Here is a 57,671-nt window from a genome sequence, read left to right as displayed (position 1 = left end):
CTTTCGTATTTTCAGGCTCGGGTTAAAACAGTCACTTCCCTGACTGTTTTAATAATCTGGTCGTACGACTCCTGTCACAGTCGCTTTAGTTGCTTCGTAGTCGCCGTCAACGACTACTTTGATAATGCGTTTGGCATCTTCTTCTGGGCATGGAACCAACGGCAAGCGGAGTGGACCAACTTCAAATCCAAGATAGTTGAGAACTGCCTTAACTGGTGCAGGACTTGGATATGAGAAGAGGGCATTGACTTTCGGAATGAATTTGCGTTGAATAGCAGCTGCTGTTCGAATATCTTGTTGTTCGATGGCTGTAAACATTTCATACATCTCATCACCATTCGTGTGAGATGCAACAGAAATCACACCATCTGCCCCCAAGTTCATTGCATGGAAAGCATCGCCATCCTCACCTGTATAAATCAAGAAGTCGTCAGGTCTATGCTCAATTAGGTAAGCCATGTTGGCAAGGCTTGTACACTCTTTAACACCGATGATGTTTGGATGTTCAGCCAAACGTAACATGGTTTCTGGCGTCATTTCAACCACGACACGACCTGGGATATTGTAGATAATGATTGGCAAATCAGAGGCATCCGCAATAGCCTTGAAGTGCTGATACATTCCCTCTTGAGAGGGTTTGTTGTAATATGGCACAATGGCAAGACCTGCCGCAAAGCCGCCGAATGCCGCCACTTCTTTGGCAAACTCAATCGAGTCGCGCGTATCGTTTGTACCAATACCTGCAATCAAGGGAACACGACCGTTGACAATTTTTTGCACAGCACCAAATAGTTCCAGTTCTTCCTCGTGTGTCAGGGTTGGACTTTCGGCAGTTGTTCCTGCTAATAAAATCCCTTCTGTGTGATGGGACAACAGATGCTCAATCAATTCGGGTAAAACTTCAAAATTAATCGAGCCATCTTCTTTGAAAGGGGTAATCATTGCTGTAATAATTTTTACATCACGTAAATCTTGAATAGACATAGGCTTCCTCACTTACTGATTGTTGCTAAAAAAGGCTGAGTGCAGCCTTTTGTGTACTTTGGATTAATGAAATTATTTCAATTCAAATTTCAAGTCTGCCGTTGGACGAACTAGACCACGCTCATGAAGAGTTTCAGCGATTTGAACAGAGTTCCATGCAGCACCTTTGAGCAAGTTGTCAGAAACAACCCACATGTGAATACCGTTTTCCTTATCCAAATCTTTACGGATACGACCAACAAAGGTATCACGGCTACCAACAGCATTAATGGCTTGCGGATAAATTTGATTAGCCACATCGTCTTCTAAAACAGCCCCTGGGAAGGATGCAATAGCTGCCTTCACTTCATCAATCGGTGCAATTTCTTTAGTTTCAATGTAAACAGACTCAGAGTGAGCTGACAAGACTGGAATACGGACGCAGGTTGCAGAAACGGCAATGCTGTCATCTTCCATGATTTTCTTAGTCTCTTTTGTCATCTTCATCTCTTCATAAGTGTAGTCATTTTCAGTGAAGAGGTCGATTTGCGGAATAGCATTGAAACCGATTGGGTAGTGCTTCTTATCGCCACCAGAAGGGAGAATATTCGCTTCTACCGCTTTTGGTTCCACGCCATCATTCAAGACAGAACGAAGCTGAGCTTGTGTTTCCAAGATAGCTCCCATACCTGCTCCAGAGACTGCCTGATAGGTGGATACGATGATCCGCTCCAAGCCCCATTTCTGACGAACAGGCTCCAAGGCAACCATCATTTGAATGGTTGAGCAGTTTGGACAAGCAATGATACCATTGTGGGCATCAAGCGCGTGAGCATTTACCTCAGGAACAACCAGAGGAACATCTGGATTTTGACGGAAGTAAGAGGTATTGTCAACTACTACAGCTCCTGCTTTTACAGCGTAAGGAGCGTACTTGGCAGATGTAGAGCCACCAGCTGAGAAGAGGGCAATATCCACTCCTTCAAAGGCTGTTTCTGTTGTTTCTTCAATGACAATATCCTGCCCCTTAAACTGCAAGGTCTTGCCTGCTGAACGGGCAGAAGCAAGGAAACGTACTTTCTCGATTGGAAGTGTTGACTCTTCCAACATTTTAATCATTTGGGCACCAACTGCACCAGTGGCACCAACAACAGCTACTACATAGGCCATAGAAATCTCCTTTAAGTCAATTCTTCAAAATTTTCTAAATATTTTATATTTAACAATTATATCATAATTTTTTCAAATGAAAAGCCCTGAGAAAGAATTTCCCAAGGCAATTACTTCGAACCTATATTCACCAGTTTAGATGGACATGCTCAACTGTGAATGCTCTTCTTATTTATCTAACGAGCGAACATAGTAGTCAACAGCCATCAGAGCTTCTGCAACGTCTTCTGCTGAAATAGCAAATGGCATACCGTGAATTGTTTCTCCTTCAATCGTCGCTTGTTGGCCGACTTTCAATAGATCTTCATAGCTAGCATCAGCCAAATGTAACTCCTCCAAAGTTGTTGGAAGATTCAAGGCTTGATAGAAACGGATGTATTTTTCCAATTCTTCTTTCGGACGGTTTTCCAAAAAGAGCTGGGTCAAGGTCCCATAAGCCACTTTTTCACCATGTGTCAAATGGTGAATGTCTCCCTCCAAGGCGGTGAATCCATTGTGTATCGCATGCGCCGCAGCCAAACCTGCACTTTCAAAGCCTAAACCACTTAGCAAGGTATTGGCTTCAACAATATTCTCTAAAGCAGCTGTCACAACCTTGGCTTCACAGCTGGCCATGGCTTGAAGTCCGTATTCAAAGAGTGTTTGTTCACAGGTTTGTGCAATAGCGATACCAGCAAGTGTCTGACCTCCTCCTGCCATTGTTGTTCCGTTGCTTTGTAAAATAGCACGCGCTTCTACCCACGTCGCCAAGCCATCCGCAATACCAGAAGCCAAAAGACATGGCGGTGCTTGACAAATAATCGCTGTATCTACCAAGACAAGATCTGGATTTTTCTTATAGAAAATATAGCGTTCAAACGCCCCTTCTTCAGAATAAATGACAGATAAAGCAGATGTCGGAGCATCTGTTGAAGCAATAGTTGGAGCAATGACAACTGGCACCCCTAGTAAATCAGCAATCGCCTTGGCTGAGTCAATCGTCTTGCCACCACCTAGGCCGATTACGACATCACTAGCCTGTTCTTTTCCGATTTCTACGACGCGTTGGATTTCCTTATCAGATGCTTCTCCATTAAAGGCAACACGATGGACTTGCATCCCTTCTTCAACGAGATAGGACAAAAACTTCTCACCGACAATCCCATATACTAAATCATCACAAAGAATCAAAGGCTTTGTTCCTAATTTTCCGATAGCTTCTGCACCTTGGAAAAGGACATGTTTACCTTGAATATAGCGAGATGGACTTGCAAATACTTTCATAAGAATTCCTCCTTGAAATAATAGATAGTGTTATATTGAGTAATAAACGACAGTTAGCATTGCCGAAAGCAAGAGGCATGAGCCCGTATTTTAAATATTGCTATTGTACAGCGATGCCTACTAGCAACGTGTCGAGCCATCTTCTCCCATCTCTAGTGCAATTTCCTTTAAAACTGCCTCCAGCGACAATAGATTGCTAGAGTTGGCAGACAAAAGCAACTGTTGACTCCACTTCAGCCTGGCTTGAAATTCTTCTGATTCCTGTGTCAAATAGGTCAGAAGCAAGTAGAGGACAACATTTCGTTTCAATGGCTCATCCAACAAATCCTCTCTTCTTTCGCTGAGCTTTGATTCTATTTGTTGAATCACGTCCCAAGCATCACTAGGTAGGTCTAATGTTACACAAGTAGAAAGAACTTCTAAGACATCTTGTACTTCTTTTGATAATATCCGAGCTTCAAAATTCTCTATAGCTTGAAGACTACCTCTTAATAAAACGCTTTCAAAACTTCTGATAAGAATATCATCTACCAAGCTGAATAGATGATTTCTTTTTACTTCTTTTATGGCTGCTAGATAAAGAAGAGTATTGACCACTCCATTTATCAACTCCGAGGTAGGTTGTGTCAATAATTGCTTCCTATCCGCTATAATTAGCTGGATGGACTCATTAAACAATGGTCGCTCTCTTTTCTTATTTTCCACCGATACCCAAGGTAGAGTGGTAAACGGTGAAGTCGGTATAAGAACAGCTGGCAAGTCTAGTAAATCTGCAACAGCCTTTGTACAAGCTGCTACAGAACTATTACCAATGCCAATAATATGGTCTGCACGATGTTGGAAACCAACTTCCCCACATTCTTCAACCGAGTTCTGATCCCACTCCTCCATATAGGCTATTTTAACAATAAGTCCATGACAAGTTAAAACTTTCACAAAACTTTCTATAGTCGTATTATACTCCTGTTTTGCACATAAAACAAGGGGGCGATGACCTATTTTCAAAATGTCAATCGCACAAGTGTCTAAAAGATGATTTCCTTGGATAGTGCGTGAAAGACCTGAGAATTGTTTCATAGTGCCCCCTTATTTTATAATATAGAGATGTTTAGATAGTATACCTTCCATGAATGGCAGACCAATCATCTGCAAAATCATTTACCGCCTTTTCAATGGATGGCATAGAAAAGGCTGCTTCAAATATATCTGCACCTGCCGTAATAGCCTGCGCCCCATTTGCAAATGCTTGGTTCACTTGATCAACATTTTTGAATGACGCCGCTAAAATTTTACTTTCCGAACACTCCCTATCAATCGCTTCTGATAACTGAGCGATGACCGCGTTCGAATCAATATTCAGATTGGCCATGCGATTGTAGTACGGCGCTAAGTAATCTGCACCCGCTTCAATAGCTAACAAGCCCTGAAAAACGGTATAAATCGCTGTTGCTGTAATCTGATAACCTTGCGCTTTCAATGTTTTCATAGCAGCCAAACCAGCAGGCGTTACCGGAACCTTAATATAGACATTTTCCGGTGCCAATTCACGAATTTTTTTAGCGTCTGCCAAAATCCCTTCATAATCCTTTGCCACAACTTGCACATGTAGTGAAGCATTTGGACCGATGATGTCACGGATAAGGTGCAAACGTTCAAAAAAGTCAATATCACCTTCTTTCTTCGCAATCGTTGGGTTTGAGGTCACCCCCGCAAGGGGTAAAACCTCAGCCCATTTTCGTATTTCTTCTATATTTAAGGTGTCCAGCATGAATTCCATAATAATAACCTCTTTTACAATGTATGTTCTGTACGACCAATGATGTCGTCTTGTGTTGCTCTCGACAATACATTGAAGAATGCTGAATAACCTGCTACACGGACAATCAAATCACGGTGTTTTTCAGGATGTAGTTGTGCATCAATCAAGGTTTCTCGAGAGACAACATTGTACTGAATATGATAGCCATGCAAGCGGTTAAAGAATGTCCGCAAGAGGGCAATTAATTTTTGTTTGTCTTCTTCTTTGGCAAGTGTTTGTGGATTGACCTTCTGATTGAGCAGAACGCCTCCAACAATTTCATGCGTTGGTAATTTGGCAACTGATTTCAAAACGGATGTCGGTCCATTTTTATCCATATTATGTGATGGAGAACAACCTTCTGCCAACGGTGTACCTGCATTTCGACCATCTGGAGTTGCCAAGGTACCACGCCCCTGTCCAACGTTGGCTGAAATGGATGATGTACCTGAATAACGGATACCACCAATCGGACCACGACCAAAGCGAGTGTTTGGATATTTGGCAATCTCATCGATATAAATATCATACGCTGCTGTTACCAATTGGTCTGCATAATCATCATCGTTACCATATTTTGGTGCATCTTCAATCAACATTTCCTGGATTTCTTTACCACGCTCCCCAGCATAGTCTGTTTCCAAGGCATGCCATAATTCTTCTGGAGTCAATCGTCCTTCTTCAAAGACTAATTTTTTGATTGCTGCTAGAGAATCAGATAAATTGGCAATGCCAACCTGCAGACCAGAAATGTAATCGTAAATCGCTCCACCTTCTTTCAGGTGCTTACCACGACCGATACAGTCATCTGTCAGAGCTGAGCAGAGAATGTCTGGTACTTCTCTTTCTAAAGCAATGTCAATTGCATTTTCAACGATGACACTCATCCGTGTTAGATGACGAAGCGTCTTTTCCCATGCCGTTTCAAGCTCTTCAAAGGATTTCATATCTTTGAAGTGACCAAAGGCTGGTGCAAACCGTTTGCCTGATGCAGGATCGATACCATCATTCATGGTAATCAATAAAACTTTCGGGAAGTTCATATAGCTCATACCTGTACAACGGTATCCCCATTTACCAGGAACAGCCGTTTCTACACAGCCAATCGCACTGTAGTCATAGGCATCTTCTTCCAAGACACCTTTCTCGATAAAGGATGGAATGATAATTTCATCGTTGTTGAAGGCAGGCATACCAAAACCAAGTTTCATGACTTCAATACATTCATTCATGAAACGAGCATCTAGACCTGCATGATAGCGAACAGTCAAGTTTGGCTGTGGCAGGTGTGTTTGGGCAACAGATTTCAATACTAAGTAAGAAAGTGGATTGACAGCATCCTTCTTATCACGTGTTTGTCCACCAATGGTTACATTTTGGTATAGTGGACTACCAGCAGATGAGAAGGTATGTGATTGACTACGAACCTTGTTGATCGTAATGGTCTTAATCCACAAGTTAGTCAAGCGTTCGACGATGCTGTCTTCCGTTTCACGTCCTGCTTCTAAATCAGCTTTCACATACGGATACATGTATTGGTCGAAACGTCCATAGGATAGAGAATGTCCATTGGACTCGATTTGCAAGATACACTGGATAAACCAGACCGATTGCACTGCCTCTGCAAATGTTTCAGCAGGTTCATACGGTACCTTCGCACAAATACGAGCAATCTCCAGTAGTTCTTGACGGCGTTGAGCGGTGGGAGCTTTCTCTGCCAATTCAGTAGCCAAGGCGACAAAACGATCTGCGTATGCTTTCACCGCATCAATGATGATAAAGATTGAGTCATAGAAATGATATTTATCAATACTTGCAGGATCCGTCAAATCGAGATTAGCCTTTGCTACACGAACTCGCTCCTCAAAACCACGCAAACCTTGTTCCAATACCTTTTGGTAATTGACAGCCAAGTGGGCATCGCCAGAGTTCATCTTACCTTCCATACCAAAGAAGCCAGTTTCCATATAAACTTGGACTTCTTCTGGAAGCAAGACACCTGCACGTGAACGAAGATTATTCTTTTCCCAGAATGGAGCGATGCTGCGCAACTGCTCCTTAGTTTCCTCGGTAATATAGAAGACATCCCCATCCCGTTTTTCGAATAAATCCAATTCATTCAATACAAACTCCAAGGTATATTCTGGGAAGATGGGAGCATCTTTATTTGAAGAAGCTTGGTTACCTGCAATCAGACTTTCTTCTTCAATATAAAGCGTCATGTTCTCCAATATTTCCTTGAGCATATAGGCCCTTTTTAATACATTGGGCTTCTCTCTATGTTCTTGATAGGCTTTTGTTGCTAAAACAGCCCGTTCCGCGTCAATATAGGGCTTCTTATCAAGGACATCTTCTCTGTATTTGTTCATCCGATCAGTCAGACTTCCAAAATACTCAGTTTTAATGCTAGTGCCAGCTACTTCAGTCACTGTTTTCATAGTTTTACCCTTTCTTTCGAAACTCAATTTTGTTTCGTTTGTAAATTAAGTATATCCTGTAATAGGGGGTATTGTCAATTGATGCTAGTGAGAGCTAAGATTTCCGAAGCCGGCTGCACATTTGTGCAACTCTTTTGTCTGACATCATTGACTAAACTGGTTCTTTCATTTCACTTTCATAGGCAATCTTATCTTGGATTTTGAAGAATGGGAAATAAACAATAGTTGAGACAGCTAAAATAATGATTTGAACAACTGCACCTTGCCAACCACCCACCATAAAACCAGAAATGATTGCTGGGGTAGACCATGGTAGGGTCACACCTGAAAATGGTTGCATAAAGCCTATTGAGATTGCACCGTAGACAATGAAAGCAGCTATGATCGGTACCAAGACAAATGGTAAGAACATAACAGGATTCATCACAATTGGAAAACCAAAGACGACTGGTTCATTTACGTTAAAGAGTGCAGGAAAGGCCGCTACCTTACCAAGAGCCTTATATTGTTTTGATTTAGCGGCAAATAGCATTGCAAAAACAATACCGAAGGTAATACCTGAACCTGACATAATCAAGAAACTATCTAAGAATTGTTGGGTCACGATGTGGGCACCATTTTCCAGAGACAATTTATCTGCTGCTAAAAGGGCCTTATTGGCATCGAGGTTTGACAATAGTAAAGCAGTAACGACACCATTGACAACTGACTGGCCATGTACTCCAAACCACCAGAGGAAGGAAATGAAGAAAGCAATTCCAATCGCACCTGGTAATGAACCAGTCAAACCTTGTAGTGGCACTTGAATCACATCGTAAATCATTTCAATGAATGTACCACCGTTTGTCGCCATCTTGGAAACAATATAGACAATCATAGATAGCAAAAAGATGACAAAAGCTGGAATCATAGCTTCAAACTGCTTGGCAATAGCTTGCGGTACTTGTTCAGGCATCTTGATAACAATATGACGCTGAATAAAAGTCGTATAGATAGCGCCCGCTACCAAACCAATAATAATTGCACCGATAATTCCTTGACCACCAAACCATACTTTTGCGATGGCATCACCGATTGGTTCTCCATCAACTGGAATATAAGATGATTTCAAGAGGATAAAGAATGAAGACAAGGACAGTACGCCCGCAGGGAGAGGCTCAACTCCACTATTTTTGGCGTAAGAATAACCAATCGCAAAACAAGAAATCAAGCCCATAATCGCAAAGGTTCCGCTATAGACTTGCATAAACGGTTCAGTCCATTCCGCTCCAAATATAGAAGCTATTGCAGCATTTAAGCCTTCAAAAGGCAACTGCCCCAAAATTAAGAAAATACTACCGACTACTGTTAAAGGTAAGATAGCCAACATACCATCTTTTAGAGCGATGATCCCTTTCATATTCACAAATTTCATGATTGGGACAATAATTTTTTGTGTATCAATTTTGGACATGACCATACTCCTTTATGAAACCATGCTGAGTGCCAATTGAAGAACTTTTTTCCCGTCCAACATCCCGTAGTCTGCCATTGGAATCACGGCAATAGGGACTTGCTTTTCATCACAGAGCGCTTTTGACTTATCAAGCGTATATGCTACTTGTGGTCCCAGTAAAGCTACATCGATTTCGTCAAGATAATCTGCAATTTTCCCTTGGGAATGCGCGTCGATTTCTACTTCGACACCTGCGTCTGCTGCTGCAATCTTCATGTTGTTTACCAACATGCCTGTAGAAAAACCAGCGGCACAAAATAGAGCGATTTTAACCATTTCGGTTTCCTCCTAAATATAATTTTTTTGTTTTAGCCAACTTTTTTTAGTTCTTTCCGCAAATCAATGATTTCTTTAATCAAATTGATCTCTGTAATAGATGTCATCAAATGATCTTGCGAATGGACAAATAGTGCTGTAATATCAGATTTTGCTCCACCAGCTTCCTGTGCTAAGAATTTTGTCTGCATATTGTGAGCTTCTAATAATGCTGCATCTGCCAATTCTAATTCCTCTTCTGCTCGCTCTTCTTCACCTGCTTTGACAAGCGACAAAGCTTGGTAGGCGTGACTTTTCGCATCTCCAGCATAAATAATCAATCCCATGATCAATTGATCTGCAACAATCATTTCCATTTCTTTTTCCTCCGATTTGTTTTATTTGTAAGTTATTATATTTCTTTCGTAAGTAAATCATATCATTTTCTCTTTATAGCGTAAATATATTTATAGAACATTTTCTGTTTTAATTTATTTGTGCACTTTTGTGCATTTTTTTGGGGATGAAAAAATACTTCAACCACCTTTAAGCGATTGAAGTACTCTCTTACAAATTTGTATGGACATGCACATCATTATCCAGTTCTAAAACTTTTACGATGGTTCGTTCATCTGTTACCAGATGATGAATGTAGCCAGCTCGCAATACAGCTAAAATGGCTTGAGCCTTTTCCTCCCCATATGCAAGAGCTATTGTATCTGGGACTTCTTTTAAATCATCTAAAGAGATGGCAATGGTCCTCTTTTGCAAATCCTCCACGACAGCTTGACCGTATTGATTCAGACCACGACAGCAGGTTTCACCGACTGCACCTTCATCTGACAAGGCTTGAAAATCAGCCGTCGTCAACATATCTAACCATTGACGATTTTTTTCATCGACTCGACCGCCAATACCTATTGCTGCTACATCTAAGTCCTTCCAGTCAGCACGTAGCTCCTCGAAATATTTAGAAGAAAGAATACCTTGAGCAAGTTCTTGATTCTCCTGGATAATCGTCGCATTGATAAAACTACATTCTCCACGAAATTTATTGGCCATATCGTAAATCAGAGTATTCACATGATAACGTGCGTGGATATGACTTGGACCGCCAGCTATTGGAACAAATTTGACACCTTTCATACGATGATTCCCTATCTTATCTACAATAAGACTGAGGCTTCTCCCCCATGAAAAACCAACTTTCTTTCCATCATCAATTAGATTGGTAAGCATATCGGCTGCAGCCTGTGCCAGACGATTTTCTAAATCAAGCTGGTCCTCATCGGTGCTGTTTTCAACCAGTTCTAAACCTTTTAATCCATATTTTTCTTGAACATATTTTTCTAGTCGATATAGGCGCCTATCAAAATCTTGAATTTCTATTTTTACAATGCCTTCTGACTTAGCCTTGGTCAACATTCTACTGACTGTCGTTCTATAAATCCCTGTCTCAGCAGCAATCTCAGCTTGGCTTTTCCCCTCTTCGTAGTAAAGATAGGCTATTTTTGCCAACTGCCTTCTTTTTTCTTGCTTCATACTGCCCCCAACCTAAACTAGCCTTACTGTGACTCTAGCATTTTCTAATTCCTTGACAAGATTTTCAGAAATCGACGTATCTGTAATGACCTGAGCAACTTGACTTAAACCAAATCTGCGTACTGTCCCTCGTTTTGTAAATTTACTAGAATCTGTTAGCACAATCATGTTTTCAGCAACGTCAGACATGTACTGTACTACTTCGCTTCGCATTAAGTTTTTACCTGTAAAACCATGCTCACTATCATAGCCGTCAGTCCCTACAAAAGCCTTATCAACATGGAAAAACTGAATCATTTTATGCAAGAGCGGCCCAACAGTTACTTGGGAATCTTTTTGAAACTCACCACCCAATAAAATAATCTGACAGCTATCATATTGTCGCACATAATTGGCTATAAAATAAGAATTTGTTATGATGGTCACATTTCTCTTGGTTTTGCAAATTTCTTCTGCCAAGAGAGCACAAGTTGACCCAGACTCTATCATAATCGTTTCATTGTCTGCAATAAGATTTGCTGCTTCTTTTGCAATTCGTTTTTTTACGTCATAGCGAAAGGACATCCGAATATTAAGGTCATCGCCACTATTTAAAACAGCATAGCCGTGTTCTCTACGTAATAAACCTTTTGATTCTAACTTATCCAAATCTTTACGGATGGTTACCTTAGAAACGTCCAGTTGCTCCGCCAAACTATTGACATCTATTTTTTCATGTTGTGACACCAGTTGTATAATTTTATCTAATCGTTCCATTTCATCACCTCATCATTATTCTATCAAATTTTGACTCTTTTTCAACTATTTGCAACCTTTCAACTTACGTTCGTAATTGTAAAACTTTCTTTTGTGTGATAAAATCAAATTAATCGAAAAGGAGAAAGAGCATGAATACACGAAAAGGCATTATTTTTAACATTCAACATTTTTCACTCCATGACGGTCCTGGTATACGTACAACGGTTTTCTTGAAAGGCTGCCCCCTACGTTGTCCTTGGTGTGCAAATCCAGAATCTCAAAAACGAAAACCTGAACCCATGCTTGATGCTGTTAGTAAAAAAATGACCATCATGGGAGAAGAAAAATCTGTTGATGACATCATATCCGAAGTCATGAAAGATATTGATTTTTATGAAGAATCTGGTGGTGGGCTCACGCTGTCTGGCGGAGAAATTTTTGCCCAATATGAGTTTGCGAAAGCTATTCTTATGGAGGCAAAAAAACACGGCCTTCATACCGCTATTGAAACCACCGCTTTCGTAGAACACCGCAAATTTGTTGACCTTATCCAATACGTTGACTTTATCTATACTGATTTAAAACATTACAATACAATTTCTCATAGAAAAGTCACCGGCGTCAACAATAACCTCATCATACAAAATATCCAATACGCCTTTTCCATCGGAAAAGAAATCGTCCTACGTATCCCTGTTATCCCTGACTTTAATAATTCCCTCGAAGATGCTGAACAATTCGCCTGTCTCTTTAATCAACTCAAGATTGACAAAGTTCAACTACTCCCCTTCCATCAATTTGGAGAAAATAAGTATAAGCTTCTCAATCGAACCTATGCTATGACTGATGTCAAGGCTCTCCATCCAGAAGATTTAAAAGACTATCAAGCAATCTTCATCAAACATAATATCAACTGCTATTTCTAACTTTGAGAAATACAAAAACTTCCTCGGCTGAGCCAATAGCATTCCTATAGAAATACATACTGAAATATGCTTCCGATAGATTATCTGAAGCATATTAGTATGCAAAAAAAGCCCACCTCAAGGGTGGGCAAGGGCATCGTTTCCGATGAGAATAGAAGGTTCACACAACTATTCAAGGTCCGCTCCTGCGTTTCAATTAAATGAAGACCTCCCTAGCGTCGAATGTGACAAAGTCACTACTCGGCTCATCGCATGAATCTATTCTACCATAATCTCAAGGATTTGCAAGCCTGATTACTCCATTCGTTCTTGAATGGTTACTTGTACTCTATCACCAGCCTGTTTTCCAATAGTCGCTCGAATAGCCTTTTGAACGCCAATAATGTAACAGATATTGCCTACTTCATCCTTAACTCCCATATTGACAATGGAGCCATCATAGGGATGACCATCAAATCTGGCATGTACCTTTACCCTCCCCTTGCCAAACTCTTCTCGTATATCATAGGGAAAGATGACATAGGCTCCACCCTTATCTGGTACTGGATGGATAAGGGCTTCAAATTCATAGACTTTAGACATGGCTCCTCCTAGATGTACTTACTAGCCTCACGGATGGACAAGCCTGCCATTTGAGAACAATATTTGTCAAGGAAAGTCCGCACCCAGTCCGGATTGGTCTTAGAATAATCCCGTAAGCTCCATCCAATTGCCTTGTTGATGAAAAACTCTGTCTGATTGAGATTATTGACCAGGATTTTCTCCAACAGCTCCGTATCCGTCTTTTCTTTCTGCAAGAGTTGGTGGTCAATGGCAATCCGTCTCAGCCAGAAATCGTCATCAAGACTCCATTCCAAAATGGTCTGCTTGGCCTCTGGATTGTCCAAAACAATCTTACCGACTAGTTTATCTAATCCATCAATACTATCCCACCAAGACTTGCTTTGAGCCAGTTTTTTCAAGCGGGGTAGGTCAGCTAAGACTAGATCTTTTTTCTTGGTGACCAGGTAATCAATGGCGATATATTGAAATTCACGATAGGGCTTAGACCAGCAAGCCTCAATAAATTCCCAGTCAATTCTCTGAGCCTTAGATTCTTTGAAAAATTGCCTAGCAATTTTTCGTCGATCAGGTGTCCGAACACCTAGAAAGTCAAAGTGATTCTTCATATAGGCTTTCATAGGCTGGGCCTGACTGGCATCCGCCACAGCCAACAAGCGTTTTTCTAATTCTTCAATTTTCATTTTGCTTACCTACAAGAGATTTTTGAAGCCAGACAATATCATGCCATGTATCAAATTTATAACCAACTTTTTTGAAATGAGCTACCTGTTCATAGCCTCTCTTCTCATGGAGTGCTATAGAGGCTGGGTTTGGTAGGGCAATGCAGGCTAAGAAATTTTTAAAACCACGCGCGTTCAGTTCCCTTTCCAAAGCATTGTAGAGAAGAGTTCCAATTCCTTTTCCACGTGCTTCTTGCTGAATATATACAGATAATTCCACCGTCCAATCGTAAGCCGCACGGGCATAGTAGGTTGAAGCATAGGCATACCCTACAAGAGCTCCCTCTTCAACTGCGACCAGATAGGGAAACTTCTCCAAGGTCTTTTCAATTCGACTTGCAAAGGCTTCGACAGTCGGCACTTCTGTTTCAAAGGTAATAGCGGTCTTTTCTACATAAGGAGCATAAATTGCCACAAGGTCTGCAGCATCCTCTATCCTTGCGGAACGAATTTCTATCATCTAGTTCTCCAATAATTCTCTATCATAAATGGTATAGTCACAACGATAGATAATCAACCGTTTACCGTCAATCAAGAGTTCAGAAGTCTTAGGTGCATCAGATGCATAAAGAGATACTTTATCACCTACATAAGTAGCAAGCGGTGTTCCGTTTTGCGAACGAATCAAAACCACCTTTGCCTTACCTGTAAAATCATTTTTGAGACTAGATACCATACGGTTAACAAGCGGAATTGCACGATCGTAATTTGCAATATCTACTGTGGTCTGATATTTCGCATACAAGTCTTCCAAACCTTCTTCTGCTGCAATCAAAGATGAGCCTACGTGGTCAATTTCGTAATTCCCAAGTGTCACCTTCAAGACAGACGAATCCGCATTGGAATAGCCTTCGGCATCCACCGAGTCAAATTCCTGATTCCGCGAAATCGATAGGGACTTACCAGACATTTCATCTATCAATTGAGAATTTTCATCGTATGTCCGTACCGTCATCTCCAAACCAATCCATTCTTCCTTGGTATTTTTCCACCAGTTAGAAATTGACTGACAGGCAGACAAACTAACAAGGCTCAAACCAAGAACAACAGATAACATGATTTTCTTTTGCAATTTCATATAATAGTCCTCCAACATATTTTAATTATTATATCACGGAATACAAAAACCGAGAAAAAATAGATAGAACTGAGATAATAAAAAGATGGCTATGATAAACTATAGCAAAGTAGGATAACTGACATCTACTAAATTAGTATAAAGGAAGTCATTTTTATGAAACAATTCTGTGCTAAACACAAGATGAAGCTCCTTATTTTTCTAGCCGTTTGGAGTTTTTTCTCTGGCTGTAAAGTTCTTCTTACCTTTTTTGGGAAACCGGATGGAATGGACGGAAAATATCCTCTCTTCTTTCTAACTATTTCCTTAGTTGCACTTTATGTCCTCCCTATGATTCTTATCATTCGTTATGTAGCGAAACGTTTTGATATTTCTAAAAAAGTTATCCATCTCAGTTGGATTTTGGGTATAACAGCTAGTTTTTACTTCTCTGGTATTGGTCAAACACTTTTAGGAGCTTTTTGGTTATTCATCGTCAAACCACCTCAAACATTTATCCAAAACTGGGGAGCAGCTGTCACCGCCCCCTTCCATGAAGAGTTTGGTAAGGGCCTAGTTGTACTACTCGTACTCCTCTTGCTCAAAAAACTTACTCTAAAAAATGCCGTAGTCAGCGGTATGATTGTAGGTTTGAGTTTCCAAATTATTGAAGACGGTCTCTATGTCTTCCAACAAATCTTTAAATCTAAAGCAGATGGCTTCGCCACTCTTATCGAACGTATGCTTCACGCTGGTGGAACTCACTGGGCCTTCTCCCTTGCATTCGCAGTCGGTTTGGTCGCTCTCGTCTCAAAAAATAGTGGCATGTCTAAAAAACAAGGACTTTTCTGGATGCTGATGGCTGTCTTAGCACACTTTTTCTTGAATACTCCATTCAACGAAGGACTAACATCTAACTCTGGTGAAATAACCGTTCTCATGCTCTGCTTTAGTTTCTGCGTGGCACTTGCTGCATTTTTCAAAGTAGACCAAATTGAAACGACTCAGCACCACCAGTAACACATACTAAAACAAGCCTGCATTGACAGGCTTTTATTATGTTACAAACCAAGTATTCGAAATGGTTGTTGATTCATCAATATCTATTACCGATCTTTATCCCCTTCCAATCTGTCCAAGAAATCGCAGATAATTGGCTGGGCAAAAAGCCCAGCGCCACTTCTTAGAGTTCGTGTCAACATCTCAGCGCAGTGGTTGATTGGCGGATTTATTCGTGTTTTACACTCCAAATCCAACCTAATCAACTGTGCGGGGGTGGGAAGACGAACTCTTTTTAGACCACTCGAGTTCTTTCCCACTCCCCACGGTTCATCAATGAAAAATTGTCTCTTGATGAAAAATGGTCACTCGATGATCTTGGCACTAGTCTAGGAAACGAAGCCGCAGATTATACTTGAGTATATCAAGGCAAGTTGACGCCGATTAGTGTTAATTTTCGATGAGTGAAAAGACATTATTCAAATTCTCAGCCATAGTCGGATGGGTGAAAATCTGTGTTTTGAAGTAGGTATAAGGAATCTTATTGTCAATCGCCATAGCAATCAAGTTAATCAGCTCCTCTGAATTGCGACCAAAGAGAGTCTTGGTTGGAATACAGCCGATATTGATACAAGTCCCGCTAAACATAGCAGGATTTCCCTCCACCAAGGCAACCTTTTTCCAGCTGCTGGCAGCTTACCTGCTAAGGTCTTTCCATCCAAAACCAATGACCAATAAATCATATTGTTCCATAACATACTCCTTTTATTTTTTAAACCTTAGTCTAGCAAAAAAGAAAATTTGAGACACAATTCCGCTACGACTCTATTATGGAGTCCAAGTTGCAGGAAAAACATTACAATAACTGATAAGGTTTAGATAAAAAATAGATGAATTATAGACAAAATGCACCCACATTTGATACAATGTATCTATACACTAGTTTATTAATACAGAAAGGTAAAACTATGAAAGAAAAATTTCAAACGTGTAGAACCTATATTCCAATCATCTTAGCAACGATTGGATTTGTCAACGGTTGCAAAATTATCTTCGGAGAATTCGGTAAGCCAAATGGCATGGAGGCTAAATATCCTCTCTTTTTCCTAACCATTTCCTTGGTCGCTATCTACCTCATTCCCCTACTAGTACTGACATATTACTTAGCTAAACGCTATAACATTTCTAAACAAGTTATAGGTCTTAGCTGGCTTTTAGGCTTAACAAGTAGCATCTCTTTTTCTGAACTGGGGCATACAGCTATCGGATATTTCCTGCTCGAAATTGTTAAAGCTAGTAATAATTTCCTAAATGACTGGGGCGCAGCTATTTCAGGTCCATTGGCAGAAGAAATCGGTAAAGGGCTGACTGTTCTACTTGTACTGCTTATTTGTAGAAAAATGACACTAAAAAATGCATTGGTAAGCGGAGTGATTGTTGGATTAGGTTTCCAAATCGTGGAAGACATCACCTTTGTTTTTAGAGACATGTTCATGAATAAGTTAGACGGCTTTGAAACCATTCTTGAACGCGTTGGTCAAGCTGGTTGGGCCCATTGGGTTTTCACGCTTCTCTTTGCTATTGGTTTAGTAGCCCTTCTCACAAAAAATACAGGCATATCAAAAGCACAGGGAGTATTTTGGATTGGTGCAAGCTTTGGAATTCACTTCCTCTTTAATTCACCATTCAACACTGGTATCTTCCAGACGGTATTTCCTATGTTGAGTATTTTCCTTGGCTTACTTGCCTATCAAACGGTTGAGAAACTATCTGAATAGACAAAAAATCCGCCTTTGAGCGGATTTTTTATATTCATTCTTGTTAGAACAAGCCGATAGCTGTCCCGTCTGCTGCCACATCCATGTTGAGAGCTGCGGGAGCTTTTGGCAAACCGGGCATGGTCATGACATCTCCAGTCAAGGCAACGATAAAGCCTGCACCTAATTTTGGCACAAATTCACGGACTGTAATGTCAAATCCTGTTGGTGCACCGAGGGCAAACTGATCATCTGAGAAGCTGTATTGGGTCTTGGCCATGCAGACTGGCAACTTATCCCAACCATTCTTAGCAAATTCAGCCAGCTGGTTACGAGCCTTCTTCTCAAAGACAACGCCTGTACCACCGTAGATTCGCGTGACAATCTTGGTCACTTTCTCTTCCAAACTATCCTCAGCCTTGTAAAGACGTTGATAGTTTGCTGCTTGGTTATCAATAGTAGCAACAACTGTCTCAGCCAATTCAACACCACCATCAGCGCCATTTGCCCAAACACTTGCCAACTCGACAGGTACGCCAATTTCAGCGCAAAGTTCTTTCAAAGCGGCAATTTCATCAGCTGTATCTGAGACGAATTCGTTGATAGCAACCACCGCTGGAATACCATATTTCTGAATATTTTCAACGTGACGCTTCAAGTTAGAAAAACCAGCCTTGACTGCCTCTACATTTTCAGCAGAAAGTTCTGTCTTAGCTACACCACCGTGCATTTTAAGCGCACGCAGGGTCGCTACAATCACCACAGCATCAGGAGCCTTAGGCAAGTTCGGCACCTTAATGTCAAGGAACTTCTCTGCTCCAAGGTCAGCCCCGAAGCCTGCTTCTGTGACGGTATAGTCGGCCAATCGCAGAGCTGTTGTGGTAGCGAGGACTGAGTTGCAACCGTGGGCAATGTTAGCAAATGGACCACCATGGACAAAGGCTGGCGTGCCATAGATGGTTTGGACAAGGTTTGGTTTAATAGCGTCCTTCAAAATAAGGGTCAAAGCACCTTCCACCGCCAAATCACGCACGTAGACAGGACTGCGATCGAAACGATAACCGATAACAATATTTGCCAAACGTTCTTTCAAGTCATTGATGTCCGTCGCCAAGCACAAAATCGCCATGATTTCAGAAGCTACGGTAATATCGAATCCATCTTCACGCGGAATACCATTGAGCGGACCACCCAAGCCAACTGTTACCTTACGAAGGGCACGATCGTTGAGGTCCACAACACGTTTCCAGATAATTCGACGTTGATCAATCCCAATCACATTCCCCTGATGGATATGGTTATCAATCAAGGCTGAAAGGGCATTGTTTGCTGTGGTAATGGCATGCATGTCGCCTGTAAAATGCAAGTTGATGTCTTCCATTGGCAAGACCTGAGCATAGCCACCACCTGCAGCTCCACCTTTGATCCCCATGGCAGGTCCCAAAGAAGGCTCACGGAGGGCAATCATGGTTTTCTTGCCAATTTTAGAAAGAGCATCTGCCAAACCGATAGTAATAGTCGACTTACCTTCACCAGCTGGCGTTGGGTTGATAGCTGTTACTAAAATCAACTTACCAGGCGCATTTTCCTTGACGGCATTGATTTTATCGAAAGACAATTTTGCCTTGTATTTTCCATAAAGTTCAATATCATCAAAGCTGATACCAACTTTTTCAACGATTTCTGTGATTGGTTTCAAGATTACACTTTGTGCAATTTCAATATCTGTTTTCATGAGAGCTCCTAATTTCCTTATTTTTTATGGACATTATACCATACCACAACTTATTTTCGCATATTTTTTACTATTTATTCACTAACGTACGGAATTTTCAGAAAAACTACAGGTTCCCTTACTTAAACAGATACAAATTTTTAAAAACTGTATTCTCATCATATCATAGCTCTACACTTCCGTCTAAGACTGATCCTTATATTTTTTATTAGTGTTATCATTTTCCAGTGTCACAGATTTATTAGCAAATGAGTTAGTGCAAACTTTACGAAAAATAGAAATTCTAGTAAAATATGAACATGAAACTATTGATTACATCAGGCGGAACAAGCGAAGCTATCGATCAAGTCCGCGCTATTACAAACCATGCTTCTGGAAATCTTGGAAAAACCATTGCCGAACAAGCCTTGAAACGTGGTCATGAAGTTACTCTTGTGACTACAAGACAGGCTGTCAAACCAAATTCTCAGAAGAATTTAACCATTATCGAAATCACAAATGTTGATAGTTTGAAAGAAACATTAGAACCTTTAGTCAAAACCCATCAGGCCCTGATTCATAGCATGGCTGTATCCGATTATACACCTGTTTATATGGCTGGTTTAGATGAAATAAGAGCAACTGAAGACATCTCTAGTCTACTAAAAAAACAGAATACAGAAAGTAAGATTTCATCCAAGGATGACTACCAAGTTCTTTTCTTGAAAAAAACTCCCAAGGTCATTTCCTATGTAAAAAAATGGAATCCAGCTATCACACTCTTTGGCTTCAAACTATTGGTTAATGTTCCTAAGGAGGAATTATTTGCCGTAGCTCGCCAAAGCATTGAACGAAATGGCGCTGATTATATACTTGCTAATGACTTGAAGGATATTGGAGAAAATCAACACATTGCCTATCTAGTTGATAAAACAAGGGAAATTCAAGCACAGACAAAAGATGAAATTGCTCAGCTCATTTTAAATACCCTAGAAAAAGGAGAACAAAATGGCTAATATCACACTTGCCGTTACTGGCTCTATTTCAGCCTATAAAGCAGCTGACCTAACCAGTCAATTTACCAAGCTCGGTCATCAGGTTACAGTCCTCATGAGTCGCTCTGCTATGGACTTCATCACACCTTTGACTCTCCAATCCTTATCAAAAAATCTGGTTCACACAGATGTCATGATTGAAGAAAATCCTACTCTTATCAAGCATATCGATATTGCCAAAGAAACAGACTTATTTTTACTTGCCCCTGCTTCTGCCAATACGATAGCTAAATTAGCTAATGGTATGGCTGACAACATTATTACGGCAACAGCTCTGGCTCTGCCAATTGGTACTAAAAAACTGCTGGCACCTGCTATGAATACTAACATGTACCTCAATCCTGCTACCCAGAAAAATATCAAAACCCTCATGGAGTATGGTTTTGAGGAAATCAAACCACGTGAAGCCCTGCTTGCTTGCGGCGACTTTGGTACAGGTGCTCTGGCCGAGATTGATGTGATTCTAAACAAAGTAATGGAGGTTCTAAATGAAAACAAATAAATCTAGGGACGTTGCAACTCTTGCAATATTTCTAACAATCATGATTGTCATTGAAGTGGTCAGTCAGATGATTTTTGCTAATTTTATCTTGCCAATAAAACCGACTATTACCCATATTCCCATCATCATCGCTTCCATTCTTTACGGTCCACGCTTAGGGGCACAACTGGGTGGTTTTATGGGAATAATGAGTATCATTCGCAATAGCATAATCATTTCACCGATGAGTTATGTTTTCTCTCCTTTCGTGGAACATGGAAACTTCAATTCTATCCTGATTGCCTTAGTTCCACGTATTTTAATCGGAGTTACACCATATTTTGTTTACAAATTGATGAAAAACAAAAAGGGGCTCCTACTAGCAGGTCTTACTGGTACCTTGACAAATACAATTTTTGTCTTGACTGGTATCTTCTTCCTATTTTCTAATGTATATGCTGGGGATATAAAATTGTTACTAGCTAGTATCGTCTCATTCAATTCTATTGCAGAATTAACCATCTCCGGTCTCTTAACCATAGCTATCGTTCCAGTTTTACAGAAAGTTCAAAAATAAATATCAGAAAATCACGTGAAAGCGTGATTTTTCTTTTCAAACATGGTATAATGAAAGCGTTTAATAGAAAAATTTTTAAGGAGATATGAGATGACTTATCAAGAAACCTATCAAACATGGCTCGACTTTGCAGGACTTCCAGACTATTTACGTGAAGAATTAGTCGCAATGGATGAAAAAACAAAAGAAGATGCCTTCTATACAAATCTTGAATTTGGTACAGCTGGTATGCGTGGTTATATTGGCGCTGGTACCAACCGCATCAACGTATTCGTCGTTCGTCAAGCTACTGAAGGTTTGGCAAAATTGGTAGAATCAAAAGGTGAAGAAGCTAAAAAACGTGGTGTTGCCATCGCTTACGACTCACGTCACTTCTCTCCAGAATTTGCCTTTGAATCAGCTCAAGTTTTGGCAGCGCATGGTATCAAATCTTATGTATTTGAAAGCCTTCGTCCAACTCCTGAGTTGTCATTTGCTGTTCGTCATTACAATGCCATCGCAGGTATCATGGTGACTGCCAGCCACAACCCGAAAGAATTTAACGGCTACAAGGTTTACGGTGAAGACGGCGGACAAATGCCACCAGCTGATGCAGATGCATTGACCAACTTCATCCGTGCCATCGACAATCCATTTGCAGTTGAATTGGCTGACCTTGAAACCAGCAAGGAAAATGGCTTGATTACAGTTCTTGGCGAAGAAACTGACCTTAAATATCTTGAAGAACTCAAAGACCTCAACATCAACCCTGAATTGATTGCTGAATACGGTAAAGACATGAAGATTGTCTACACACCACTTCATGGTACGGGTGAAATGTTGGCTCGTCGTGCCCTTGCACAGGCTGGTTTTGAGTCTGTCCAAGTTGTTGAAGCACAGGCAACTGCTGACCCTGACTTCTCTACTGTCGCTTCACCAAACCCAGAAAGCCAAGCTGCTTTTGCCCTTGCGGAAGAACTGGGCCGTGAAGTCGGTGCAGATGTCCTTCTTGCAACTGACCCTGATGCTGACCGTGTTGGTGTTGAAGTTCGTCAAGCTGACGGTTCATACTGGAACCTTTCTGGTAACCAAATCGGCGCTATCATTGCTAAATACATCCTTGAAGCCCACAAGCAAGCAGGCACACTTCCTGCAAACGCTGCCCTTGCTAAGTCAATCGTATCCACTGAGTTGGTAACTAAGATTGCTGAAAGCTACGGCGCTACCATGTTCAACGTCTTGACAGGTTTCAAATTCATTGCCGAAAAAATTCAAGAATTTGAAGAAAAACACAACTACACTTACATGTTTGGTTTTGAAGAAAGCTTTGGTTACCTTATCAAGCCATTTGTACGTGATAAAGACGCTATCCAAGCCGTTTTAATCGTTGCTGAGATTGCTGCCTACTACCGTTCACGTGGCATGACCTTGGCTGACGGTATCGATGAAATCTTCAAAGAATATGGCTACTTTGCTGAGAAAACAATCTCTGTTACCCTTTCTGGTAAAGACGGTGCAGAGCAAATCAAGGCAATCATGGCTAAATTCCGCGATAACTCACCTGCACAATTCAACGCAACTGACATCGCAGTCTTTGAAGACTTTGCACTTCAAACTAAGACAGACAAAGATGGAAATGTTGAAAAACTCACTACTCCTCCATCAGATGTCTTGAAATACACCTTGGCAGATGATTCTTGGTTTGCAGTTCGTCCTTCAGGAACAGAACCAAAAATCAAATTCTACATCGCAACAGTCGGTGAAACACTTGCTGAAGCAGAAGAAAAAATCGCTAATATCGAAAAAGAAATCAACGAATTTGTTGGGTAAGAATTAGAAAGTACAAGCCATTTCCTCCAGCGACGTCTAAAGACATTCGCTGAACTTCGTTCAAGTTAGTGCTATAATTACTTGACTAAAGCCCGTAACAACGGGCTTTTATCTTGCCATGGCTTCAAGCCAGTTTTTCTCTACGAGAAAAACCAGAAGGGAGTGAGAAAGAACTCATCTAATCAAAAACATACTAAGATTAGTAGTGAGGAAATCTCCGACGGGAGAAAGTACTCACTACTTTTTCTTTATGATAAAGTAGAGGTGTCTTGTTAAGTCGAGAACTCTTTTGACGCTAGACGTCGCATCAAAAACTGGCAAGGCACCTGTTTTAGAAAGAATGTTATCAAAGTATGTGGGACGCCAGACGTCGAGTATTGAAAATGACATCGCTAAAACAAGGAATCATTCAAGACAAAGAGGTAATATCATGCGAGTAGTTTTTGGGATTGATGTGAGTAAGGCAAGTTCAGAAGTAGCCATTCTAGTCAATGGTGAGAAAGTTCATGGCTATACCATATCCAATGACGCCATCGGCTTTGCTCGGCTACTTGGCGATTTGAAAACCGTCCACAAGCCAGAAATCATCTTTGAAGCAACAGGCGTCTATTCTCGTCGTCTTCAAGCTTTTCTGGATGAACATGGCTATGCTTATACACGGCTTAATCCCTTAGAAGCTAAGAAGCAACTGGATAGCTTGCGTGTGCGGAAAACAGATCAAATTGACGCCGAAAAACTAGCTCAATCTCAGTTTGTACTGAATCGTAAAACGACGTATGTCCAAGAAGAAGTCTACCAAAACTTGCGGGATCTCAGCCGTTTCTATCAGAATCTGACCGAGGACATCGTTCGAGCTAAAAACCGCCTGCACAAGGCCTTACAGGTCACTTTCCCTGAATTGGAAAATATCTTGTCAACACCAACTGGTGAACAATACTGGAACTTAGTTATAGCTTTTCCTTGTAAGGACTTCGTGCTTGAGTTAAGCAAGGATAAACTCTCAGAAAGCATTCGTCAATCCACTTCAAAACGGATTTCGGACAAGCGTGTGGCGTACTTAGCCGAGAAGCTGATAGCACTAGCTAATCAATCGTATTGTGCCGTCAAGAAAACCTCTCCAATACTTGAAGAGGTCCGTTACTATGCAAAAGAATTGCTTAGACTGTCTGAACAGAGACAGGCAGTCTTAGACGAAATGGTGGAACTAGCTCAGCCATTACCTGAATATGACATTCTGCTCTCTATTCCTGGAATAGCTGAGACTACTGCAACAAGTATTATTGGTGAACTGGGAGATATTCGCCGTTTTCAGTCTGCCAATCAAATCAATGCCTTTATCGGTATTGACCTGAGACACTATGAATCTGGTAACTTCCTCGCTAAGGAACACATTACCAAGCGTGGTAATCCCTACGCTAGAAAGATTCTGTTCAAATGCATTCACAATATCGCTTCAGCTAGTAACACCAATCCTTGCCATATCGCAGACTTTTATGAGAAACGAAAAAGACAATCGCAAACGACTTCAACGAAGCCGCACACGATTGCCTCCATACATCGTCTCATTCGGACAATGTATTACCTCATTATGCATAACAAACTTTACGATTACGCTTCAACCCAAAATCGGTAAAACTGTTTATGCTCTATCATTGTAACACCTTATCAAAAAATTTCAACATAAGGTGTTGGTTTTGTATGCACTTTTTACACTAAACTTTAGTCCAAAATAAAACAATTTCCTTATTTTGACTATTGAACTCAAAATATTTTTCGTCAAATACCTTGATAGGCTTGACAAATGGTAGAAAAAGAGTTCGTCAACAAGTCCTTATTTCCAGTTGTTGAGCTGAAACAGTCTATTCCCAGACATCAATTTATGTGAGCTGACTGCCGTCAGCTTATATCTCCCACTTTAAAAGGTCTCCCAGACCTTTTAAACTCCCACCCCCGCATAGCTCCAACAGTCAGAGTAGTGACTGTTGGAGGTTGGAGATAGAGCGAACAAGGTTCGTTACAAAAAGGTTCAGTGAACCTTTTGAGGTTGGAAATAGAGCGAACTTTGTTCGCAACAGTCGTAATGGTCAGATTTGGAGTGTAAAACACGAATTGCTGAGATTTGCTTCGCAAATCCTATCTCCAACCTTTAACAGTCCACTGGACTGTTAAACCCAATCAACCACTGCGCTGAGATGTTGACGCGAACTCTGAGAAGTGGCTTTGGACTTTTTGCCCAGCCTCGTTTTTTGATGAGAAAGTTTTACTTTCCATCAAAAATGAAGTTGCCACCTCCCAAAATAGATTTCCGCCCCACTTTTGGAACTTTTCTACTGTTCTATTCTACCATATTTTCCACAGGTTTTACTGTGGATTTTTTTGAACCTGTATTCACTTGTGAAGTACTTTTATCTAAGAGATGGTATATCACCTTTAGTAATGGTTTCCTACCCCCTCACCCTTCTCTCCATCTCCTCCATATCATAGTCCAAAAGGAGGTCATGGCAGTCTGTAAAGAGCTCCAAACGTTTGTCATCAGCTAAAACAGCAATATCAACTCCCCGATCATCGTAGCAATGATAGATGATATTGTCCTGACTAGATAGGAAGAGAACTGAACTTGATAGATAGTTAAAACCTCCATGGTCGGCTTTGACAATCTCCCTCAACAAAGCGTTTAGGTCCTGGTCGGTAACTAGAAAGAGATAGCGCTCAAAGACTAGCACATCTCCCGTCAAATCCTCCACTTCTATCAACTCAGGCTCAGGAAGCTTGTCGAAGTTAAATTTCGATGAAAAATGCCAGAGGTAGGTGTCTATATCCCTATCTTCCTGTCGAAGGAGCGAAAGGAGCACATAGTCGTATTCTGAACTAGCCTGCTCAAAAAGTTCTACTGCACGTGCATAGGCTCTTTCAAGATAGATTGCTCTTGGTAATTCTTCTGCTTCATCTGCAGGCCCAATTTCAAATCTAAGCGCAAGAGGTGTCCCGTAAAAAAATGGACCCACTAATTGATTATCTTTCAGTTGGAAGGACCTCAGCCATTGATTCAATTCCATATACTATTCTCCTTATATAGCTTTGTACTATTCTACCATATACTAGGAAATTAGGTCTAGTCTTCTTTGGAAAAATATGGTAGAATAGTGAACTAGTAAAGTATATTATAAAAAGGAGGTCCCATGAAAACCGAATTTATTAATGAGAAAGCTCAATCAGCTTTCAATCTCAACATCCTCACCTCTCCTATTGTAGCTACTATTTTGTTGATAGTGGGAGATTCACTAGGAGCGGTTATTCTTACTCCAGTAACCTTTTTACTCCCAGTTAGCGAAACCCTTTCTGTAAGTTTTGAACTGTTCGCCTTCGCTTTTATCAGTCTGATGGTCATTTTATGGGCACGGTATATTGAAAAAAGCCCGTGGGCAGGACTTGGTTTTACCAAAAAAGGGGCGGGAAAAGATTTTCTACTAGGTTGGGGAATCGGAGCTGCAATGCTGACCACTTGCACACTCATCATGTGGGGATTAGGCGCGATTGAATTTACAAGCATCCAGTTCTCTACAAAATTAGTCGGAGAATTTATTATCCTTATCCTTGCCTGGTCTATCCAGGGTACGGCAGAAGAAATTCTAACAAGAGGATGGATGTTCTCATCACTTTCAGCTAAACACAATATTCCTATTGGTATCATTGTTTCTTCCCTCTTCTTCACATTTCTCCACCTCGGAAACAATGCTATTTCACTCATTCCAATTTTGGATTTAACCCTATTTGCCGTTCTTGCCTGCCTCATTATGCTCAAAACAAGAAACATTTGGGTGATTGGTGGCTTACACGCTGCGTGGAACTGTTTCCAAGGGAATGTTTTTGCTTTCCCAGTCAGCGGCACCGATGCTGGTCAAGCCTTTGTTCAAATCGGTATCACTGGTCCTGAGTGGCTATCTGGTGGAAAGTTTGGTGTAGAAGGCTCCGTCATCAGCTTGCTTGTCCAAGGAATAATGATTTCCTGGTTGGTTTACGACCTCTATTTCAAGCCCAAAACAAGCTCCCTATAATCATAAAAGACTGTTAGCTACTCTACAGCTGACAGTCTTTGTTTTTTCAATTTTTCGTAGAAAATAGTCCTAGATAAATGATAGTAAGGAGTCACAAAAAAAGATAACAGACGAAGGGTCAATAATTCCCCAATAAACCAACCTAAAAAGGATAAATCTAACCAAATACGTTGCCAATAGTTCCCTTTCATCAAGAAACGACTTTCCCTAAATACAGCCAAGGGACCAGTATAACTAGCATTATCCAAATGGTCATACAAGACAAAAACAACCTGTGAGTAGGTATAGTAGACAAAAAGGTAAATAATCATTCCTAGCAGGAAAATCGGAGCCCCTATCTTCATTAATTGACTAGGCTGATGAACTGCCAGCTCTGCCATTGCCCCCGGAGATAAGACCATCAAACTACTCATTGTGAAGCCTTTAATAAATAAAGCAGCCCCTAAATTAGCTGGAAGTCCAGCTATAAAAAGAAGCAAATAATAATAAAGAAAAGTGGTACAGATAGGCTTCTTCCATTCTGTCTTTAAAAATGAAAAACTATCTTTTAAAGAAAACTCCTGTCTATCCCCTCTCAACAATTCCAATAAATGAAAACAGGACAGACCGATGAACAGCTGTAACAGCAGAGCGAAGCCTAACTCACCTAAATAAGTCAACCTGATTGAAGAAACCAATCGCCCTTCCACAAAAGCACTGTTTTGACGGAGCTCTAGAAATGTTAGTAGGCGAAAAATTGTTACTGGTACAGCATAAACAATAGATAGCAAAATGGAGGGCAAAAATAGTAGTGTTGTACCTCTTGTCCGCTCGCGAGTCATCATCGCTCTTGATACTATATCACTCGTCATCATCACAATTCCCCTCCAATTTTCTCTCCTTATTTATGAAGTCACGTCGCAAATATTCTATCAACACCGGACTACTTTACCATCCTACTATTAGTATAAAACTTTATCCATTAATTTTCCAGAACATCTCTTAAAAACAGGAAAGTCCCTCCAAAATACGAAGGGATTCCTAATAATTTGTTATCTCCATACTCCCTAGGCTACTGTGGAAGAGATAACTGATTTATATGTTGAAAACACCAATGGATTCTTGGCCTTCAAATCTTCATAAAATATAGTCTGACAAGTCCAATAGTATGGATATACGTAAAGTCCCAAAAACCCAAACGTCAAAAGAACTCCAATAAACCAGCCAACAAAAGATAAATCCAAGAGGAAACGGCGCCATTTATTCCCTTTCATCAACTGCCAGCTCTGACTGAAGAGTTTAAATGTTGAAGAATAGGTATTGTTTTCCAAATAATCATAGAGAAGAAAAGAGACCTGACTGAGCCCATATCCTACGAATAAACTACAAATAATCCCTACACATACCAGTATTAATCCCGTTTGAAAATAAGACGAACTGAAAAAAGCTGAAAAATTAGGCTGATAATCAATAGGAGCACCAAAGATGATAATAGTACTATAGAAAGCTAAACCTATCAATATCATTCCAAGAACAGCAGGGAAACTTGCTAAATACAAGATCAGCATTTTCAATAATGTCGTACTAAAAACTGGTAAAAAATTTTTCCCATCTAGTAAAGTGAAACACTCCGTAAAGCTAACCTTGGTTCTTTGCTTTCTCACCAGTCTTATTAGTTGAAAACAAGCTGTCACAATTAAACATTGTGCAATAAAATCAAATATGATTGACGGGCCAACAGAAATAAAATGATGAGTCCAAGTAACACCATCTTTCACAATAGTTGTGCCCCAGGAGAAAGTACCAGTTTGCCCCCAGATTTGTTTCAAGCCAAATTCTGCCACTCCTGACAGAAAAGAAATCAAAACAGGTGCCAAAAACAAGGTTATCATCCCATCTGTTTGTTCACGAATAACCGTTGCTTTAGCTCGAATATCGCTATTAGACATTGCGTTTCTCCTTTCATATATTTGTATTGTTATATATATTATACTATTTTATTTTTAAGTTTTCCATTATTTCTATAAAAAAATTGTATAAAAAATCCCTTCAAATAAAGAAGGGAAATCTATTATTTTGCTTCCGAATGACGATAGCCATAACAGAAGTAAATCAAAATTCCAATAACCAAGGATACTCCGAATGCCAACCAAGTATCTAAACTATACTGGAACATAAATGAAAGACAAATGATAATTGAGAGGATAGGTAACAAGGGAACAAGAGGTGTTTTAAATTGTCCATCTTTTGGCAAACCTTCGACTTGACGCAGACGAATAATACCCAACGCCAGCATGATCAAATAAGCTAAGGTACAGATATTGAGGAAGGAAGCAATACTTGCTAGTGGGAAAATACCTGCACAAATGGCTGCAAAAATCCCCACAAGAATGGTCGCATTTTTAGGAACCTTGCTTGTTTGTGTCAATCGGCTCAATGATTTCGGTAGCAAACCATCACGACTGATGGAATAGACCATTCTCGATAAGGCGTAGGTCATCGAAATACATACTGTAATCAATGTTAGGATTGCAACAATAGAAATATAACTCGCTGCCCAATCCAATCCAACTTCTCGAAGTGCAAAGGCTACCGCATCTGCCACATTCAACTTAGTATAGTGAACCATACCAGTCAATACTAATGTCACTACAATATAAAGAATTGTTACAATGGATAGAGACAACACGATTCCCTTTGGTACATTCTTCTCAGGTTTTTTCACCTCATCAATCGCTAATGAAATAGACTCAAATCCCAGGAAGGCAAAGAACATGAGAGACGCTCCTGCCATAATTCCTGCCTGTCCACCATAAATGGCACCAAAACCAAAAGGAGAGAAGTTCGACCAGTTTTCTGGTTTGATAAAGAATAACCCTACTAAAATAAATAAAGCCAACGCTGAAAATTTCAAAACTACCAAGGCTGAATTGAAACGAAGAGCTGCCTTAGAATTAAGCAAGACCACTCCTACCACAAAAATCAAGACGAGAACTGGTAAGAGGTCTACATAGGTACCTGCAGCGGGGTTAAAAGTTCCATTCAGAGCTGTCGGCATAGCGATACCAAAATTAGCCAGGAGTCCTTTCAAATAAGCTCCCCAACCAGATGCAACACTCGATACAGCAGTCAAGAATTCCATGATCGTCAGCCAGCCAGCAATCCAGGCAGGAAATTCACCAAAAACCGAGTAGAGATAACCATAGGCACCACCGTTAGTCGGTATACGCGAGGCAAATTCTGCGTAAAACAAGGCTGTTAGTCCGACTGAAATTGCTGCAATAACAATTGAGATGATCAGAGCTGGACCTGCATACTGGGCTGCTGCCAAACCAGTTACCGTAAAGATACCTGTTCCAACCATCGAACCGATACCTAAAAATATCAAATCAACTAAGCCTAAATGCCGACGCATTTGACTATGGCGACCGACTGCTTGTTTTTTTCTAAATAAACTCACAAAATACTCCTTCAGAATAAGAATATGGATACTCGACAGAACTATCTACGGATTCCTGCCAAAGAACCACAACGCCCCATTATACCATAAGTTGAAATATTTCGCATGGGTGACGACAAGCAAAAGAGCAAGGCTTTTCTACCTCACTCTTTCTTATGATTATTCTGGATTAACCTTAAAGTTTTTAAGATAATTTTTCTTATCTAACTGACCGCTAAAGTGATCTCCTACTTTGATAAATGGTAATCGATCTGTACTATCTTCCGTTGCTTTGACTTTATAAATCTTGCCCTCAGACTCAATATAGTAGATTGTCGCACTGCCAATTATTTGACTCGCTAAAGCTTCTACTTTTCCACTGATAACTTCAGTCTGTGCACCAACTTCTCCATTTTCAGTCACCGTCAATCCTGAAAGGCTAGAAGCATCCGTTCCTGTGACTTGAGAAATTAAGAGCGCAATATCGTTGTTAACAGTAACCTGTTGATAATCTTCGGCATCAACAAGAGCGTATGATTTAACCAAACCGGCATCATCTTTCAAGGATACTAAATAGTAGGCTGTATCTGCCAACTTAACCAGGCTTGGAGCAGTGGCTTTATAGCCTTTTTCCTGCACTTCACCTTCTGCGGACTCTTGCGCTGCTGTTTCAGTCGCCGAAGCCAATTTGTAGTTGGTAATTTCACGAGTTCTCATATTGACAAGAATAAATCCAAGGTTGGATGAATCAGCAGTTGCTGAGGTGATACCTGTGTAGAGATAAATATCTGAGCCGATAGAAATATAATTATAGCTGTCTGTTGTATTTTTCACACCAGTTTGACTGAAAATGGTATTCCAGAAACCATTTTGATAAGTATAGTGGTCATCTACACGGCTGATAACATTGTTTGCCGAATAAACACGGTCTACCCACTCTGGAATATCTTCCAGACTATACTTCTTACTTTCCCCTGTTACTGCATCCAATACGATAGCACCAATCGGATCATTTGATGAAAGTCCAAATTTTGGCTCGTAAATCGTTGCAATATAATATGGATTTCCTTGGTCATCCACTTCGAAGGATGGTTTCCCAAAAATAGTTGTCGGGTATTGCAAGCGAAGATGACGTAAGGTATCATTCAGCAAAAATTCGGAATCTGAATAGTGCATGGCTTTGCTCAACTTGGCAAGCTCTGCCTTTCCTGTTGTCTGATTAACCTTCACGTAGTAACCAATCCCATCTTGATGGTTGCTCAGCCATTTCCAAAAATTCTTATATTCCAAAGGCGATACACGGAACGGTTGCTGACCGATAGTAATCTGGCGATAATCATCCGAAATGCCAAACTGGGAGACCTTGTCAATGGTACCTAGATAAGTATCACCGATTTTTTCGGCTGAGGCGCGATCTAGGAGGGCCAATTTGGATATGTCTGTTTCAGGAAAATCTGCTTTAAAATCCGCATCATTGACGCTTATGACAGCAGCGTAATCCTTAGCACGAAATACACGTGAGTTGATAAGCCCCAGCCCCAACAAACCCAGGACAGCCAATACCCAAATTCGTCCCAACCATTTTAAGTAAGCTGGCAGTTGCGAGGTTTTAATCTGATAGGTATCTACTTGTCTCTGGCGACCGGAAATCTTGGTCACCTTTTGAAAAGCACCTTTGGAGCTGAACATGGAAAGTATGAGCCAAACCAATCCGACAGATTGAAGGAAAAATATCCAGAAGTCCACACTCAAAATATTTAAAGCAGGCAACTGGTACCAGTAGTAGATTAGCATTTCCAAAACTAGGGCTAACCAGGCAAAAACAAATAATTTTCTTTTCATAATAACCTCCTTGACACAGATTTATTAGTTCTATTGTATCACAATTTTAATGTTATAATACAAGAATTATAAAAATTTTTTCAAGTTTCCATATTCGCCTGCAACTTTTATTTTTGGTATAATGTAAAACAGTAACAGACTAGAAAAGGAAAATTATGAAACTCATTTCTTGGAACATTGATTCTCTTAACGCTGCATTGACTGCAGAATCTCCTCGCGCCCTATTATCACGCGCAGTCATCGATACACTTGTGACAGAAGACGCTGATATTATCGCCATTCAGGAAACAAAATTGTCAGATAAGGGACCGACTAAAAAGCATCTAGAAATTTTGGAAAGCTACTTCCCTGGATATGCCAATACCTGGCGTTCATCTGTAGAACCAGCTCGCAAAGGCTATGCTGGTACACTCTTCCTCTACAAAAACCATCTAAGTCCAACCATTACCTTTCCTGAGATTGGTGCTCCAACAACCATGGATTCTGAAGGGCGCATCATCACGCTAGAATTTGATGACTTCTATGTCACACAAGTTTATACGCCAAATGCTGGTGATGGCTTGAAACGGCTTGCTGACCGTCAAATCTGGGATGTACAGTATGCTGATTACTTAGCAAAACTTGATAGCCACAAACCTGTTCTTGCAACAGGTGACTACAACGTTGCTCACAAGGAAATTGACCTTGCTAATCCCGCAAGTAACCGTCAGTCTCCAGGATTTACAGATGAAGAACGTCAAGGTTTTACAAATCTTCTAGCAAAAGGTTTTACTGATACCTTCCGCCACTTGCACGGTGATGTTCTCAACGCCTATACTTGGTGGGCACAACGTAGCCGCACCAGTAAAATCAACAACACAGGCTGGAGAATTGATTACTGGCTTGTCAGCGACCGCATCGCCGACAAAGTAAGTAAGTCAGATATGATTGACTCCGGTGCTCGTCAGGACCATACACCAATTGTGATGGAGATTTCATTCTAACAGTGGATATTAATACTCAATGAAAATCAAAATCAGACTAGGCGACGCAGATGCAGATAGAACTGAAGTTCATCAAATCAAGTCAACAACGTCTGATTTTGATTTTCGAAGAGTATAACCTGATTTCAATTATCAGATAACAGATATTAAAGGCTTAAAACCCATAGGTCTATTGCAAGGGTTTTGAGCCTTTATTTCTTATCACTCTACCTTGTTTTAATCCGCTCAATTTGAAAACGGTGTCATTTTGTGGTAAAATAAATATATAGATATATATTAAAAGGAGGGATTATGGACCACAAAATTATCGAACGCAAATCTCTAACTGTTTCCTCTGTTGTGAACGGTTTATCTGGACTAGCAGGTATTGCCGTTTATATCATGACTGACCTAAACGCCCTCCTCCTAGACGGAGTCTTTTCTCTAATAGCATTTATTTCGTCCTTAGTTGCGGTTTACATATCGAAAAATAGCCATCGGAAAACCGAGACTTTTCCTCAAGGACTGTATTTTCTAGAACCTCTCTACGCTATCATGAAATCTCTCGCAACTCTACTACTCCTTGTATTTGCTGTACTTGAAACTAGCGCGACAGCCTTTGCTTACTTTGTTCATGGAATCGGTCATCAAATGACTACTGGTCCCGTTCTCCCTTATACCATAACCATGTTTTTTGTCTGTATGGGGCTTTACCTATACAACCGTCATATGAGTACCAAAGTCAATCATCTGTCTACTATCATATTAGCAGAAGCAAAAGGCAACCTTGTAGACGGACTCATTTCAGGTGCAATTGGAATTGCAATTCTTCTGCTCTATCTTGTTCCTATCAACTCTTGGTTCGGCTTTCTGCATTATACTGGCGACTTCTTTTTGACACTAGCACTAGCAATCATTTCATTTAAGGAACCTTGGAATTTATTGGTAGCATCATTCAAGGAACTTGCCAACGGAACAATCCATTTCCCTGAGATACATGATTCTATCTATCAGCTATTGGAGCCTTACTTAAAGGAAGATAGCAATGATGTCGAAATCCATATTTTCAAACAAGGCATGAAGATTCGCGTTAAAATCAATCTCCACAATGTCCATCACGAAATTATCCAAAAACTCTTAGAAGATAAGCCTCAGATGCTCTATCTTTTGAAAAAACATCATGAATATATTTCAATAGAATATGCGCTATAATAAACAAAATCTCGGCTTATAAACCGAGATTTTCGTATTTTGTTCGATAGCCAATCTGTAAGATTTTACCATCCTGAATTAGTAGGGGACGCTTAATCAGCATACCATCATTAGCTAGAAGATTAAGTGCCTGCTCCAAGCTAAGACTATCAAACTTATCTTTCAAACCTAGTTCACGATAGCTATTCCCAGAAGTATTAAAATACTTTTTCAATTCTAGTCCCGTCGCCTCCATCCAAGCTTTTAGCTCTTCAGCACTAGGCGGTGTTGACTTAATGTCAATAGCTTCAAATTCCAATCCCAAACTCTTCAGCTCCGCCTTTGCTACTCGGCAAGTCGAACATTTTGGATACTCATAAAATAAAATCATCTTTCACCTCAAATTCTGGATTCTCATGTCGCAAGAGCCAGATTTTCTTATCCAGTCCACCTGCATAACCTGTCAACTGTCCTTTCTGATTGAGAACTCGGTGACAAGGAACAATAATAGAATAAGGATTACGCCCAACTGCTCCTCCTACTGCCTGACCAGAACGAAGGCCCAGTTGCTGAGCCAGTTGTCCATAGGTAATCGTCTGACCCATCGGAATAATCTTCAATAATTGCCAGACATGCTCTTGGAAATTTGTTCCCACAGCTTCTAATGGAAGGTTTGAAAAGTCCACCTGATCCCCTGAAAAATACTGGTCAAGCAATCGAGCTGTCTGGTCTAAAATGGGATGGGAGGCTAAAATAGCTTTCTCATTCAAGCCTCGTTCAAAATATTTTTGTCCCTCAAACCAGGCCCCTCTTAATCCCTTATCACTAGCAATTAATGACATGGAGCCAAGTGGACTGTGATAGACTTGTTTATACAGCATGATTAGTTTTTATTCTGAATGACACGCACTTTGACAATTGCATCCGTTGCTTCAAATTTAGCAACCAACTGCTCAATTTTCACTTTATCCCCTTCATCCAAATCAAGTAAAGTATAGGCATAGTCACCTTTAGACTTATTGATGATATTATCGATATTGATTCCCAACTCAGATACAGCCGTTGTGATCGTTGCCACCATATTAGGAATATTCTTATTAATCAAGGTAATACGATACGGTGCATCTAGGAATTGTTTCACATTTGGGAAGTTAACTGAGTTGATAATTTCACCCGTCTCCATAAAACGACGAATGGTCTGACCAGCAGCAATGGCACAGTTGAGCTCTGCTTCCTCTGTTGACCCACCAACGTGCGGGAAGACGATAATGTTGTCCTTGTTGAGCACTTCTTCTGTCCCAAAATCCGTGATATAGTTCTTGATAACTCCTGCCTCAATTGCTTCAAACAAATCAGCATTATTAACCAATTCACCTCGGGCAAAGTTTATCAAGGTTGTTCCTTTTCTCATTTGACCAAAGCTATCCGCATTGAAGAGTCCTCGTGTCTTATCTGTCAAAGGAACATGAACAGTAATGTAATCCGCATTGGTAAAGATTTCTTTCAAGTCATCCACGCGTTTGACATGGCTTGAAATGGTCCATGCAGTTTCTACTGATACATAAGGATCGTAACCGAGAACATTCATTCCCAAACGGCGGGCATCGTTGGCAATACGCGCACCGATAGCACCAAGTCCGATAACACCAAGAGTCTTACCTGAAATTTCTGTCCCAGCAAACTGCTTCTTACCTGCTTCAACCTGCTTAGGTACATCATCTCCTGACAATGTATTTGCCCATGCAGTCGCTCCGATATAGTCACGTGCTGACAAGAGGATGGAAGCAATGACTGCCTCTTTTACGGCATTGGCATTGGCACCTGGAGTGTTAAAGACAACAATACCTTTCTCTGTTGCCTCTTCGATTGGAATATTGTTAGTCCCTGCACCAGCACGGGCAATAGCTTTTAGATTTTCAGGAAAATCAAATCCATGCAAATTTTCAGATCGAATAATAAAGGCATCTGGATTTGCTGCATGATCTCCGTCAATCTGGAATTTATTGCCTAATTCCTTAAGACCAATTTGATTGATATTGTTAAAAGTACGTACGCTAAATACCATTTATTTTTACCTAAAAAGGCGGAATAGCTGCCGCCTTTTCTTTCTTTATTTCATTAATTATTTCCGAGTAACCAACGGTCGTCTTCACTGATTTCCTGGTAAAGACTCCGCTCGCTCTTTTGCTTGATTTTTTGATAGGCTAGACGTTCTCCATCTATTGGGACTTTACCACAATAGACATAGCCCAATTTTTTTAGAATGTGCTGCATTGTCTTATTCTGCTCGTGGGTATCACAGCGGAAATCCGGTCCTTTTTGACCTTCAATTAAACCTTGCAAAAAAGTTTGTATGATTCCTTGACCACGAAATTCGTCAGCTGCTGCAATTCTATGAAATGTTGTATATACAGGATGATTGTGCTGCCATTTTCCTTCATATATGGCCTCATATTCTGCTTCTTGACCACGATGAACGGCGGCATAAGCTGCCACCTTACCGTCAACTAGACCAACGTAACCTCTGCCAGAAAGAATGTCATCAAAAATATTCTCTTTATTAGGATACTCTCCCTGCCATTGATTGATACCGGAGGTTGCTAGAAATGCACGAGCATCTTCAAGAATATTGACAATAGCCTCCATCTCATTTGGATGTGCTAATCTAATTTCCATTAAACATTCTCCGCTGCAAATTTTTTCATGAATTCAATCAATTCAACCACACCTTGACGTGGGAAAGCATTATAGAGCGACGCCCGCATCCCACCTACTGAACGGTGACCTTTGATGTTTTTAAAACCAGCTGCTGTTGCTTCTTTGACAAATTTAGCATCTAATTCTTCACTTGGTGACACGAATGGAATGTTTGCTACTGAACGCTCTTCTTTTTTGCGAACAGGGTTTGTATAGAAATTAGACTGGTCGATATAGTCATAAAGCAAACCAGATTTTTCACGGTTGATTTTCTCCATCTCATCAACACCACCAATTTCTTTTACCCATTCAAAGACGAGTTTAGAAATATAGATAGAATAAGCTGGTGGCGTATTATAAAGAGAGTCATTTTCTGCTTGAATACGGTAGTCCAACATGCTTGAAAGCATTGGTTGATCATTGAGGAAGTCCTCACGAACAATCACCACCGTCACACCAGCAGGACCAATATTTTTCTGAGCACCAGCATAAATCATGGCAAAATCTTCAACATTATAGCGAGCCGCTAAGATGTTTGAAGACATGTCAGCAATGACTGGCACACCATTGGTGTCAGGAATATCATAAACTGCTGTTCCTTCAATAGTGTTATTTGTTGTCAAATGCACATAGGCTGCACTTGGATCAATATCATTTTTATCGAAGGTTGGCAATTCTGCATAGGTAATATCTTCAGTTGATCCAAGCAAAATTGGTTCAAAGGCAATTGTTTTAGACAGCTTCACAGCCTCAGTATAGGCTTTTTTACCCCATGAGCCACCTACAAGATAGTAGGCTTTCTTGCCTTGAGCGAAGTTGAGGGGAATCATTGTGAATTCCAAAGAAGCTCCACCTTGCAAGAAAATAACCTTGTAATTATCTGGAATGGCCATCAATTCACGAAGCGTTGCTTCAGCACCTTTTATAATATCATCGAAGTCCTTGGAGCGATGCGACATCTCCAAAACGCTCATTCCCGAACCATTGTAGTCCAAGAATTCAGCTTGGGCGCGTTCAAGTACTGGTTTTGGCAATACTGCAGGACCTGCAGAGAAGTTGTAGATTGTCATAAAATCCCTCCATTAAGTTAGTCTGTTCATTATATCACAAATATTCAGACAATTCCATAAAATATGATTATTTTGTAAAAATATTCGGATTTCTTATATTTATTCTACTTTCTAAAGCTCCTCTTACTTTTAGCCATAAACGAAGGCGCTTGCCTCACAGGGATTTATCAGTTTTCAATGAAAATTTTATGACCAGATTTGACTGTTTGGGGAGTATCGCCAATTGTTATCTGCCTATTAATTACTCAATAAAAATCAAAAGTAGCTTAGCTGGGATATAGTTGAAGGCTGGAAGTATAGAGAACTGTGTTCGCGTCATTAAGCCAAAGATAGAACTCTGTTACTTTCTCATTTCAAGGTAACAGACTGAAAAGATCCACTGGAGCTTTTCACTCATCAAGGCTCTTGACAACGGATAATTTTGATTTTCGAAGAGTATAAGCTTGCATAAATATACAAAAAACTAGGTCTTAACCTAGTCCATGATATATATCGTATACTTCTTGTTTTTTGAGTTGGTAGCGTTTGGCCACTTCTTTGATAGCCTGATTAGGTTTTATGCCACTTGCAATTTCCCTTTCTACCTCAGCCTTCAAGTCCACTTCATCAGCAGAAGGATAGACTTCCTCACCAGCACCCTCGACAATAATCAAGCATTCTCCCTTAAGTGGATTTTCTTCCAAATACTCTAGTAATTCGGAAATGCTTCCTCTCTGGTATTCTTCGTATAACTTGGTCAATTCTCGAACAACCGTTACCTGACGATCACCATAAACTGTTAACATATTTTTTAAGGTATCTACCACACGATATGGAGATTCATAGAAAATTTGCGTCTCAGGATAGGTCTTTTTTTCTTGGAAAAATTCTTTTTGTTGTCCCGCTTTTCTCGGTAAAAATCCATAAAAAATATGTGGCTGGGGTGCCAAACCAGATGCAATCAAAGCTGTAATTCCTGCCGATGCTCCTGGAAGTGCTACAACAGGAATATCTTCCGCAATCGCTGCCCGTACCAGATCATGACCAGGATCCGAAATGGAAGGCAGGCCTGCATCAGAAACTTGCGCAATGGACTGACCAGATTTGAGCCAATCAATCAAAACTGGAATTTTTTCATGGGCATTGTGTTCATGAAAAGACATTTGCTTGGTTTCTACTTCAAAATGTTTGAGTAGGAGGCCTGTGTTTCTCGTATCTTCCGCTGCAATTATATCCACCTCTTTCAAGGTCTGAACAGCTCGGAATGTCATATCCTGTAAGTTTCCAATAGGCGTTGGCACCAGATATAAAGTCCCAAAACTCGTCTGTCCCTTAAATGATTTTTGTACTTTCATCCTAATCTCGATTCAATAATTCCACACAGAACATACAAGGTTCATCATTATCCCTACGTTGACCATAAGAGAAGGTACAAATATGGAAACCATCTTCGTAAATATTCTCCAAATTCTCCTTACCAAAGTTGGAAGATTTATGGCCTGTCTTATCTTCTTTTTCCAAACGTTCGCGCAACTTGGAATTTTCCAAGCGGAGGGTCGTATTTTCATCAATAACTCCCTGTAAATGCTTTTTGATAGCATCCACTTCTGCCAACGTGGTTAGAAGATTCTGCGAAAAATCATCTAGGGCATCAAAAATTTCTTTTTTATCCATTATCTCCCTTTCTTTTATTTTACAGAGTTATATACTCTAGACTATTTTGTAGACTTACGTTTGCCTGCCACATCTTCTTAGCCTTAAGAACAGCATCCATTTTTTCACGTACGTTTGCCGATTCCATCATTTTCTCAGATAATATCAGACTCAGAAGGTCAAACAAACGTCCCTGCTCAGCTTTTTCCACAGCTAAAGACACTAGGATTCCAACTTGCAAATAAGCACGTGTAGGCTCCACCAAGAGCAAGTCTGTAAATTTCCTTGTCTGTCCCATCAAATCTAAAAAGTTTTTATTTTCTGCTAACTTTTTCGCTTCTTCTTGACTTGAAACCAGTTGAGCTAAGAGATTCGCTTGTGTTTTTAACAAGCCCTCCTCTTCTAACATTCGCTCCATGGCCGGAATATTTTTAGGAAAACCTATAATCTGTGTCCGACTCTTGATAGTAGGAAGGACAGCTTCTTCCTGATTGGTCAATAAGAAGATGTGAATGGCTGACTGAGGTTCTTCAATCACTTTTAGCAAAGAGTTGGCTGCGTTAGCGTGCATTTTCTCAGCATCACGAATAATGAAAACCTGCTTATTGGATTCAAATCCAGATTGTGAAAAATTCTTAACTAATTCACGTATCGTATCTGTTTTGATAACATTTCCCTGCGGTGCAATAACAGTAAGATCTGAAAACTCATTTGCTTCAATTAGACGACAGGACCGACACTTCTGACAAGGAAGGACGCCTTCTTTCTCCTGACAAAATAACGATTGACTGAGAAAAATTGCCATATCAAAACTAGCAAAGTCACCTGAAAATAGATAGGCATGTGCCAAACGTCTCTGCTCTAAAATTGTCACAAAACGTTGAAATACACTGGGTTGTAAGTTTCTAAGTTCTTCAATCTTCATGTTCTTTCTGCAAACCGTTTCTTAATGACCGCCAGAGCATCTGCAACAACAGCCTCTAGTGGCTGACTGGCATCAATCTTTACCAACCGCTCTGGTTCCTGCTCTAAAATACTAAGATAGCCTTGACGCACCCGTCTATGCATATCTGCTTTTTCCATATCCAAGCGATCCACATCACGGTCAGCATTGCGGGCAATTCGAGCCAGCCCTTCTTCTGTATCAATATCAAAATAGAGAGTTAAATCTGGTTTTAAACCATCTGTTGCAAACTGGTTAAGCCAATGAATATCATCTATATCCAAGCCCCGTCCAAATCCTTGATAGGCAATAGAGGAATCGATAAAACGATCAATCAAGAGCAATTTCCCCTGTGCCAAGGGTGGAAGAATCTTCTCTTTCAAATGCTGACGTCGCGCTGCAATGAACAATAACAGCTCCGTCTTATCATCCATCGCTGTATTTGCAGGATTCAGAATAATATTGCGAATTTCTTCTGCAATAGCCACCCCACCTGGCTCTCTAGTTGTGACTACTTCTGGCCCCAATTCCTGCAAGGCTGGCAATAACTGTTGCAATACCGTCGTTTTCCCTGCCCCATCTGGACCTTCAAATGTAATAAAAAAACCGTTTCTCATCTTTCCCTCGCTCTTAGTACCAGTATGCACAGTTCAGCACTTCACTTGTGAAGACTGGTTCTTAGATATTCATTCCATTTTACCAAAAATTAGTCAAAAAATCACTTGAAAATTGACTTGTTTTTAAGGAGAAAATCTTTTAAAATTGATATATACACATATTCGGAGATGCTTATGGTTCGTTTGAAAAATATTTTACTTATTTTGCTTGGTGCAGGGCTATTTGCCTTTGGGCTAAATTATTTAATCATGCCCAACCGTCTATTCGAGGGTGGCGCGACTGGATTGACGCTGATTATTTACTACCTTTTTCATATTCAACCTTGGATAATGAACATTGTGATTAATATTCCATTGTTCATCCTCGGGTGGAAAATACTCGGAAAGAAGACTCTCTATCTCAGTATCTTAGGAACCTTTAGCGTTACCTTTTGGTTGGCCATTTTTGAAAAAATCCATTTTTCAATCAATCTACAACAGGATTTGATACTCGTTAGTATCCTTGGTGGGATTCTTATGGGACTAGGATTAGGAACCATCTTCCGTGCTGGCGGAACGACTGGGGGAAGCGATATTATTGCTCGTATCGGTCATAAATTCCTACCTTACTCCATTGGACAAATCATTCTTGCAGTTGATATCCTCATCCTAACTCTGATTGTTATTGTTTTTAAAGACCTCCGAACAGTTCTATATACTTTAATGATGGTTGCTATTGCTTCCAAGGTTATTGATTTTGTCACGGAGGGCGGATATGGTAGCAAGGGAGTTATGATTGTTTCCCAAAAATCTGACCAATTGGCTCAGGCTATTGATTGTGAAATCGAGCGTGGTGTCACCTTTATCAAAGCACAAGGTTTCTACAGCAAAGCCGATGTCAACATGATTTACTCAGTCATATATAAGAGCCAGCTCCAAGAGATGAAGGAGCTTATTCATCGCATTGACCCCCATGCATTTATCACCATTACAGACGCACATGAAGTACTCGGTGAGGGCTTTACTTTAGATCGAGATAAAAAACCAATAGAACGCCATTAAATAAAACCTGCAGTTTCGCTGAACTGCAGGTTTTATATTATGGATTGGTTTCAAGTGGTTGCTCTGCCTCAGACTGTGCTTCTTTTCCTTGCTCCAGCAAAGCAGCAATGATTCTTTGATCGCGTAGCTTAACAGAATCATTGATAGTCTCTGCAGATCGTACAATAGCTGCTTCCAACTCCCGACGTTTCTGACGCCCTTCATCAATAGCTGCAATAATGCCATTATTTTGGGCAACCAAACTTTCTGCCAACTTGGTAACAGATGCTACTGAAAGGGTCGGATTCTGAGCTGTGCGTTCCATCATCGGGATGGCTTCTTTTGATGTATCCGCAAGCATTTGAAGGGCAGCATTATTAGCATTGACAATCGCATCTGCCGTCTGGCTAGACTTGATAGATTGTTGTAAGATGCCCAACTGTGCAATGGACAATTTCATTGTTGGAATAGTATTGCGACGTAACATCCCAAGGCGCTGTTTCATATCCGAAGAAACCTTGACCAGATTACGCATCTGCGGTGTCGTTGTCCACGCGACATACAAGCGACTCATATACTCAGAATGTTGTTGTTCGAGGATATTAGCAACCTCTGTTACACGTGCCAACTTCTCAGAAGCTACTTGATAATCGACTGTAGTCGGTACTAAAGTTGCGAGGTTTTCTTGTGCCAATTTTGCACGCTCTGCAGCTTCCTGACCAGTCGCTTCAATAAAGGCGATGACCCCAACCAAATTCTCGATAGACTTGGTATTATTTTCAATCAAAAGCTCTGCAGAAACAATATTGCGCGCCAACACCTCTTCTTGCTTGACCACACTGGCTGCCATGCTATCCATTTTCTTTTCAATGGTCTGCGAATCAAAATAAAATTCCTGCAAATCATTTTTGGTCTGCTTGAACAGGCGTTGGAAGAAACCTGGTTTCTTTTCTAATTCAGCAGTTGTGGAAATGTCCTTATACTTAGCCACAAAACCATTCAATTCACGGTTGGTATTGGCCAAAAGCTCATCCACCTGTGGAATTTCAATCTTCTTCTGTTCTGACAAAATGTGATTGACCGTGGCATTGACTTCTTCTACCGCTTCCTTACCAAAATCCAAGAGGGCATTTTGATTAGCTAAGAAATTATCCACCAATTGGGGAGCCTTGGCACGAATACCTGTTTGTTGTTCCGGTGTCAACTGTGCCAAAAAAGACACTTTTGAATTATCTCCAGTCGGAGTCGCTTGAATAAGCTCTGTTGTCTTATCTTTGGTTGATAAACTATTATTAGCAATCTGATCAATATCGAAATTAAATCCTGACATCTTCTCTATTCCTCTTCTCTTTTCATCATACGCAGACTGACTTCAAAATCTTTCATATCCGCTTCGTTAAATTGTTTGATGGTATCATCCAAATCCTTATCAAACATTTCCATGGCTGATTTTGCCTGCACCAATCGTTCTTCTGCGTTAAAATAATCTTTCGGTGATTTTTTGATTTTCAAATACCCCTGTAAAATATCATTAAACCGATTCATATTGGCCTCATGGATAGCTGTCAATTCTTCCCGCTTATCTGTCGCCTTTTCCAGCTTTTCAAAAATAACAAGATTGTCTCTTTGAATATTACAATAGGTTTCTAGAATTTCAGGAGCTAAATCCGCTATCATGCCTTGTTCATCCATCGCAGCATTAGCACCAGTAGAAACCTGTGTGTCAGTATTTTCTTCTGTTTTAGCTTCTGGCAGTTTTAAATGATATTTTAGTTGCAAGGTATCTACAACTTCTTTACTTTCATATCCATTCAGATATTTTCCAACTTTTTGATAGAGCTGATCTAATTCAAATAATTGTCCTAACAGTCTGCTTCGCAACTGTAACACAACCTTATCCTCACCCTTTTCCACCAAGAGCTCTTGATGCTTTTCATAGCCCGAACGAATAGATAGCGCTAATACCTGCAAGCGTTTTATAGAATCTCTATTCAAAAAACGCTGGATAGCCTCTCTCTTGTAAAAATAGCCAATTAAAAGTCCAATGGGCAATAAGATATACCAGAAACTCATGACAAAACCGATTGCCAATAAAACAAGGAGGGCCACAAGTCCTGAATTATTTTTACCATATTTCTTATACTTTTTATATTTGTGCCCCATAGAGCCTCCTCATACGTGATATACTTTATTATATCACATTCCCCTAAAATACTAGAATGATAGCTAAAGAAAAAAACCGAGAAATCTCGGTTTTTAAATATTTTTAGCAACAGTCGGAACCAAGCTATCCACTTGGATACCTGCACCCTCGAAAAGAGTTCGAACTTCCTCAACATCAACTTTTCCGTCAATCTGCACTTCGATGACAACTTTTCCAGACTTGGTAGCAAGTTGCACAGTAGATACAATATTATAATCCTTATCTGCCACCAATCGAATAATTTTTTCTAACTCCCCTGCCTTATTTTCAACAAGGAACCGAGCGCGTACTCCTTCTTCTCCATAACCTGAGACATGAAGAAAAGCTGCAAAAATATCACGATCAGTAATGACCCCATATAGTTGACCGTTGTCAACAACTGGAAGAATCCCCACTTTGTTTTTATACATGAGATAAGCAGCATCTTCAAGACTAGCATAACCTGAGACTGTGATAACATTCTTAATCATCACATCCTTGACCTTAGTCTTATTCAAAAGGTAGTTCATCTCGTAAATAGATAGGCTAGTTGCCTTCGATGGACTAGCTTCTGCGATCGTTCCCTCAGTGACCAAACCAACCAACTTATCATTTTCAATAACAGGTAGACGGTGCAAATCCTGTTCACGCATAATATCTGCAGCGTGTGCAATGGTTGTATCTGGTGAAATATAAACAACTTTACGGGTCATAAAATCTTTAACAGACATAGGACTTCCTCCTTTGGTAAATCATACTTTATTATACCATAAATTCGAAAACGATTTCAATATTTAATGAAAAGAAATGAAAATCAATTCTTAAATTCAAAATATAGACTATTTGAAATACAATGGAATGAGCAAGACTGCTGACTGAGATAGCCCAAATCTGCTACAATCACAGATTGTTAGCAGATTTCCAATAAGGCAGCAACCTCTTTGAAGTCGTTAACAGAAGCTGGCGTAGTAACATAATGCAGAATATAGCCAGATAAGGCAGCGAGCACATAAACTTTGAAACTATAGAACCATAAGTGCATAGGATTTATCATTTTACCTCCTCACCGTTTCAATCCTCCACTCCCTCCAACCTCGAAAGCGAATAGCTCCTTGCTGGTCTGTGCGATAGACTTGTATATTCCGACTGTCAAATCGATCCAAGGTCTCTTGGTGAGGGTGCTTGTAGCGGTTATTTTCTCCTGCAGATACCAAGGCAATCTTGGCACCGATATGGTCTAAAAATTCTGGATAGGAAGAGCCTTTTGAACCATGGTGACCGGCTTTGAGGACATCGACAGGCAGATTAGGATAGGTTTCTATCAAGTCCAATTCCCCCTGCTCCAAGTCCCCTGTAAAGAGGAAATTGGTTTCCAACAAGCGACCGTAAAGGACAATGGAGTCATTATTGCCACCGTCTCCTGTCCCATCTGGATAGAGGACTTCCAGATAGGAGTCAAAAATCGGCAAGCGGTCACCCACTTTTACCACATGAACAGGCACATTGATTTCTTTCAAGGTCGCTACAAAGTCAGGCACCGTCAGGCTTCCTGGTGATACGACAATCCGACCAATTTGCACCTGCTTAGCCACTTCCAGCACATCGCCTACATGGTCTGTATCGGTGTGCGTCAGGACCAAACTATCAATCCTGTCCACGCCCCGACTATGCAGATAGGGAATCAAAGTCCGCTCTGCATTTGCCTGCGAAGACCGCTCCTGCCACGCTTCCTTGGTCGCAAAATCGACCCGACCGCCCACATCAATCAGGACCGTCCGCCCCCGCATATCCCGCAAAAAGATGCTGTCCCCCTGCCCGATGTCCACCACCGTCACCTCGTTTTCCAGCGGGTGTTTGGTGATGAAAAATAGCAGAGCGAGGACCAAGCTCAGTCCTAGAAGCCATTTCTTTCTCCTGTGGAAATCGTAGAGCAAGAAGAGGCTGACCAGCAAAAGCAAGAGGACCAGCTCAGACGGCTTGCCCAGTATCCAAGGCCGCAATCCCAAATCTGCCACCCAGACAATGATTTTTTCCATCAAGACGAAAAATCCGTTGATCCAAGTAATCTTGACCAGAGGCGACAAGAGAAAAATGACCAACAAACCTGGCAAGAGCAGGACATCAAAGACAAAGGAAAAGACAAAAGTCAAGAGGATAGATAGAGGTTGAAAGGCATAGAAATAGGTCATAAGCACCGGCAAAATTCCCAGCGAAATACTGAGACTTTCCACCGCAGCCTTTTTGACCTGCCCCAAGTCCTCAAAATCAAAAACCGTCAGCAAAAAAGCATAGGTAAAGGTCAGGACACCGCCAGCTGTCAGCAGAAATCGGGGCAGAATCAGCAGACAGACAAAGACCGACACCGCAAAGTTATCCAGCTTCCGCAAGCCCATATTACCCAGAATTTTCTGGACCAAGGACCGCACCACCGACACCGAAAAACCTGTCAAACCAGCATAAAAAAGTGAAAAGGGAATCTGCAACTTATCTACGGCTTCCTTGGTCAAGCCCAGACGCAACAAAATCCAACGAAACTTGTCGATGAAAAAGCCCACCTGCATACCAGACAGGGCAAAGAGATGAATAATTCCTAGACTAGAATAGAGGTCACTCATCTGGTCGAAATCACTATCAAGCTCCCCAAACAAGAGCCCTGTCATGTAGTGGCTCATGGGAGCCGGAAAATTGGTTTTGACATAGACCAAGGCTTGCCTCCGCCAGCTTGATAGCCAGTCAAAGACATTCCAAGACTGGACAGGGACAATCTTCTTGATTGCCGTAATCTTGACTGTTCGGTAGATGCCCTGTGTTTTCAGATAGGCCTGATAATCAAAACCCTTGAAATTCCGCTGACCAGCTGGCAGGCTGACCTCTGCTTCCACTTCTAGCTGGACCAGGTCTGCCAGCTTTTGAAAATAAGCCTGCTCCTCCTGACTGGCTAATTTGTAAAACACCTGATAGATTTGTCCGTCAGCCCGACCGCGAAAGGACAGACTGTCCCCGTTAATGTCAATAGTATCTGGAATGACCTGCACAGTTGTGACTTGCTCTGGGGCTGACTGGTCTGCCCGCTCCCATTGGACCTTCTGGCATCCGAAAACCAGACCACATAGGGCTAAAAGCGGCAGCGTTTTGAGAAAAACTGTCTTACCTTGCCGAACACCAAAGACAGTTAACACCAAACTGAATAGGCCCATTGTCAAGAGAGAAAAAGAGTGGACTACAAAGTAGGCCGCCACTGCTAAGATGGCCAAGTGGATGGGCTGGCAGGGGAGCTTACTCAACCGTGACATAAGGCCGGATGCTTTCCATAGTCTTGTCGCCGATGCCCGACACATTGTTGAGGTCATCCACCGACTTGAAGCCACCGTTGGCCTCACGATAGGCGATAATGTCCGTCGCTCGCTTGGCACCAATACCAGAAATGGTCTGCAAATCGGCCTCAGTCGCCGTATTCAGATTGACTAGACTGGTATTTTTTTCGTCTTGGGACATAGCAGAGCTGGCAGTCGTACTGGCAACCACCGAGATATTTTCATCCTTATCGGCCACATAGACCACCGCTTCGTCGCTGAGCTTCTGAGCCAGATTGATAGACTTGGGCTCTGCCTGACTGGTCAAGCCGCCAGCTGCTTCAACTGCATCATTGACACGCGCACCAGCTTCTAAAGTGTAGAGCCCTGGTTTTACTACCGCTCCTTTGACATCAACGACCAGCTGGCTGGGCTCTTCACTTGCTTCTGTACTGGTTTCCTCGACCAAGTCAGAGCTACTAGAAGTTTGTGCGGTCTGCGGAAAATCTGTCAGTCCTGTCTGGTCAGACTTGGCTGGTTGACTGAATATTAAGAACGTCGCCATTAGCAAGCCAGCCACTGCGGGCAGAGCAATTTGCCACTTGTATTCTTTAAGCATTTCTATATAAGTTTTAATCGTATCCATAAATTACCTCCACCTATATAGTTCGTAAAAAATACAAAAAACCCGCAAGCTGCGAGTTTCATTTACTTATTTTTTATCCAACTGAGTACTTGGTTGCCAGAAGAAGCTGGCAATATAGCTAAAGGCATAGGTCAATCCCAGGATAAGAGCAACCAGCAAAAGAACTGGGATACGGTAGATATAGGTCAAGATATTCGGTTTTTTCTTGGTTTGGAAAGATGCCGCATGATCATCTAAGCGTTTGAACTCAGCCTCAATTCGGCTAGTTACTTCTGCTGTACCTGCATCATCCATACGCTTGATGTCCGAAACATCGATAGGATTTCCAAAAGCCACATCGATTCGCTCACCAGCCAAGAGCCTCTTGATAGTCATAGGACCCACATAGGTAGCTGGCATGAGTTTGACCTTGGCTGACTTGGCAATGACCGCCACACCACCTTTTAGCTCAGATGAATGACGACTTCCAGAAGGAAACATGACCAGCGAACGGTCACTTTTTTTCAACATGTTAACTGGATACTTGATGGCTGCCATGCCAGGATTGTCACGGTCAATTGGAAAGGCTCCACATTTTGAAATCCACCAACCAAAACCGCGGTCCTTGAAGAGTTCTTTTTTAGCCATAAAGATGAACTGCTTGGGAGCAGCTGCGTAGCCAAGAAAGACTGGATCCCAGAAGGTTTTGTGCGGAGCGATAAGAATATAATTTTCCTCCTGTGGCAAAATCTTCTCTCTATCATGATAGTGAATATTGCCATTGATGGCCCACAACAAGAATGTTAATAGTGTTCGTAGATAAGAATAAAACATAATCTTCTCCTTTTCAGTCCCCTCTATTATAGCACAAATTTGCTTCAGGACGAAATGTCATATTCATTCAAATTTACGGTCAAAATACCCACTATTTACATATCCCAGACTTGTCAAATATCCTCGATAGGTTTACAATAGAAGCATGATTACAATTGAACGTGTATTAGAAATATTGAAGGCGGATGCTAACTTCTGCCATATCAAACAGAATGACCAGACTGACAGCACATGGACGGATGTCCAGTTTGACGCTCTCAGCTATGACAGCCGGACTGTTAGCCCAACAACCCTCTTTTTTGCCAAGGGTTTGGCCTTTAAGAAGGAATTTCTGGAAAAAGCTATTGAGGCTGGTCTGGCTTTTTACGTGTCTGAAATCGACTATGAAGTTGGCATTCCTGCCATCATCGTCCGAGACATCAAGCAGGCCATGAGCCTGATTGCCATGGATTTCCATGGTCATCCCCAGAAACAGCTCAAACTCCTGGCTTTTACCGGTACCAAGGGTAAGACAACGGCGGCTTATTTTGCTTTTAACATTCTCAAACAGAGCCACAAGCCTGCCATGCTTTCGACCATGAATACCACTCTGGACGGTGAGACTTTCTTTAAGTCTGCCCTGACCACCCCTGAGAGTCTGGACCTCTTTGCCATGATGGCGGAGGCGGTCAAAAACGGCATGAGCCACTTGATTATGGAGGTGTCCAGTCAGGCTTACTTGGTCAAGCGGGTTTACGGGCTGACCTTTGACGTCGGCGTCTTCCTCAACATCAGCCCCGACCACATTGGCCCCATTGAGCACCCGACTTTTGAGGACTATTTCTACCACAAGCGGCTTTTGATGGACAATAGCAGAGCGGTTATTGTCAATGCTGGAATGGACCATTTTGAGGTGGTGAAAAACCAAGTCAGCTCCAAAGACCATGACTTTTATGGGTCGACTTCTGAAAACCAGATTAGTCAGTCAGCAGGTTTTGACTTCACAGCGACTGGAAAATTAGCTGGCCATTACGACATCCAGCTGATCGGTGGTTTCAACCAAGAAAATGCCATCGCAGCTGGGTTAGCCTGTCTTCGCTTGGGGGCAAGTCTGGAAGATATTCACACAGGAATTGCCCAAACCAATGTCCCTGGCCGTATGGAAGTCCTGACCCAGCAGAACGGTGCCAAGGTTTTTGTAGACTATGCCCACAACGGCGATAGTGTCAAGAAGCTGATTGATGTCGTCTTAGAACACCAGACAGGCAAGGTAATTTTGATTCTGGGAGCTCCTGGCAACAAGGGAGAAAGTCGTCGCAAGGACTTCGGTCTGTTGCTCAATGACTATCCGCAGGTTGAGGTGATCCTGACAGCTGATGATCCCAACCGTGAAGATCCAGCTGCTATTGCTGAACAAATCCGTGACCACATGACCCGTCCAAGCAACTTTATCTTGGACCGCGAAGAAGCCATTCGCACAGCCATGAGTCAGACAAGCTCTTCGAAAGATGCCGTCATCATCGCAGGCAAGGGAGCCGATGCCTACCAGATTGTCAATGGCGAAAAGGCCGCCTATGACGGTGATTTGGAAGTAGCAAAACAATATTTGTAACATACGGTCCTTGTTCACAAACAAGGACTTTTTTATAATGATTCTCATTAAATTAAAATTTTCAGAAAACTCTTTGTTTTGGTAAATTTTTTTGATATAATACTGGTCGGAACAAATTATTAATGAATCATATTCTGGAAAGGAGGAGTTTGTGTCTTCGATTCAAGCGGAAAATATCCAAGTCTCTTACGACAATCGGATTATCATTGATGAATTATCAACAAGTATTCCAAAAGGAAGTATAACTACAATCATTGGTGCCAATGGCTGTGGAAAATCGACCTTGCTTAAGGCGTTGACAAGGATTATTCCTGTTCAAGAAGGGGCTATCTATTTAGATGGACAAGCCATTTCACAACTGCCAACCAAAGAAGTTGCAAAAAAATTGGCCCTGCTCCCTCAGGTCTTAGAAGCGACAGAAGGGATTTCCGTTTATGAACTGGTCTCCTATGGTCGCTTTCCGCATCAAAATGGGCTGGGACATCTCACTGATCAGGATAGAGAGAAAATCAACTGGGCCTTGGAAGTCACCCAGACCGCTCCCTACGCTAGGTTACCAGTTGATGATTTATCAGGTGGTCAGAGGCAACGTGTTTGGATTGCGATGGCACTTGCCCAAGATACGGATACCATTTTCTTAGATGAACCAACAACCTATCTTGATCTCAATCATCAATTGGAAGTCTTAGAACTTTTAAAAGAACTGAATCAAAGCCGACAGAAAACCATTGTGATGGTCCTTCACGATGTCAATTTATCAGCTCGATTTTCAGATTATATGATTGCCATGAAAGAGGGAGATATTCGCTACCATGGTTCTGTGTCCAATATGATGACAACTGAGATACTGAGGGACATTTTTAGCATTGAACCTCAATTGATGCAGGTTGCTGGTCAAGATTACCCTATTTTGCTAACTTACGATTTAAAAAAATAATAAGGAGAAAAAATGAAAAAGTTTTTAGCTATTTTTAGTTTATTTGTTGGGCTGGTTTTCTTAACAGCTTGTTCTAACTCTTCCTCTTCAACAGACGTAGAATTGTCTAGCATGCCAAAGATTGAAGGCATTACTTACCACGGTGACATTCCAAAAAATCCTAAAAAAGTTGTCAACTTTGCTTACTCTTACACAGGCTATCTCTTACAATTAGGAATTGATGTATCTAGCTATAGTCTAGATTTAGAGAAAAATAGTCCCGTCTTTGGAGACAAACTAAAGGATGTTCCACAATTGACAACGGCAGATACAGAAGCGATTGCCGCACAAAAGCCAGATGTCATTCTAGTATTTGCTGGTGATGATAACTTAGAAACACTGAAAGAAATTGCTCCAGTTATTGAAATCACTTATGGAAAGAGTGACTACTTAAAAATGCTGACAGATATTGGTCAGATTTTTGGAAAAGAAAAGGAAGCACAAGCCTGGTTAGATCAATGGGATAAGAAAGTTGCTACTGCGAAAGAGGAATTGAAAGGATTGATTGATACAAGTTCAACATTTACCGTCATGGACTTCTTCGATAAGAACATCTTCCTTTATGGTAATAACTTTGGTCGTGGGGGAGAATTAATCTATCGCGCTCTCGGTTTTGCCGCTCCTGCAAAGGTTCAAGAAGACATCATCAATAAAGAAGGCTGGTTTGGGGTATCTCAAGAAGCTCTTCCAGAATATGTTGGCGACTATGTCCTTGTTAACGTCAATGATAAAACAAAAGAAGCAGCTGCCTCTCTCAAAGAAAGTGATATTTGGAAAAATCTACCTGCTGTAAAGAATGGTCACGTCATCGAGATAGACTATAACCTTTTCTACTTCTCCGATCCGATGTCTTTAGATTTACAAATTGACGCCTTTGTCTCAGAAATTCAAAAACTTCAGTAAAAGGACTGGATATATGAACAAACTAGTAAGTTCTCGTTATCCCAAAACAAAGCCAAAGAATATTTGGCTTGTTTTTTTCATCATCTGTCTTTCTTTCATAGCTGGAGTCTATCTTAGTTTACGCTTTGGAGCTATTTCTTATAGCCACCAACAACTGATAGAAACCCTAACGCATCCACTGACAGATTCTTCCGCTCAGGATGTTATCATCGATTTGCGCTTGCCTAGAATGGTAGCCGCCATCTTGGTGGGAGCTGCAATGGCCCAAGCTGGGGCAATGATGCAAGGAATTACACGTAATCCGATTGCCGATCCTGGCTTATTAGGAATCAATGCTGGAGCAGGACTTTCTCTCATTGTTGCCTATGCTCTATTCGGTGGTTTGCACTACAGTCAAATTTTATTAATATGTTTACTGGGCTCCTGTCTGGCAGCCGGCCTAGTCTTTGGTCTAGCTTATCAGGTGCAAAAAGGCTACAATCAACTACGTTTAATTTTATCTGGCGCCATGGTAGCAAGTCTATTTTCTGCTATTGGTCAGGCTATTACTATCTACTTTGATTTATCAACTGCAGTGATTGGCTGGCAAGCAGGGGGATTGGTACAGGTAAACTGGAAGATGCTGGCCATCATTGCTCCTCTTATCATCATCGGCCTCATCCTTGCTCAACTCTTTTCGCATCAGCTGACCATCCTGAGTCTCAACGAAACCGTTGCTAAAAATCTAGGTCAACGAACCTTACTGATGACCTTGGTTTTGTTGGGAATTGTCCTTCTACTCTCAGCTTCTGCGGTAGCTCTTGTGGGCTCACTTTCTTTTATCGGGCTCATTATTCCTCACTTTATCCGCATGTTTACAAGGAAAAATTACAAGCTACTCTTGCCATTAACTGCCTTTGCAGGGGCTAGTTTCCTCATCTGGGTAGATTTGGTTTGTCGTTCTATCAATCCACCTGTTGAAACTCCCATTAGCGCAGTCATCAGTATCATTGGTCTCCCTTGCTTCCTATGGTTGATTAGAAAGGAAAAACACTTTTGATAAGACATCACAACTATCTAAAAATATTCACATTCCTGCTAATCCTTTTATTTGTCATTTTCCTACTTTCCTTATCTATCGGCTATAGCAATTCATCCTTTTCGGATCTCATTGACATCATGAGTGGGCGTGCCAGTTCATCGACTCTACTGATCATTGGGCGAATTCGCTTACCTAGAATAATCGCATCCATTATCGGAGGGGCTTCTCTGGCTTTGGCGGGTTTGTTGCTACAAACTTTGACCCGCAATCCTCTGGCAGATTCTGGAATATTAGGAATCAACGCAGGAGCTGGTCTTGTTGTGGCACTATTTGTCGGTCTCTCTTCAAAAATCAGCCCTGTCTTATTAAGTCTCATGCCTCTATTTGCTATGATGGGCGGTGGATTAAGCATTTTTCTAGTTTACTGGATTGCACGTAAGAAGCTGTACGGCATCCATCCTGCACGCTTAATTATCACAGGAGTTGGAATTTCGAGCATGCTGTCTGGTATCATGGTCAGCATCATCAGCCAATTAGATGACTTTAAGATGGAATACATTGTCCAGTGGCTCAGCGGTCGAGTAAATGGTGGAGATTGGAAAACTATCGCAATCTATACTCCTCTTCTTCTATTGGTGTGGATGGCAACGTTTAGTCGAAGTCGCTCACTCAATATTATGAATCTAAACGACCAGACAGCCATGGCTTTGGGACTCCACTTACAGCGTGAAAGGCGGATTACCTTGATATTGGCTACCGCCCTAGCCTCTCTTAGTGTCATTTTAGTTGGTAATATCACCTTCGTTGGTCTCATTGCTGGTCACATAGTGCGCAAATGGTTAGGAAATGACCATCGTGTCATCATTCCAGCTACTATGATAATAGGAAGCTTCATTCTACTTCTAGCGGATACCATAGGACGAGTACTACTTGTCGGAACAGGCATCCCAACCGGCATCATCGTCTCCCTTATCGGCGCTCCCTATTTTCTGTGGTTACTAAAACAAGAAGGCTAGATGACTCCAGCCTTCTTGTTATTTTTCTAGGTAAAGTTCAATATCCTCTTTAAGTTTTAATGGACTAGTTGTTGGTAAATATCGTTTGACCACACGCCCTTGTCTATCTACCAAAAACTTGGTAAAATTCCACTCAATTCGACCTCCTAATAAGGTTGATTTTTCTTTCTTAAGATAGCGATATAGCGGACTAGCTTCAGATCCATTCACAGCAATTTTAGCAAAACGAGGAAAAGTTGTACCATAATTCAAGCTACAGGTCTGATTGATGTCTTCAGCAGAACCGGGAGCCTGATTTAAAAATTGATTACAAGGGAAATCCAACACTACAAAACCTTTGTCTTTATAGCTATCATATAGCTCCTGTAGTTCCTTGTATTGTGGTGCCAATCCACAACCTGGCGCTGTATTGACTATAAGTAAAACTTGTCCTTGATACTCAGCCATGGACTGATCTGTTCCATCTTGTTTGTGTACTGTAAAATCATAAATGCTCATTATATATCCTCCTCTAGTCAAAATAAGTGAATAAATGTTCCATTTCATTTGGTGTGAGTTGTCTGTATGCACCTCGTTCCAAATCCCCCAGTTCAAAACCACCAAAGGAAATCCGCTTGAGATAAGTGACCTTGACACCATAGGCTAAAAACATCTTTTTGACCTGATGAAACTTACCTTCTGCCAGCTTGATGGTCGCTCTGCTATGGTCCAAAGAAGCCTCCAAGACAGTCAAATCTGCAGGCTGACACCGTGTTCCATCCAAGAAAGTAACACCTGAGGCAAAAAATTTTGAAGCATCCTCAGCCAAGCATCCATTTACCTCCACATAGTAGACCTTGTCCACATGGTGGCTGGGATGGAGCATGCGATAACCGAGCGGACCATTGTTGGTAATGAGGACTAGGCCTTCGGTATCCCTGTCCAGGCGACCGACTGGGTAGAGACCTTCCCTACTGTCTTGCGGAGAAATCAAGTCGATGACTGTCTGATGCTCCTGGTCTGTCACTGCAGAAACGATACCTGCTGGTTTATGGAGCAAATAATAGGCGGAACCTTCTAAGGCAACTTTTTTACCCGAAACTTGGATAGTTTGTAACTCTGGGTCAACAATCTGGCTTAGGCTTTGAGCTGCTTGTCCGTTAATCTTGATTTGCTGGGATTTGAAAAGTTTTTTAACTTGCTTACGCGAGCCAATCTTGGCTTTCTCTAAACATTTGTCCAATCTCATATCTCTATTCTAGCATAAAACCTAGGTCTTGACTTTGATTGAAAAAAGATTATAATACTAATTAGTGATATATATTTGCAGATGAAATCCAGTTTGCTTGGATTTCCTACTTTTTATAATAAAGGAGAACTTTATGGGACTTTTACAAGATGGCAAATGGGTGGATCAATGGTATGACACCAAGTCAACAGGCGGTAAATTTGTCCGTACCGTAACACAATTTCGCAACTGGATTACACCTGATGGACAAGCAGGCCCGACAGGTGAGGGTGGTTTTAAGGCTGAATCAGGACGTTACCATCTCTACATTTCTTTGGCCTGTCCTTGGGCCAGTCGGACCTTAATCATGCGAAAATTGAAGGGGTTGGAAGACCATATTTCCCTGTCAATCGTCCATCCGCTCATGTTGGAAAATGGTTGGACTTTCGCGGATGGACCTGGTGTTATCAAGGATTCCCTCTTTAACAGCGACTATCTTTATCAAGTTTACTTGAAAGCAGACCAAAATTACACTGGCCGTGTGACCGTTCCTGTCCTTTGGGATAAGGAAACAAATACCATCGTCAGCAATGAATCTGCTGAAATCATGCGCATGTTTAACTCTGCTTTTAATGATATTACTGGAAATTACAATGACTACTATCCAGGGTAAATTCTCAAAGTAAGTTCTAGTTCCCGTCCTTCCAGAAGTTACTTTGAGAAAACTGCATAAAATCAACAGAATTTAGTCTCAGACTAAGTTCTGTTTTTGCCTAAACTGCTGATTCAAGGGAGTTTTAGTATTGAAAATGTTGAAAAAAAGAGTACACTAAAGTTACTGGCTCTGAGACGTCTCAAAGTAAGTTCTAGCTATCTGGAATTTTGGATGGGACAAGTTCCTTTCTATTTTTGATAAATTTTTATGATAAAAACTAGCGATTATTTATCCAATAATCGAGATGATTGGATGACGTTCTCAGGGTCAATTTTAGAGATACCCAAAAGTGTTGCCAATTCTTCACCGTAGGTAAATGTAAAGAGTTCATAAGCCGATTTTCCGTTGAAAGCAGCTCGTTTGACGCTGTTGACATGCGAACAAACCAGGTTGATATCATCCTGTGTCAAGTTATCAAACGAACTTCCTTTAGGAAGAATGTCTCTGATAAGTGTGTGATTCTTCTCGATTCTCCCCTTCTGGTCAGAACGATTTGGGTCACAGAAGAATAGCTTAGATTCTCCACGAACATCCATTTCGA

Annotated in this window: 55 protein-coding genes and 4 pseudogenes; 18 read left to right on the top strand and 41 right to left on the bottom strand. The window is 41.0% G+C overall.

Annotated features, from left to right (window positions below; all coding sequences use genetic code 11):
* Nucleotides 1-48: 48 nt before the first annotated feature.
* The 11 genes from dapA to ODU50_RS00245 form a co-directional block, all read right to left on the bottom strand.
* Complete coding sequence (gene dapA / locus ODU50_RS00295) at nucleotides 49-984, bottom strand: 4-hydroxy-tetrahydrodipicolinate synthase (protein ID WP_024400438.1); 936 nt, start codon at nucleotides 982-984, stop codon at nucleotides 49-51.
* A gap of 72 nt (nucleotides 985-1,056) precedes the next feature.
* Entirely contained in the window at nucleotides 1,057-2,133 is a 1,077-nt protein-coding gene (locus ODU50_RS00290) for an aspartate-semialdehyde dehydrogenase (RefSeq protein ID WP_014735944.1), read from the bottom strand.
* A 168-nt stretch (nucleotides 2,134-2,301) separates the two neighbouring features.
* A complete protein-coding gene (locus ODU50_RS00285; RefSeq protein ID WP_105153299.1) occupies nucleotides 2,302-3,396 on the bottom strand; it encodes a glycerol dehydrogenase in 1,095 nt (364 codons plus the stop codon).
* A gap of 120 nt (nucleotides 3,397-3,516) precedes the next feature.
* The gene (locus tag ODU50_RS00280; protein ID WP_105153298.1) at nucleotides 3,517-4,473 is read right to left on the bottom strand and encodes an iron-containing alcohol dehydrogenase; all 957 of its coding nucleotides are present in this window, start codon (nucleotides 4,471-4,473) and stop codon (nucleotides 3,517-3,519) included.
* Between the two features lie 31 nt (nucleotides 4,474-4,504).
* Nucleotides 4,505-5,173 carry a fructose-6-phosphate aldolase gene (locus ODU50_RS00275; protein ID WP_024382948.1) on the bottom strand — a complete coding sequence of 223 codons (669 nt, stop codon included), beginning with the start codon at nucleotides 5,171-5,173 and terminating at the stop codon, nucleotides 4,505-4,507.
* A 14-nt stretch (nucleotides 5,174-5,187) separates the two neighbouring features.
* Entirely contained in the window at nucleotides 5,188-7,632 is a 2,445-nt protein-coding gene (locus tag ODU50_RS00270) for a glycyl radical protein (protein ID WP_024400868.1), read from the bottom strand.
* Between the two features lie 151 nt (nucleotides 7,633-7,783).
* The gene (locus ODU50_RS00265) at nucleotides 7,784-9,085 is read right to left on the bottom strand and encodes a PTS sugar transporter subunit IIC (protein ID WP_398581247.1); all 1,302 of its coding nucleotides are present in this window, start codon (nucleotides 9,083-9,085) and stop codon (nucleotides 7,784-7,786) included.
* 12 nt (nucleotides 9,086-9,097) lie between these two features.
* Nucleotides 9,098-9,403 (bottom strand): PTS sugar transporter subunit IIB, encoded by a 306-nt coding sequence (locus ODU50_RS00260; protein WP_002935430.1) that lies wholly within the window; start codon nucleotides 9,401-9,403, stop codon nucleotides 9,098-9,100.
* A gap of 32 nt (nucleotides 9,404-9,435) precedes the next feature.
* The gene (locus ODU50_RS00255) at nucleotides 9,436-9,759 is read right to left on the bottom strand and encodes a PTS lactose/cellobiose transporter subunit IIA (RefSeq protein ID WP_011922241.1); all 324 of its coding nucleotides are present in this window, start codon (nucleotides 9,757-9,759) and stop codon (nucleotides 9,436-9,438) included.
* Nucleotides 9,760-9,949: 190 nt separating this feature from the next.
* The gene (locus tag ODU50_RS00250; RefSeq protein ID WP_014735951.1) at nucleotides 9,950-10,924 is read right to left on the bottom strand and encodes a sugar-binding transcriptional regulator; all 975 of its coding nucleotides are present in this window, start codon (nucleotides 10,922-10,924) and stop codon (nucleotides 9,950-9,952) included.
* A 12-nt stretch (nucleotides 10,925-10,936) separates the two neighbouring features.
* Nucleotides 10,937-11,680 (bottom strand): DeoR/GlpR family DNA-binding transcription regulator, encoded by a 744-nt coding sequence (locus tag ODU50_RS00245; RefSeq protein WP_044692996.1) that lies wholly within the window; start codon nucleotides 11,678-11,680, stop codon nucleotides 10,937-10,939.
* A 131-nt stretch (nucleotides 11,681-11,811) separates the two neighbouring features.
* On the opposite strand from ODU50_RS00245, the gene ODU50_RS00240 reads away from it, so the two are divergent.
* Nucleotides 11,812-12,588, top strand: a complete 777-nt coding sequence (locus ODU50_RS00240; protein ID WP_024384400.1) for a glycyl-radical enzyme activating protein — start codon at nucleotides 11,812-11,814, stop codon at nucleotides 12,586-12,588.
* Between the two features lie 294 nt (nucleotides 12,589-12,882).
* Here the strand turns inward: ODU50_RS00240 and ODU50_RS00235 are convergent, their stop codons facing one another.
* Genes ODU50_RS00235 through ODU50_RS00220 form a run of 4 tightly spaced genes read right to left on the bottom strand, consistent with a single transcriptional unit; the run spans nucleotide 12,883 to nucleotide 14,949 of the window.
* Nucleotides 12,883-13,170 (bottom strand): DUF1905 domain-containing protein, encoded by a 288-nt coding sequence (locus ODU50_RS00235; protein ID WP_105153297.1) that lies wholly within the window; start codon nucleotides 13,168-13,170, stop codon nucleotides 12,883-12,885.
* 8 nt (nucleotides 13,171-13,178) lie between these two features.
* A complete protein-coding gene (locus ODU50_RS00230) occupies nucleotides 13,179-13,832 on the bottom strand; it encodes a DNA alkylation repair protein (protein ID WP_105153296.1) in 654 nt (217 codons plus the stop codon).
* On the bottom strand, nucleotides 13,822-14,331 hold the full coding sequence (locus ODU50_RS00225) for a GNAT family N-acetyltransferase (RefSeq protein ID WP_105153295.1): 510 nt from the start codon (nucleotides 14,329-14,331) through the stop codon (nucleotides 13,822-13,824). Before ODU50_RS00225 ends, ODU50_RS00230 begins: the two co-directional genes overlap by 11 nt.
* Nucleotides 14,332-14,949 carry a DUF5052 family protein gene (locus ODU50_RS00220; RefSeq protein WP_024400873.1) on the bottom strand — a complete coding sequence of 206 codons (618 nt, stop codon included), beginning with the start codon at nucleotides 14,947-14,949 and terminating at the stop codon, nucleotides 14,332-14,334.
* A gap of 156 nt (nucleotides 14,950-15,105) precedes the next feature.
* Here ODU50_RS00220 and ODU50_RS00215 point away from each other — a divergent pair, with 156 nt between their 5' ends.
* A complete protein-coding gene (locus ODU50_RS00215) occupies nucleotides 15,106-15,948 on the top strand; it encodes a PrsW family glutamic-type intramembrane protease (protein ID WP_024416463.1) in 843 nt (280 codons plus the stop codon).
* Between the two features lie 429 nt (nucleotides 15,949-16,377).
* Here the strand turns inward: ODU50_RS00215 and ODU50_RS00210 are convergent.
* Nucleotides 16,378-16,530, bottom strand: a pseudogene (locus tag ODU50_RS00210) (FAD-containing oxidoreductase); the annotation flags it as partial.
* A 365-nt stretch (nucleotides 16,531-16,895) separates the two neighbouring features.
* Between ODU50_RS00210 and ODU50_RS00205 the strand changes: the two are divergent.
* Nucleotides 16,896-17,705: a PrsW family glutamic-type intramembrane protease gene (locus ODU50_RS00205; protein ID WP_024414644.1), complete on the top strand. Its 810-nt coding sequence runs from the start codon at nucleotides 16,896-16,898 to the stop codon at nucleotides 17,703-17,705.
* 43 nt (nucleotides 17,706-17,748) lie between these two features.
* Here ODU50_RS00205 and ODU50_RS00200 read toward each other — a convergent pair whose 3' ends face one another.
* A complete protein-coding gene (locus ODU50_RS00200) occupies nucleotides 17,749-19,419 on the bottom strand; it encodes a formate--tetrahydrofolate ligase (RefSeq protein WP_105153294.1) in 1,671 nt (556 codons plus the stop codon).
* Nucleotides 19,420-19,718: 299 nt separating this feature from the next.
* Between ODU50_RS00200 and ODU50_RS00195 the strand changes: the two genes are divergently transcribed.
* From ODU50_RS00195 to ODU50_RS00175, 5 genes are all read left to right on the top strand, one after another.
* Nucleotides 19,719-20,414, top strand: coding sequence for a phosphopantothenate--cysteine ligase (locus ODU50_RS00195; protein ID WP_161947075.1), 696 nt, complete (start codon nucleotides 19,719-19,721; stop codon nucleotides 20,412-20,414).
* Complete coding sequence (gene coaC, locus ODU50_RS00190) at nucleotides 20,407-20,955, top strand: phosphopantothenoylcysteine decarboxylase (protein WP_105153292.1); 549 nt, start codon at nucleotides 20,407-20,409, stop codon at nucleotides 20,953-20,955. The genes ODU50_RS00195 and coaC overlap by 8 nt, the downstream gene beginning before the upstream one ends.
* A complete protein-coding gene (locus ODU50_RS00185; RefSeq protein ID WP_015646942.1) occupies nucleotides 20,942-21,511 on the top strand; it encodes an ECF transporter S component in 570 nt (189 codons plus the stop codon). The genes coaC and ODU50_RS00185 overlap by 14 nt, the downstream gene beginning before the upstream one ends.
* A 90-nt stretch (nucleotides 21,512-21,601) precedes the next feature.
* Nucleotides 21,602-23,320 carry a phospho-sugar mutase gene (locus tag ODU50_RS00180; protein WP_172013824.1) on the top strand — a complete coding sequence of 573 codons (1,719 nt, stop codon included), beginning with the start codon at nucleotides 21,602-21,604 and terminating at the stop codon, nucleotides 23,318-23,320.
* 430 nt (nucleotides 23,321-23,750) lie between these two features.
* Complete coding sequence (locus tag ODU50_RS00175) at nucleotides 23,751-24,953, top strand: IS110 family transposase (protein WP_105153290.1); 1,203 nt, start codon at nucleotides 23,751-23,753, stop codon at nucleotides 24,951-24,953.
* Between the two features lie 811 nt (nucleotides 24,954-25,764).
* Here ODU50_RS00175 and ODU50_RS00170 read toward each other — a convergent pair.
* The gene (locus ODU50_RS00170; RefSeq protein WP_105153288.1) at nucleotides 25,765-26,376 is read right to left on the bottom strand and encodes a DUF3885 domain-containing protein; all 612 of its coding nucleotides are present in this window, start codon (nucleotides 26,374-26,376) and stop codon (nucleotides 25,765-25,767) included.
* 123 nt (nucleotides 26,377-26,499) lie between these two features.
* On the opposite strand from ODU50_RS00170, the gene ODU50_RS00165 reads away from it, so the two are divergent.
* On the top strand, nucleotides 26,500-27,375 hold the full coding sequence (locus ODU50_RS00165; RefSeq protein ID WP_105153287.1) for a CPBP family intramembrane glutamic endopeptidase: 876 nt from the start codon (nucleotides 26,500-26,502) through the stop codon (nucleotides 27,373-27,375).
* A 17-nt stretch (nucleotides 27,376-27,392) separates the two neighbouring features.
* Here the strand turns inward: ODU50_RS00165 and ODU50_RS00160 are convergent, their stop codons facing one another.
* The 4 genes from ODU50_RS00160 to ODU50_RS00145 all read right to left on the bottom strand — a co-directional run bounded on the left by ODU50_RS00160 (nucleotide 27,393) and on the right by ODU50_RS00145 (nucleotide 32,635).
* Nucleotides 27,393-28,229, bottom strand: a complete 837-nt coding sequence (locus ODU50_RS00160; protein ID WP_105153286.1) for a DUF975 family protein — start codon at nucleotides 28,227-28,229, stop codon at nucleotides 27,393-27,395.
* 192 nt (nucleotides 28,230-28,421) lie between these two features.
* Nucleotides 28,422-29,303, bottom strand: coding sequence for a DUF975 family protein (locus ODU50_RS00155; RefSeq protein ID WP_105153285.1), 882 nt, complete (start codon nucleotides 29,301-29,303; stop codon nucleotides 28,422-28,424).
* Between the two features lie 122 nt (nucleotides 29,304-29,425).
* Entirely contained in the window at nucleotides 29,426-30,814 is a 1,389-nt protein-coding gene (locus ODU50_RS00150) for an amino acid permease (RefSeq protein ID WP_011922209.1), read from the bottom strand.
* 159 nt (nucleotides 30,815-30,973) lie between these two features.
* Nucleotides 30,974-32,635, bottom strand: a complete 1,662-nt coding sequence (locus tag ODU50_RS00145; protein ID WP_024414244.1) for a hypothetical protein — start codon at nucleotides 32,633-32,635, stop codon at nucleotides 30,974-30,976.
* A gap of 155 nt (nucleotides 32,636-32,790) precedes the next feature.
* Here ODU50_RS00145 and ODU50_RS00140 point away from each other — a divergent pair, with 155 nt between their 5' ends.
* The gene (locus ODU50_RS00140; protein ID WP_002935370.1) at nucleotides 32,791-33,618 is read left to right on the top strand and encodes an exodeoxyribonuclease III; all 828 of its coding nucleotides are present in this window, start codon (nucleotides 32,791-32,793) and stop codon (nucleotides 33,616-33,618) included.
* 291 nt (nucleotides 33,619-33,909) lie between these two features.
* Nucleotides 33,910-34,809, top strand: a complete 900-nt coding sequence (locus ODU50_RS00135; RefSeq protein WP_044671608.1) for a cation transporter — start codon at nucleotides 33,910-33,912, stop codon at nucleotides 34,807-34,809.
* 16 nt (nucleotides 34,810-34,825) lie between these two features.
* Here ODU50_RS00135 and ODU50_RS00130 read toward each other — a convergent pair whose 3' ends face one another.
* From ODU50_RS00130 to tmk, 9 genes are all read right to left on the bottom strand, one after another.
* Nucleotides 34,826-35,179 carry an arsenate reductase family protein gene (locus ODU50_RS00130; protein WP_014735973.1) on the bottom strand — a complete coding sequence of 118 codons (354 nt, stop codon included), beginning with the start codon at nucleotides 35,177-35,179 and terminating at the stop codon, nucleotides 34,826-34,828.
* Complete coding sequence (locus ODU50_RS00125) at nucleotides 35,163-35,669, bottom strand: methylated-DNA--[protein]-cysteine S-methyltransferase (protein ID WP_105134759.1); 507 nt, start codon at nucleotides 35,667-35,669, stop codon at nucleotides 35,163-35,165. Before ODU50_RS00125 ends, ODU50_RS00130 begins: the two co-directional genes overlap by 17 nt.
* A gap of 2 nt (nucleotides 35,670-35,671) precedes the next feature.
* Nucleotides 35,672-36,853 (bottom strand): phosphoglycerate dehydrogenase, encoded by a 1,182-nt coding sequence (locus ODU50_RS00120; RefSeq protein ID WP_105134758.1) that lies wholly within the window; start codon nucleotides 36,851-36,853, stop codon nucleotides 35,672-35,674.
* 53 nt (nucleotides 36,854-36,906) lie between these two features.
* Complete coding sequence (locus ODU50_RS00115; protein ID WP_023370699.1) at nucleotides 36,907-37,464, bottom strand: GNAT family N-acetyltransferase; 558 nt, start codon at nucleotides 37,462-37,464, stop codon at nucleotides 36,907-36,909.
* Nucleotides 37,464-38,555, bottom strand: coding sequence for a 3-phosphoserine/phosphohydroxythreonine transaminase (gene serC / locus ODU50_RS00110; RefSeq protein ID WP_105134757.1), 1,092 nt, complete (start codon nucleotides 38,553-38,555; stop codon nucleotides 37,464-37,466). Before serC ends, ODU50_RS00115 begins: the two co-directional genes overlap by 1 nt.
* 470 nt (nucleotides 38,556-39,025) lie before the next feature.
* Complete coding sequence (rsmI, locus tag ODU50_RS00105) at nucleotides 39,026-39,889, bottom strand: 16S rRNA (cytidine(1402)-2'-O)-methyltransferase (RefSeq protein ID WP_105121488.1); 864 nt, start codon at nucleotides 39,887-39,889, stop codon at nucleotides 39,026-39,028.
* Between the two features lies 1 nt (nucleotide 39,890).
* Complete coding sequence (gene yabA / locus ODU50_RS00100) at nucleotides 39,891-40,208, bottom strand: DNA replication initiation control protein YabA (protein ID WP_002935361.1); 318 nt, start codon at nucleotides 40,206-40,208, stop codon at nucleotides 39,891-39,893.
* Nucleotides 40,209-40,227: 19 nt separating this feature from the next.
* The gene (locus ODU50_RS00095) at nucleotides 40,228-41,112 is read right to left on the bottom strand and encodes a DNA polymerase III subunit delta' (RefSeq protein ID WP_105121487.1); all 885 of its coding nucleotides are present in this window, start codon (nucleotides 41,110-41,112) and stop codon (nucleotides 40,228-40,230) included.
* Nucleotides 41,109-41,747: a dTMP kinase gene (gene tmk, locus ODU50_RS00090; protein ID WP_029171336.1), complete on the bottom strand. Its 639-nt coding sequence runs from the start codon at nucleotides 41,745-41,747 to the stop codon at nucleotides 41,109-41,111. The genes ODU50_RS00095 and tmk overlap by 4 nt, the downstream gene beginning before the upstream one ends.
* A gap of 174 nt (nucleotides 41,748-41,921) precedes the next feature.
* On the opposite strand from tmk, the gene ODU50_RS00085 reads away from it, so the two are divergent.
* Nucleotides 41,922-42,788, top strand: coding sequence for a YitT family protein (locus ODU50_RS00085; protein WP_002935357.1), 867 nt, complete (start codon nucleotides 41,922-41,924; stop codon nucleotides 42,786-42,788).
* Between the two features lie 37 nt (nucleotides 42,789-42,825).
* On the opposite strand, the gene ODU50_RS00080 is transcribed toward ODU50_RS00085, so the two are convergent.
* The 7 genes and pseudogenes from ODU50_RS00080 to ODU50_RS00050 form a co-directional block, all read right to left on the bottom strand.
* A complete protein-coding gene (locus ODU50_RS00080) occupies nucleotides 42,826-44,097 on the bottom strand; it encodes a toxic anion resistance protein (RefSeq protein ID WP_167786913.1) in 1,272 nt (423 codons plus the stop codon).
* Between the two features lie 5 nt (nucleotides 44,098-44,102).
* Entirely contained in the window at nucleotides 44,103-44,930 is an 828-nt protein-coding gene (locus ODU50_RS00075) for a hypothetical protein (protein WP_398578809.1), read from the bottom strand.
* 93 nt (nucleotides 44,931-45,023) lie between these two features.
* Nucleotides 45,024-45,680, bottom strand: coding sequence for a CBS domain-containing protein (locus ODU50_RS00070; RefSeq protein WP_002935353.1), 657 nt, complete (start codon nucleotides 45,678-45,680; stop codon nucleotides 45,024-45,026).
* 182 nt (nucleotides 45,681-45,862) lie between these two features.
* Nucleotides 45,863-45,988: pseudogene (locus tag ODU50_RS00065) on the bottom strand (IS982 family transposase); the annotation flags it as partial.
* Nucleotides 45,989-46,004: 16 nt separating this feature from the next.
* Nucleotides 46,005-48,242, bottom strand: a complete 2,238-nt coding sequence (locus ODU50_RS00060; protein WP_105153283.1) for a DNA internalization-related competence protein ComEC/Rec2 — start codon at nucleotides 48,240-48,242, stop codon at nucleotides 46,005-46,007.
* Nucleotides 48,226-48,888, bottom strand: coding sequence for a helix-hairpin-helix domain-containing protein (locus ODU50_RS00055; RefSeq protein ID WP_105153282.1), 663 nt, complete (start codon nucleotides 48,886-48,888; stop codon nucleotides 48,226-48,228). The genes ODU50_RS00060 and ODU50_RS00055 overlap by 17 nt, the downstream gene beginning before the upstream one ends.
* A 66-nt stretch (nucleotides 48,889-48,954) precedes the next feature.
* A complete protein-coding gene (locus tag ODU50_RS00050; protein WP_014638160.1) occupies nucleotides 48,955-49,701 on the bottom strand; it encodes a 1-acyl-sn-glycerol-3-phosphate acyltransferase in 747 nt (248 codons plus the stop codon).
* Nucleotides 49,702-49,846: 145 nt separating this feature from the next.
* Between ODU50_RS00050 and ODU50_RS00045 the strand changes: the two genes are divergently transcribed.
* From ODU50_RS00045 to ODU50_RS00025, 5 genes are all read left to right on the top strand, one after another.
* Complete coding sequence (locus tag ODU50_RS00045; RefSeq protein WP_105153281.1) at nucleotides 49,847-51,292, top strand: UDP-N-acetylmuramoyl-L-alanyl-D-glutamate--L-lysine ligase; 1,446 nt, start codon at nucleotides 49,847-49,849, stop codon at nucleotides 51,290-51,292.
* A 151-nt stretch (nucleotides 51,293-51,443) separates the two neighbouring features.
* Nucleotides 51,444-52,229 (top strand): ABC transporter ATP-binding protein, encoded by a 786-nt coding sequence (locus tag ODU50_RS00040; RefSeq protein WP_014636900.1) that lies wholly within the window; start codon nucleotides 51,444-51,446, stop codon nucleotides 52,227-52,229.
* Between the two features lie 12 nt (nucleotides 52,230-52,241).
* Entirely contained in the window at nucleotides 52,242-53,171 is a 930-nt protein-coding gene (locus ODU50_RS00035) for an ABC transporter substrate-binding protein (RefSeq protein ID WP_024414534.1), read from the top strand.
* 13 nt (nucleotides 53,172-53,184) lie between these two features.
* A complete protein-coding gene (locus ODU50_RS00030; RefSeq protein ID WP_105121480.1) occupies nucleotides 53,185-54,210 on the top strand; it encodes an iron ABC transporter permease in 1,026 nt (341 codons plus the stop codon).
* Nucleotides 54,207-55,208, top strand: a complete 1,002-nt coding sequence (locus ODU50_RS00025; RefSeq protein ID WP_105121479.1) for an iron ABC transporter permease — start codon at nucleotides 54,207-54,209, stop codon at nucleotides 55,206-55,208. The genes ODU50_RS00030 and ODU50_RS00025 overlap by 4 nt, the downstream gene beginning before the upstream one ends.
* Before the next feature lie 18 nt (nucleotides 55,209-55,226).
* Here the strand turns inward: ODU50_RS00025 and ODU50_RS00020 are convergent, their stop codons facing one another.
* Both ODU50_RS00020 and ODU50_RS00015 read right to left on the bottom strand, forming a co-directional pair.
* A complete protein-coding gene (locus tag ODU50_RS00020; RefSeq protein ID WP_105153279.1) occupies nucleotides 55,227-55,706 on the bottom strand; it encodes a glutathione peroxidase in 480 nt (159 codons plus the stop codon).
* 13 nt (nucleotides 55,707-55,719) lie between these two features.
* Nucleotides 55,720-56,436: a pseudouridine synthase gene (locus ODU50_RS00015; RefSeq protein WP_172013953.1), complete on the bottom strand. Its 717-nt coding sequence runs from the start codon at nucleotides 56,434-56,436 to the stop codon at nucleotides 55,720-55,722.
* Nucleotides 56,437-56,569: 133 nt separating this feature from the next.
* Between ODU50_RS00015 and ODU50_RS00010 the strand changes: the two are divergent.
* A pseudogene (locus tag ODU50_RS00010) lies at nucleotides 56,570-57,082 on the top strand (glutathione S-transferase family protein); the annotation flags it as partial.
* A 272-nt stretch (nucleotides 57,083-57,354) separates the two neighbouring features.
* Here ODU50_RS00010 and ODU50_RS00005 read toward each other — a convergent pair.
* Nucleotides 57,355-57,671: pseudogene (locus ODU50_RS00005) on the bottom strand (IS30 family transposase); the annotation flags it as partial.

The sequence above is a fragment of the Streptococcus sp. 2020WUSS084 genome (assembly GCF_044427445.1).
GTDB classification, from domain to species: domain Bacteria; phylum Bacillota; class Bacilli; order Lactobacillales; family Streptococcaceae; genus Streptococcus; species Streptococcus suis.
Note: the sequence above shows the minus strand (reverse complement) of the source record. Positions and strands in the feature narration are given on the sequence as shown.

Coding starts and splice junctions, on each gene's coding strand:
- dapA (WP_024400438.1), bottom strand. CDS start 984: ATGTCTATTCAAGATTTACGTGATGTAAAAATTATTACAGCAATGATT.
- ODU50_RS00290 (WP_014735944.1), bottom strand. CDS start 2,133: ATGGCCTATGTAGTAGCTGTTGTTGGTGCCACTGGTGCAGTTGGTGCC.
- ODU50_RS00285 (WP_105153299.1), bottom strand. CDS start 3,396: ATGAAAGTATTTGCAAGTCCATCTCGCTATATTCAAGGTAAACATGTC.
- ODU50_RS00280 (WP_105153298.1), bottom strand. CDS start 4,473: ATGAAACAATTCTCAGGTCTTTCACGCACTATCCAAGGAAATCATCTT.
- ODU50_RS00275 (WP_024382948.1), bottom strand. CDS start 5,173: ATGGAATTCATGCTGGACACCTTAAATATAGAAGAAATACGAAAATGG.
- ODU50_RS00270 (WP_024400868.1), bottom strand. CDS start 7,632: ATGAAAACAGTGACTGAAGTAGCTGGCACTAGCATTAAAACTGAGTAT.
- ODU50_RS00265 (WP_398581247.1), bottom strand. CDS start 9,085: ATGTCCAAAATTGATACACAAAAAATTATTGTCCCAATCATGAAATTT.
- ODU50_RS00260 (WP_002935430.1), bottom strand. CDS start 9,403: ATGGTTAAAATCGCTCTATTTTGTGCCGCTGGTTTTTCTACAGGCATG.
- ODU50_RS00255 (WP_011922241.1), bottom strand. CDS start 9,759: ATGGAAATGATTGTTGCAGATCAATTGATCATGGGATTGATTATTTAT.
- ODU50_RS00250 (WP_014735951.1), bottom strand. CDS start 10,924: ATGAAGCAAGAAAAAAGAAGGCAGTTGGCAAAAATAGCCTATCTTTAC.
- ODU50_RS00245 (WP_044692996.1), bottom strand. CDS start 11,680: ATGGAACGATTAGATAAAATTATACAACTGGTGTCACAACATGAAAAA.
- ODU50_RS00240 (WP_024384400.1), top strand. CDS start 11,812: ATGAATACACGAAAAGGCATTATTTTTAACATTCAACATTTTTCACTC.
- ODU50_RS00235 (WP_105153297.1), bottom strand. CDS start 13,170: ATGTCTAAAGTCTATGAATTTGAAGCCCTTATCCATCCAGTACCAGAT.
- ODU50_RS00230 (WP_105153296.1), bottom strand. CDS start 13,832: ATGAAAATTGAAGAATTAGAAAAACGCTTGTTGGCTGTGGCGGATGCC.
- ODU50_RS00225 (WP_105153295.1), bottom strand. CDS start 14,331: ATGATAGAAATTCGTTCCGCAAGGATAGAGGATGCTGCAGACCTTGTG.
- ODU50_RS00220 (WP_024400873.1), bottom strand. CDS start 14,949: ATGAAATTGCAAAAGAAAATCATGTTATCTGTTGTTCTTGGTTTGAGC.
- ODU50_RS00215 (WP_024416463.1), top strand. CDS start 15,106: ATGAAACAATTCTGTGCTAAACACAAGATGAAGCTCCTTATTTTTCTA.
- ODU50_RS00205 (WP_024414644.1), top strand. CDS start 16,896: ATGAAAGAAAAATTTCAAACGTGTAGAACCTATATTCCAATCATCTTA.
- ODU50_RS00200 (WP_105153294.1), bottom strand. CDS start 19,419: ATGAAAACAGATATTGAAATTGCACAAAGTGTAATCTTGAAACCAATC.
- ODU50_RS00195 (WP_161947075.1), top strand. CDS start 19,719: ATGAAACTATTGATTACATCAGGCGGAACAAGCGAAGCTATCGATCAA.
- coaC (WP_105153292.1), top strand. CDS start 20,407: ATGGCTAATATCACACTTGCCGTTACTGGCTCTATTTCAGCCTATAAA.
- ODU50_RS00185 (WP_015646942.1), top strand. CDS start 20,942: ATGAAAACAAATAAATCTAGGGACGTTGCAACTCTTGCAATATTTCTA.
- ODU50_RS00180 (WP_172013824.1), top strand. CDS start 21,602: ATGACTTATCAAGAAACCTATCAAACATGGCTCGACTTTGCAGGACTT.
- ODU50_RS00175 (WP_105153290.1), top strand. CDS start 23,751: ATGCGAGTAGTTTTTGGGATTGATGTGAGTAAGGCAAGTTCAGAAGTA.
- ODU50_RS00170 (WP_105153288.1), bottom strand. CDS start 26,376: ATGGAATTGAATCAATGGCTGAGGTCCTTCCAACTGAAAGATAATCAA.
- ODU50_RS00165 (WP_105153287.1), top strand. CDS start 26,500: ATGAAAACCGAATTTATTAATGAGAAAGCTCAATCAGCTTTCAATCTC.
- ODU50_RS00160 (WP_105153286.1), bottom strand. CDS start 28,229: ATGATGACGAGTGATATAGTATCAAGAGCGATGATGACTCGCGAGCGG.
- ODU50_RS00155 (WP_105153285.1), bottom strand. CDS start 29,303: ATGTCTAATAGCGATATTCGAGCTAAAGCAACGGTTATTCGTGAACAA.
- ODU50_RS00145 (WP_024414244.1), bottom strand. CDS start 32,635: ATGAAAAGAAAATTATTTGTTTTTGCCTGGTTAGCCCTAGTTTTGGAA.
- ODU50_RS00140 (WP_002935370.1), top strand. CDS start 32,791: ATGAAACTCATTTCTTGGAACATTGATTCTCTTAACGCTGCATTGACT.
- ODU50_RS00135 (WP_044671608.1), top strand. CDS start 33,910: ATGGACCACAAAATTATCGAACGCAAATCTCTAACTGTTTCCTCTGTT.
- ODU50_RS00130 (WP_014735973.1), bottom strand. CDS start 35,179: ATGATTTTATTTTATGAGTATCCAAAATGTTCGACTTGCCGAGTAGCA.
- ODU50_RS00125 (WP_105134759.1), bottom strand. CDS start 35,669: ATGCTGTATAAACAAGTCTATCACAGTCCACTTGGCTCCATGTCATTA.
- ODU50_RS00120 (WP_105134758.1), bottom strand. CDS start 36,853: ATGGTATTTAGCGTACGTACTTTTAACAATATCAATCAAATTGGTCTT.
- ODU50_RS00115 (WP_023370699.1), bottom strand. CDS start 37,464: ATGGAAATTAGATTAGCACATCCAAATGAGATGGAGGCTATTGTCAAT.
- serC (WP_105134757.1), bottom strand. CDS start 38,555: ATGACAATCTACAACTTCTCTGCAGGTCCTGCAGTATTGCCAAAACCA.
- rsmI (WP_105121488.1), bottom strand. CDS start 39,889: ATGAAAGTACAAAAATCATTTAAGGGACAGACGAGTTTTGGGACTTTA.
- yabA (WP_002935361.1), bottom strand. CDS start 40,208: ATGGATAAAAAAGAAATTTTTGATGCCCTAGATGATTTTTCGCAGAAT.
- ODU50_RS00095 (WP_105121487.1), bottom strand. CDS start 41,112: ATGAAGATTGAAGAACTTAGAAACTTACAACCCAGTGTATTTCAACGT.
- tmk (WP_029171336.1), bottom strand. CDS start 41,747: ATGAGAAACGGTTTTTTTATTACATTTGAAGGTCCAGATGGGGCAGGG.
- ODU50_RS00085 (WP_002935357.1), top strand. CDS start 41,922: ATGGTTCGTTTGAAAAATATTTTACTTATTTTGCTTGGTGCAGGGCTA.
- ODU50_RS00080 (WP_167786913.1), bottom strand. CDS start 44,097: ATGTCAGGATTTAATTTCGATATTGATCAGATTGCTAATAATAGTTTA.
- ODU50_RS00075 (WP_398578809.1), bottom strand. CDS start 44,930: ATGGGGCACAAATATAAAAAGTATAAGAAATATGGTAAAAATAATTCA.
- ODU50_RS00070 (WP_002935353.1), bottom strand. CDS start 45,680: ATGTCTGTTAAAGATTTTATGACCCGTAAAGTTGTTTATATTTCACCA.
- ODU50_RS00060 (WP_105153283.1), bottom strand. CDS start 48,242: ATGTCACGGTTGAGTAAGCTCCCCTGCCAGCCCATCCACTTGGCCATC.
- ODU50_RS00055 (WP_105153282.1), bottom strand. CDS start 48,888: ATGGATACGATTAAAACTTATATAGAAATGCTTAAAGAATACAAGTGG.
- ODU50_RS00050 (WP_014638160.1), bottom strand. CDS start 49,701: ATGTTTTATTCTTATCTACGAACACTATTAACATTCTTGTTGTGGGCC.
- ODU50_RS00045 (WP_105153281.1), top strand. CDS start 49,847: ATGATTACAATTGAACGTGTATTAGAAATATTGAAGGCGGATGCTAAC.
- ODU50_RS00035 (WP_024414534.1), top strand. CDS start 52,242: ATGAAAAAGTTTTTAGCTATTTTTAGTTTATTTGTTGGGCTGGTTTTC.
- ODU50_RS00030 (WP_105121480.1), top strand. CDS start 53,185: ATGAACAAACTAGTAAGTTCTCGTTATCCCAAAACAAAGCCAAAGAAT.
- ODU50_RS00020 (WP_105153279.1), bottom strand. CDS start 55,706: ATGAGCATTTATGATTTTACAGTACACAAACAAGATGGAACAGATCAG.
- ODU50_RS00015 (WP_172013953.1), bottom strand. CDS start 56,436: ATGAGATTGGACAAATGTTTAGAGAAAGCCAAGATTGGCTCGCGTAAG.